The 57671-nt window shown below is 55.4% G+C and carries 53 protein-coding genes, 1 tRNA gene and 3 pseudogenes (1 of these 57 only partly in view); 20 read left to right on the forward strand and 37 right to left on the reverse strand.

What is annotated here, in order from left to right:
- The 5 genes from benB to Q9245_RS03285 all read right to left on the reverse strand — a co-directional run.
- Nucleotides 1-297, reverse strand: the 5' portion of a protein-coding gene (benB, locus tag Q9245_RS03265; RefSeq protein ID WP_305895817.1) for a benzoate 1,2-dioxygenase small subunit. 195 nt of this gene lie to the left of the window's left edge; only the first 297 of its 492 coding nucleotides appear in the window; it begins with the start codon at nt 295-297; its stop codon lies off the left edge, out of view.
- On the reverse strand, nt 294-1667 hold the full coding sequence (locus tag Q9245_RS03270) for a Rieske 2Fe-2S domain-containing protein (RefSeq protein ID WP_305895818.1): 1374 nt from the start codon (nt 1665-1667) through the stop codon (nt 294-296). Before Q9245_RS03270 ends, benB begins: the two co-directional genes overlap by 4 nt.
- 116 nt (nt 1668-1783) lie before the next feature.
- The gene (catA, locus tag Q9245_RS03275; protein WP_305895819.1) at nt 1784-2725 is read right to left on the reverse strand and encodes a catechol 1,2-dioxygenase; all 942 of its coding nucleotides are present in this window, start codon (nt 2723-2725) and stop codon (nt 1784-1786) included.
- 70 nt (nt 2726-2795) lie between these two features.
- On the reverse strand, nt 2796-3086 hold the full coding sequence (gene catC, locus Q9245_RS03280) for a muconolactone Delta-isomerase (protein WP_058342332.1): 291 nt from the start codon (nt 3084-3086) through the stop codon (nt 2796-2798).
- Between the two features lie 34 nt (nt 3087-3120).
- The gene (locus Q9245_RS03285; RefSeq protein ID WP_305895820.1) at nt 3121-4242 is read right to left on the reverse strand and encodes a muconate/chloromuconate family cycloisomerase; all 1122 of its coding nucleotides are present in this window, start codon (nt 4240-4242) and stop codon (nt 3121-3123) included.
- A 106-nt stretch (nt 4243-4348) separates the two neighbouring features.
- On the opposite strand from Q9245_RS03285, the gene Q9245_RS03290 reads away from it, so the two are divergent.
- Nucleotides 4349-5251 carry a LysR family transcriptional regulator gene (locus Q9245_RS03290; protein WP_305895821.1) on the forward strand — a complete coding sequence of 301 codons (903 nt, stop codon included), beginning with the start codon at nt 4349-4351 and terminating at the stop codon, nt 5249-5251.
- A gap of 3 nt (nt 5252-5254) precedes the next feature.
- Here the strand turns inward: Q9245_RS03290 and Q9245_RS03295 are convergent, their stop codons facing one another.
- Nucleotides 5255-6034 (reverse strand): IclR family transcriptional regulator C-terminal domain-containing protein, encoded by a 780-nt coding sequence (locus Q9245_RS03295; protein WP_305895822.1) that lies wholly within the window; start codon nt 6032-6034, stop codon nt 5255-5257.
- A gap of 196 nt (nt 6035-6230) precedes the next feature.
- Here Q9245_RS03295 and Q9245_RS03300 point away from each other — a divergent pair, with 196 nt between their 5' ends.
- From Q9245_RS03300 to Q9245_RS03315, 4 genes are read left to right on the forward strand one after another with little or no spacing between them, the layout of a single operon-like run.
- Nucleotides 6231-7046, forward strand: coding sequence for a CoA transferase subunit A (locus Q9245_RS03300; RefSeq protein ID WP_022990600.1), 816 nt, complete (start codon nt 6231-6233; stop codon nt 7044-7046).
- Nucleotides 7046-7822: a CoA-transferase subunit beta gene (locus tag Q9245_RS03305; protein ID WP_022990599.1), complete on the forward strand. Its 777-nt coding sequence runs from the start codon at nt 7046-7048 to the stop codon at nt 7820-7822. Before Q9245_RS03300 ends, Q9245_RS03305 begins: the two co-directional genes overlap by 1 nt.
- Before the next feature lie 8 nt (nt 7823-7830).
- Nucleotides 7831-9033: a 3-oxoadipyl-CoA thiolase gene (gene pcaF / locus Q9245_RS03310; protein ID WP_305895823.1), complete on the forward strand. Its 1203-nt coding sequence runs from the start codon at nt 7831-7833 to the stop codon at nt 9031-9033.
- Between the two features lie 24 nt (nt 9034-9057).
- The gene (locus tag Q9245_RS03315) at nt 9058-9846 is read left to right on the forward strand and encodes an alpha/beta fold hydrolase (RefSeq protein ID WP_305895824.1); all 789 of its coding nucleotides are present in this window, start codon (nt 9058-9060) and stop codon (nt 9844-9846) included.
- A 41-nt stretch (nt 9847-9887) separates the two neighbouring features.
- Here the strand turns inward: Q9245_RS03315 and Q9245_RS15945 are convergent.
- Nucleotides 9888-10004: pseudogene (locus Q9245_RS15945) on the reverse strand (hypothetical protein); the annotation flags it as partial.
- Between Q9245_RS15945 and Q9245_RS03320 the strand changes: the two are divergent.
- The 3 genes and pseudogenes from Q9245_RS03320 to Q9245_RS03330 form a co-directional block, all read left to right on the forward strand.
- A pseudogene (locus tag Q9245_RS03320) lies at nt 9991-10794 on the forward strand (ABC transporter substrate-binding protein); the annotation flags it as partial. The pseudogenes Q9245_RS15945 and Q9245_RS03320 overlap by 14 nt on opposite strands.
- Before the next feature lie 178 nt (nt 10795-10972).
- Nucleotides 10973-11452 (forward strand): MarR family transcriptional regulator, encoded by a 480-nt coding sequence (locus Q9245_RS03325; protein WP_305895825.1) that lies wholly within the window; start codon nt 10973-10975, stop codon nt 11450-11452.
- An 11-nt stretch (nt 11453-11463) separates the two neighbouring features.
- Nucleotides 11464-12134 (forward strand): annotated as a pseudogene (locus Q9245_RS03330) (DDE-type integrase/transposase/recombinase); the annotation flags it as partial.
- 132 nt (nt 12135-12266) lie between these two features.
- On the opposite strand, the gene Q9245_RS03335 reads toward Q9245_RS03330, so the two are convergent.
- From Q9245_RS03335 to rpsB, 16 genes are all read right to left on the reverse strand, one after another.
- A tRNA-Met gene (locus tag Q9245_RS03335) sits at nt 12267-12343 on the reverse strand.
- Between the two features lie 74 nt (nt 12344-12417).
- On the reverse strand, nt 12418-13101 hold the full coding sequence (rnhB, locus tag Q9245_RS03340; RefSeq protein WP_305895826.1) for a ribonuclease HII: 684 nt from the start codon (nt 13099-13101) through the stop codon (nt 12418-12420).
- The gene (gene lpxB, locus Q9245_RS03345) at nt 13101-14279 is read right to left on the reverse strand and encodes a lipid-A-disaccharide synthase (protein ID WP_305895827.1); all 1179 of its coding nucleotides are present in this window, start codon (nt 14277-14279) and stop codon (nt 13101-13103) included. Before lpxB ends, rnhB begins: the two co-directional genes overlap by 1 nt.
- 18 nt (nt 14280-14297) lie before the next feature.
- Nucleotides 14298-15089, reverse strand: a complete 792-nt coding sequence (gene lpxA / locus Q9245_RS03350) for an acyl-ACP--UDP-N-acetylglucosamine O-acyltransferase (protein ID WP_305895828.1) — start codon at nt 15087-15089, stop codon at nt 14298-14300.
- On the reverse strand, nt 15089-15523 hold the full coding sequence (fabZ, locus tag Q9245_RS03355) for a 3-hydroxyacyl-ACP dehydratase FabZ (protein WP_207924363.1): 435 nt from the start codon (nt 15521-15523) through the stop codon (nt 15089-15091). Before fabZ ends, lpxA begins: the two co-directional genes overlap by 1 nt.
- A gap of 14 nt (nt 15524-15537) precedes the next feature.
- Nucleotides 15538-16563 (reverse strand): UDP-3-O-(3-hydroxymyristoyl)glucosamine N-acyltransferase, encoded by a 1026-nt coding sequence (gene lpxD / locus Q9245_RS03360; RefSeq protein ID WP_305895829.1) that lies wholly within the window; start codon nt 16561-16563, stop codon nt 15538-15540.
- A gap of 40 nt (nt 16564-16603) precedes the next feature.
- Nucleotides 16604-17101, reverse strand: a complete 498-nt coding sequence (locus tag Q9245_RS03365; RefSeq protein WP_305895830.1) for an OmpH family outer membrane protein — start codon at nt 17099-17101, stop codon at nt 16604-16606.
- A gap of 43 nt (nt 17102-17144) precedes the next feature.
- Nucleotides 17145-19463, reverse strand: a complete 2319-nt coding sequence (gene bamA / locus Q9245_RS03370; protein ID WP_305895831.1) for an outer membrane protein assembly factor BamA — start codon at nt 19461-19463, stop codon at nt 17145-17147.
- Between the two features lie 45 nt (nt 19464-19508).
- The gene (rseP, locus tag Q9245_RS03375; protein WP_305895832.1) at nt 19509-20858 is read right to left on the reverse strand and encodes an RIP metalloprotease RseP; all 1350 of its coding nucleotides are present in this window, start codon (nt 20856-20858) and stop codon (nt 19509-19511) included.
- A 52-nt stretch (nt 20859-20910) separates the two neighbouring features.
- A complete protein-coding gene (gene ispC / locus Q9245_RS03380; RefSeq protein WP_305895833.1) occupies nt 20911-22095 on the reverse strand; it encodes a 1-deoxy-D-xylulose-5-phosphate reductoisomerase in 1185 nt (394 codons plus the stop codon).
- Nucleotides 22092-22943, reverse strand: coding sequence for a phosphatidate cytidylyltransferase (locus tag Q9245_RS03385; RefSeq protein ID WP_305897160.1), 852 nt, complete (start codon nt 22941-22943; stop codon nt 22092-22094). Before Q9245_RS03385 ends, ispC begins: the two co-directional genes overlap by 4 nt.
- Before the next feature lie 19 nt (nt 22944-22962).
- The gene (locus Q9245_RS03390; RefSeq protein WP_305895834.1) at nt 22963-23733 is read right to left on the reverse strand and encodes an isoprenyl transferase; all 771 of its coding nucleotides are present in this window, start codon (nt 23731-23733) and stop codon (nt 22963-22965) included.
- Nucleotides 23734-23795: 62 nt separating this feature from the next.
- Entirely contained in the window at nt 23796-24353 is a 558-nt protein-coding gene (gene frr / locus Q9245_RS03395; protein ID WP_305895835.1) for a ribosome recycling factor, read from the reverse strand.
- A gap of 18 nt (nt 24354-24371) precedes the next feature.
- Nucleotides 24372-25106 carry a UMP kinase gene (gene pyrH / locus Q9245_RS03400; RefSeq protein ID WP_114334004.1) on the reverse strand — a complete coding sequence of 245 codons (735 nt, stop codon included), beginning with the start codon at nt 25104-25106 and terminating at the stop codon, nt 24372-24374.
- Between the two features lie 193 nt (nt 25107-25299).
- Nucleotides 25300-26169 (reverse strand): translation elongation factor Ts, encoded by an 870-nt coding sequence (gene tsf, locus Q9245_RS03405; RefSeq protein ID WP_305895836.1) that lies wholly within the window; start codon nt 26167-26169, stop codon nt 25300-25302.
- Nucleotides 26170-26260: 91 nt separating this feature from the next.
- Nucleotides 26261-27010, reverse strand: a complete 750-nt coding sequence (gene rpsB / locus Q9245_RS03410; RefSeq protein ID WP_199008030.1) for a 30S ribosomal protein S2 — start codon at nt 27008-27010, stop codon at nt 26261-26263.
- Nucleotides 27011-27260: 250 nt separating this feature from the next.
- Between rpsB and map the strand changes: the two genes are divergently transcribed.
- From map to dapE, 6 genes are all read left to right on the forward strand, one after another.
- Complete coding sequence (gene map, locus Q9245_RS03415; RefSeq protein WP_305895837.1) at nt 27261-28031, forward strand: type I methionyl aminopeptidase; 771 nt, start codon at nt 27261-27263, stop codon at nt 28029-28031.
- Nucleotides 28032-30677: a [protein-PII] uridylyltransferase gene (locus Q9245_RS03420; protein WP_305895838.1), complete on the forward strand. Its 2646-nt coding sequence runs from the start codon at nt 28032-28034 to the stop codon at nt 30675-30677.
- Nucleotides 30674-31876, forward strand: coding sequence for a succinyldiaminopimelate transaminase (dapC, locus tag Q9245_RS03425; RefSeq protein WP_305895839.1), 1203 nt, complete (start codon nt 30674-30676; stop codon nt 31874-31876). The genes Q9245_RS03420 and dapC overlap by 4 nt, the downstream gene beginning before the upstream one ends.
- Nucleotides 31873-32214 carry an ArsC family reductase gene (locus Q9245_RS03430; protein WP_305895840.1) on the forward strand — a complete coding sequence of 114 codons (342 nt, stop codon included), beginning with the start codon at nt 31873-31875 and terminating at the stop codon, nt 32212-32214. Before dapC ends, Q9245_RS03430 begins: the two co-directional genes overlap by 4 nt.
- 103 nt (nt 32215-32317) lie before the next feature.
- Complete coding sequence (dapD, locus tag Q9245_RS03435; protein WP_305895841.1) at nt 32318-33346, forward strand: 2,3,4,5-tetrahydropyridine-2,6-dicarboxylate N-succinyltransferase; 1029 nt, start codon at nt 32318-32320, stop codon at nt 33344-33346.
- Nucleotides 33347-33410: 64 nt separating this feature from the next.
- Nucleotides 33411-34541: a succinyl-diaminopimelate desuccinylase gene (dapE, locus tag Q9245_RS03440; RefSeq protein WP_305895842.1), complete on the forward strand. Its 1131-nt coding sequence runs from the start codon at nt 33411-33413 to the stop codon at nt 34539-34541.
- Between the two features lie 138 nt (nt 34542-34679).
- Here the strand turns inward: dapE and Q9245_RS03445 are convergent, their stop codons facing one another.
- Nucleotides 34680-34898 (reverse strand): SlyX family protein, encoded by a 219-nt coding sequence (locus Q9245_RS03445; RefSeq protein ID WP_133005025.1) that lies wholly within the window; start codon nt 34896-34898, stop codon nt 34680-34682.
- Between the two features lie 167 nt (nt 34899-35065).
- Here Q9245_RS03445 and Q9245_RS03450 point away from each other — a divergent pair, with 167 nt between their 5' ends.
- Complete coding sequence (locus tag Q9245_RS03450) at nt 35066-35605, forward strand: cold-shock protein (protein WP_305895843.1); 540 nt, start codon at nt 35066-35068, stop codon at nt 35603-35605.
- 62 nt (nt 35606-35667) lie between these two features.
- On the opposite strand, the gene Q9245_RS03455 is transcribed toward Q9245_RS03450, so the two are convergent.
- Nucleotides 35668-36042 (reverse strand): hypothetical protein, encoded by a 375-nt coding sequence (locus Q9245_RS03455; RefSeq protein WP_305895844.1) that lies wholly within the window; start codon nt 36040-36042, stop codon nt 35668-35670.
- Complete coding sequence (locus Q9245_RS03460; protein ID WP_305895845.1) at nt 36014-37423, reverse strand: hypothetical protein; 1410 nt, start codon at nt 37421-37423, stop codon at nt 36014-36016. Before Q9245_RS03460 ends, Q9245_RS03455 begins: the two co-directional genes overlap by 29 nt.
- Before the next feature lie 174 nt (nt 37424-37597).
- Between Q9245_RS03460 and Q9245_RS03465 the strand changes: the two genes are divergently transcribed.
- The 3 genes from Q9245_RS03465 to Q9245_RS03475 all read left to right on the forward strand — a co-directional run bounded on the left by Q9245_RS03465 (nt 37598) and on the right by Q9245_RS03475 (nt 40133).
- Nucleotides 37598-38506, forward strand: a complete 909-nt coding sequence (locus Q9245_RS03465; RefSeq protein WP_305895846.1) for a DUF1853 family protein — start codon at nt 37598-37600, stop codon at nt 38504-38506.
- 25 nt (nt 38507-38531) lie between these two features.
- Entirely contained in the window at nt 38532-38972 is a 441-nt protein-coding gene (locus Q9245_RS03470; protein WP_305895847.1) for a VOC family protein, read from the forward strand.
- 216 nt (nt 38973-39188) lie between these two features.
- Nucleotides 39189-40133, forward strand: coding sequence for a bile acid:sodium symporter family protein (locus tag Q9245_RS03475; RefSeq protein WP_305895848.1), 945 nt, complete (start codon nt 39189-39191; stop codon nt 40131-40133).
- A 67-nt stretch (nt 40134-40200) separates the two neighbouring features.
- Here Q9245_RS03475 and Q9245_RS03480 read toward each other — a convergent pair whose 3' ends face one another.
- The 7 genes from Q9245_RS03480 to Q9245_RS03510 form a co-directional block, all read right to left on the reverse strand.
- Nucleotides 40201-40725 (reverse strand): hypothetical protein, encoded by a 525-nt coding sequence (locus Q9245_RS03480; RefSeq protein WP_305895849.1) that lies wholly within the window; start codon nt 40723-40725, stop codon nt 40201-40203.
- Between the two features lie 20 nt (nt 40726-40745).
- Nucleotides 40746-41219 carry a hypothetical protein gene (locus tag Q9245_RS03485; RefSeq protein ID WP_305895850.1) on the reverse strand — a complete coding sequence of 158 codons (474 nt, stop codon included), beginning with the start codon at nt 41217-41219 and terminating at the stop codon, nt 40746-40748.
- A gap of 364 nt (nt 41220-41583) precedes the next feature.
- A complete protein-coding gene (locus Q9245_RS03490) occupies nt 41584-42708 on the reverse strand; it encodes a hypothetical protein (RefSeq protein WP_305895851.1) in 1125 nt (374 codons plus the stop codon).
- Nucleotides 42665-43564: a hypothetical protein gene (locus tag Q9245_RS03495; protein WP_305895852.1), complete on the reverse strand. Its 900-nt coding sequence runs from the start codon at nt 43562-43564 to the stop codon at nt 42665-42667. The genes Q9245_RS03490 and Q9245_RS03495 overlap by 44 nt, the downstream gene beginning before the upstream one ends.
- 212 nt (nt 43565-43776) lie before the next feature.
- Nucleotides 43777-44850: a hypothetical protein gene (locus Q9245_RS03500; RefSeq protein WP_305895853.1), complete on the reverse strand. Its 1074-nt coding sequence runs from the start codon at nt 44848-44850 to the stop codon at nt 43777-43779.
- Nucleotides 44847-48170, reverse strand: coding sequence for a toxin VasX (locus tag Q9245_RS03505; RefSeq protein ID WP_305895854.1), 3324 nt, complete (start codon nt 48168-48170; stop codon nt 44847-44849). The genes Q9245_RS03500 and Q9245_RS03505 overlap by 4 nt, the downstream gene beginning before the upstream one ends.
- The gene (locus Q9245_RS03510) at nt 48167-50287 is read right to left on the reverse strand and encodes a type VI secretion system Vgr family protein (protein WP_305895855.1); all 2121 of its coding nucleotides are present in this window, start codon (nt 50285-50287) and stop codon (nt 48167-48169) included. The genes Q9245_RS03505 and Q9245_RS03510 overlap by 4 nt, the downstream gene beginning before the upstream one ends.
- A gap of 235 nt (nt 50288-50522) precedes the next feature.
- Here Q9245_RS03510 and Q9245_RS03515 point away from each other — a divergent pair, with 235 nt between their 5' ends.
- Nucleotides 50523-51977, forward strand: a complete 1455-nt coding sequence (locus tag Q9245_RS03515) for a YdiU family protein (RefSeq protein ID WP_305895856.1) — start codon at nt 50523-50525, stop codon at nt 51975-51977.
- A gap of 61 nt (nt 51978-52038) precedes the next feature.
- Here the strand turns inward: Q9245_RS03515 and Q9245_RS03520 are convergent, their stop codons facing one another.
- Together Q9245_RS03520 and Q9245_RS03525 are read right to left on the reverse strand one after the other, a co-directional pair.
- Nucleotides 52039-53337 carry an MFS transporter gene (locus tag Q9245_RS03520; RefSeq protein ID WP_305895857.1) on the reverse strand — a complete coding sequence of 433 codons (1299 nt, stop codon included), beginning with the start codon at nt 53335-53337 and terminating at the stop codon, nt 52039-52041.
- Nucleotides 53338-53470: 133 nt separating this feature from the next.
- The gene (locus Q9245_RS03525) at nt 53471-53953 is read right to left on the reverse strand and encodes a YajQ family cyclic di-GMP-binding protein (RefSeq protein WP_247064945.1); all 483 of its coding nucleotides are present in this window, start codon (nt 53951-53953) and stop codon (nt 53471-53473) included.
- 135 nt (nt 53954-54088) lie between these two features.
- Between Q9245_RS03525 and Q9245_RS03530 the strand changes: the two genes are divergently transcribed.
- Nucleotides 54089-55060: a response regulator gene (locus Q9245_RS03530; RefSeq protein ID WP_305895858.1), complete on the forward strand. Its 972-nt coding sequence runs from the start codon at nt 54089-54091 to the stop codon at nt 55058-55060.
- Between the two features lie 222 nt (nt 55061-55282).
- Here the strand turns inward: Q9245_RS03530 and Q9245_RS03535 are convergent, their stop codons facing one another.
- Together Q9245_RS03535 and Q9245_RS03540 are read right to left on the reverse strand one after the other, a co-directional pair.
- Nucleotides 55283-56305 (reverse strand): AraC family transcriptional regulator, encoded by a 1023-nt coding sequence (locus Q9245_RS03535; protein WP_305895859.1) that lies wholly within the window; start codon nt 56303-56305, stop codon nt 55283-55285.
- A gap of 91 nt (nt 56306-56396) precedes the next feature.
- Nucleotides 56397-57608, reverse strand: a complete 1212-nt coding sequence (locus Q9245_RS03540; RefSeq protein ID WP_305895860.1) for an argininosuccinate synthase — start codon at nt 57606-57608, stop codon at nt 56397-56399.
- Nucleotides 57609-57671: the final 63 nt, after the last annotated feature.

Here is a 57671-nt window from a genome sequence, read left to right on the forward strand (position 1 = left end):
CAGGATTTCCAGGTTGCTGGTCAGGTGAACGGTGCGCGGCTCCGGGATGGAACTGGCGCCAGAACGCTCGGTTTTCAGCCGGTAGACGCGGTCTTCCAGTCCACTACGGTTGGGGTAGTAGATCAGCGAGATCTCGGTCTGCGGATCTTCGGTCAGCTCGTCGTTGTCGTCCCAGGCCGGCATCCAGTAGGTAACGTCTTCGTGGTAGCACTTGAGCCACTCATCCCACTCCCGGTCGTCCAGCAGACGGGCTTCCCGGTAAACAAAAGCCTGGATCTGTTCGAAAGACATGCTCATTTGGAAGCCTCCTCGGTCAGGGAAATAAAGCGCGCGCGCTCGGTTTCAACAGCCTTGGTCATCTCTTCCACCCAGTGCTGGTGGTGCGTTACATACAGGCCTTCATCTTCCGGTTTGGCGCCACTGAGGATCGGCTTCAGGTCGATGCCCTTGGCCCAGTCGTCGGCGCCTTCAATCCATTGCTGGGCGCCACGGCTCATGTCGTTCCATTTGGTACCCTTGGCGTAGTAGCCCTGCTGGCAAGCGCGGAACTCTTCCAGATCATCCGGCGTGCCCATGCCGGACACGTTGAAGAAGTCTTCGTACTGACGAATGCGCTTGGCGCGGTTGTCTGCGGATTCACCCTTGGGTGCCCAGCAGTAGATGGTGATCTCGGTCTTGTTGACGTCAATCGGGCGCAGCACCCGGATCTGGGTGGAGAACTGGTCCATCACGTAAACGTTCGGGTACAGGCACAGGTTCTTGGTGGTGCGCACGATGAAGTCGGCCTTCGCCTCACCCACTTCCTTTTCCAGGCGCTCCAGTTGGTTGTATACCGGGCGTACTTCCGGGTTGGTCAGGCGGGTCCACAGCATCATGTGGCCGTTCTCGAAGGAGTAGAAACCGCCTTCGTTGGACCAGCTCTTGGCATCTACTGCCTCGGTGCCACCTTTCTCGTAGTTGCGCTGGCCCATAGTGGACAGGTAGTTCCAGTGCACGGTGCTTACGTGGTAGCCGTCGGCGCCGTTTTCGGCAGTCAGCTTCCAGTTACCTTCGTAGGTATAGGTGGACGCGCCGCGCAGGATCTCCAGGCCTTCCGGCGCCTGGTCCACGATGGCGTCAAGCACCTTGGTGGTCTCACCCAGGTACTCTTCCAGCGGCAATACGTCGGCGTTCAGGCTGCCGAACAAGAAGCCGCGGTAGTTTTCGAACTTCGGCAGATGTTTCAGGTCGTGGGAGCCGTCCACGTTAAAGCTGTCCGGGTAACCGCCCTTCTTCTGGTCCTTGGCCTTCAGCAGCTTGCCGTCGTTCTTGAAGGTCCAGCCATGGAACGGGCAAGTGAAGGAGGTCTTGTTGCCGCGCTTCTTGCGGCACAGGGTCGCCCCGCGGTGGGTACAGGTGTTCAGAATTGCTTTGAGCTCGCCATCCTTGGTCTTGGTGATGATCACCGGCTGACGACCCACTGTGGTGGTGTAGTAGTCGCCCGGATTCTCGATCTGGCTCTCGTGCGCCAGGAAAATCCAGTTGCCTTCGAAGATGTGTTTCATCTCCAGTTCAAACAGCTCTTCGTCGGTGAAGATGCTGCGGTCACAGCGGTAGTGGCCGGTTTGTGCATCGGCTTCCACCGCGTTGCGGATCGTTTTCTCAAGTCGGTCGAGTTGGCGAGTCATGTTCGTCACTCCATTTTGTTGTTGTGAAAACCGTTTTTCGGGCGTGTGGGCCCCCTGACCGGCCTGCGTTCACAGGCCGGTCGGATCACAAGAACATTGGGATTAAAGGGTTGGAATCAGGCCGCTTCGCCTTCCAGGGCGCGCTTGCGCTCTTGGCGGCTTTGCAGCTCAGGCTTGTCGGTAGCAACCAGCTGGATGTTGAACTCCACTTCGGTGAACGGCTTGTTCAGGCCGAACTGCTCAGCCTTGGCCGGGTCTTCGATGCGGTTGGCTTCAACCACCAGCTCTTCACGGGTAGCGAAGGCGAAGTCGTCGTAGGTGTACTCGTCACCGGCCAGGTTGATCTGGGTGGTCAGGTGCTTGTAGCCCGACTTGGAGGCAAAGAAGTGGATGTGCGCCGGGCGGTTACCGTGGCGACCCAGCAGGTTCAGCAGGGCCTGGGTGGAACCTTCAGGCGGACAGCCGTAACCAGACGGGATGATGGACTGCGCGATGTACCGACCGTTTTCGTCGGTGCGAATACGGCGACGCAGGTTGTACTCGGTCTGGGACTGATCAAAGTAGGAGTAGTTGCCCATGGTGTTGGCGTGCCAGACATCCACCACCGCATTTACCAGAGGGGCGCCGTTCTCGTCAGTCACCTGACCGGTCAGGATCATGGTCTCGGCGCTTTCGTCGGAACCATCGTCCATGCGGGCAAAGCCTTCGCTCATGGGGGCACCGGCTACATACAGCGGGCCTTCAATGGTGCGCGGCGTGCCTCCGGCCAGGCCGGCTTGCTCGTCTTCGGCATCCATGCGGATGTCCAGGTACTTGTCCATGCCCAGGCCTGGCGCCAGCAGGGCGGCTTCGCCGTTCTTGCCCAAGTCACCAACGTAGTAAACGGCCTGCCAGAACTCTTCGGCTGTCACGTCAAAGTCTTCAACAATCTGGAAAATATCGTGCATCAGACGATGAACGATTTTCTTTACTCGCTCGTTTCCACCTTCCTGATTGAAGCCGGCCACTTTCTCCAGCAGGTCCTTCACGTCCGCAGTATGCATAGTTTTAACGGTCATGATTGTTCTCCTCGGTTACTGTTATTTTTGTTGCTCGTATCAGTTCATCAGTTGGCAACAAAGGGTGTGATTAACGGTCATCCTCATGGATAGAAGACGGGTGCCGGCACAAGGGCGCGACGGTGATATCCATATAAGGGAACAGCGGCAGGTTGCTGATCAGGTCTTGCAACTCGGCGTTGTCTGCCACGTCAAAGATACTGACGTTGGCGTAGCTGCCCGCCACTCGCCACAGGTGACGCCACTTACCCTGTTTTTGCAGGTCCTGGGCGTAGGCTTTTTCCCGGGCCTTGATGTCCGCAGCGACTTCGGCGGGCATGTCGTGGGGGATGTTCACCTTCATCTCAACTTTGAACAGCATGTGCTTTCCTCCGTTTACTGAATCTTTTGGCGTATCAGGCTTTGCGGCGATACCGGTCCAGCTTGTCTTCATCAATTTCGATACCCAGGCCCGGGCCCTGCGGCAGATCGACACCGTTGTTGTGGAAGTTCAGCGGCTTGACCACGATGTCGTCTTTCATCAGCAGCGGGCCGAACATCTCCGTGCCCCAGTGCAGGGTTTCGAGCGTGGACCACGCATGCAGGGATGCGACCGTGCCGATGGTACCTTCCAGCAAGGTGCCGCCGTACAGGCCGATACCCGCGGCCTGGGCCACCTTCGCCTGGGCCAGTGCCTTCATCGGGCCACCCGCCTTCGCAATTTTCATCGCCACGGCGCCGCTGAAACCGGCGGCCGCCAGGCTGTACATGTCCTTGGCGTCTGCCACGGCCTCGTCGGCCAGGATGGGCAGGTGGAACTTTTCAGACAGCCGTACCAAGGCGGCGTAATCCTTCATCGGGGTGGGCTGCTCTACCAGATCAATACCGGCCGCCTGCAATTCCGCCATACCTTTGGCGGCCGTGGCTTCGTCCCAGGCCTGATTCACATCCACACGGACACTGGCGCTGTCACCGACCGCTTCTTTGATCGCCGCCACATGACGAACATCGTCCATCACCGGACGGGAGCCGATCTTGAGTTTGAAGTCACAGTGGCGACGCGCTTCGATCAGATCCAGGGCCTCTGCGATATCTTTGCCGGTATCGCCACTGGCCAGCGTCCAGAGCACCGGAATGTGCTGGTGCAGTGCGCCACCGAGCAGGTCCGACACCGGGCGGTTCAGGCGTTTGCCCTGAAGGTCCAGCAAGGCGGTTTCAATGGCCGACTTGGCCAGGTTGTTGCCGCGGGTGGAGCGGTCTAACATTACCCTGAGGGTATTGATATTGCTGGCAGGCTGATCAATCAGTTGCGGTTTGAAATAGGTATCAATGGTAAGCTTTACACTTTCCGGGCTTTCGGGGCCATAGGCCAGGCCACCGATGGTGGTCGCCTCACCCAGGCCTTCCAAGCCATCAGAGTCCCTCACGCGCACAATCACCATGGTTTGAACCCCCATGGTTGTCATCGAAAGCTTGTGCGGGCGGATGGTCGGGATATCGACCAGGATGACTTCAAGGGACTGAATGGTGGCTGACATAACTACTCCGAATCGCAAGGTAAAAATCCTGTGATTCAAACAGTACGAAGTTTCACTGACGTGAACCAATATTGATTAAGTAATAACCGATACCCTGGAGGTATGGATGGAGCTGAGACACTTGCGGTACTTCGTCGCAGTGGCCGAAGCAGGCAACCTGACCCGCGCCGCCGAAAAGCTGTTTATTGCGCAACCACCCCTGACCCGGGCGATCAAACAGCTGGAACAGGAAGTAGGTGTGGAATTATTTATTCGCAAACCACGGGGCCTGGAGCTGACCACCGGCGGCGAGTACTTTCTGGAGCAGGCCAAGCAGGTACTGGACAAGGTTAATGCCACCGTAGACGACACCCGCCGGATCGCCCAGCACCGGAAAACCCTATTCTCGATCGGCTTCGTGCCCTCGGTGTTCTACGGACAGTTACCCCTGATGGTGCGCCGGCTTCGGCAGAACAAAAACCTGGAGATTGTGCTGCACGAACTGAAAACCCGGGAGCAGATAGAAGCCCTGAAAGCGGGAAAGATCGATATCGGCTTTGGCCGCCTGAACATTCAGGACCCGGATGTCGAACAGGAACTTCTCTTCGACGAACCCATGATTGCAGCCCTGCCTGCCTGCCATCCGCTCAGCCGGCATCCACCTTCGATGAAAGAACTCTCTGAGGTACCCATGATCACCTTTCCAGCCGGCGCCGGCCCCAACTTTTCCGATATTACCCAGGGCCTGTTTCACCGTCGCGGCCTCAGAGCACATGTCATCCAGCAAGTGAACGACCTGCAAACCGCCTTGTCCCTGGTGGCCTCTGACATGGGTTTTACCCTGGTGCCGGAGCAGGTGCGCCGGCTGCAACGTGAAGGGGTGGACTATATGCCGCTGGAGGATGACAACATTACCACGCCGGTGATCGCCTCCCGCCGAAGAGGAGAAAGCCCCAACGCAGTCATGCGCCTGACAAATACGATTCTGGGGGAGTTGATCGAAAACCGGGTGATGGGCCGGTATCCCTGAGCATCAGCGAGCGGTTTGCCGGACCTTTTCGGCTACTGCCTGCAGGCGGGGCAGGTAGGTGTTCATCAGGGTATCCATATCCACCCGTGCGGCGTTGGTACTGATGTTCAGTGCCCCCAGCAACTCGCCACTGCCAGCAAACGCTGGCACTGCCACCGAGCGCAGCCCCTGATCCAGTTCCTGGTCAACCATCGCATAGCCCTGCTCGCGAACCTTATCTATTTCTTTCCGGAGCGCCTGCTGGTCGGTAATGGACAACCCGGTATAAGGCTCAAGACTGACCCTGTCGAGATACGCTTTCAACTCATGCTCCGGCAACTGGGCCAATAACACCCGCCCCATCGAGGTATAAGCCGCAGGCAAGCGGGTGCCGACCGACAAGGTAATGGCCATCAACCGGTGGCGGGCCGCCGAGCGCACCACGTAAACCACGTCATCACCATCCAGGACGGCCAGAGAAGACGACTCCCCGAGTTCAGCTGTCACGTCTTCAAGGTACTGTTGAATCACAGCCCGATACTGGTTTGACACCTGGTAGGCATAACCCAGCTGAAGCACCCGGGGGGTCAGCTCAAACTGCCGGCCGGTTCGCTTCACAAAGCCCAGTGCGTGCAGCGTCAGCAGGAAGCGCCGAGCCTTGGCCCGATCCATCTCGGTGCGGGCTGCCACTTCGCTCAGGGTCATTCGTGGGTGCTCCGCATCAAAAGCCTGTAAAACCTCCAGCCCCGAAGCCAACGCTCCCACGTAATCCCGATCACCGGGCTTGAGAATCTGCTCGTCCATTCTGACTCCTTAAGTACCGTTACTGGCCTTAGTTTCGCACGCCCACAGCGTGTTCGCACAACGAACAACTGTACATTTTACCTTGTGAACAAAATTTGTACTTGACGACCCAAAACCAATCGCGCCATCATGTTCGCATATTAAACTTATGTTCGTACAGCGAACTCATCACAAAAGTGACACAGGAGGCATTGCGATGGCCGAGTTTCTTCCCCTCAAGGAAGCGGTGAGCAAGTACATCAACAGCGGTGATACCGTGGCGATGGAAGGCTTCACCCACCTGATCCCGTTTGCTGCGGGCCATGAAATCATCCGTCAGGAAAAGCGGGACCTGACCCTGATCCGCATGACCCCGGACCTGGTGTATGACCAGATGATCGGTGCCGGCTGTGCCAAAAAACTGATCTTCTCCTGGGGCGGCAACCCGGGTGTGGGCTCCCTGCACCGCCTGCGGGATGCTGTTGAAAAGGGCTGGCCGAACCAGCTGGAGATTCTCGAACACAGCCACGCGGCCATGGCCAACGCCTATGAAGCTGGTGCGGCCGGCCTGCCGCTGGCAGTTCTGCGCGGATATGTAGGCAGCGATCTGCCGAAAGTAAATGACCAGATCAAGTTCATCGAATGCCCGTTCACCGGTGAGCGCCTGGCGGCCGTGCCGTCGATTCGCCCGGACGTGGCGGTAATCCATGCCCAGCGGGCCGACCGCAAGGGCAATGTGCTGATTGAAGGCATCGTCGGTATCCAGAAAGAAGTGGTGCTGGCCGCCAAGCGCAGCATTGTCACCGTCGAGGAAATCGTGGATGACCTGGGCGCATCGGTTAATGCCTGCGTGCTGCCGTCCTGGGCGATCACCGCGATTGCCGAGGCTCCGAAAGGCGCCAGGCCGTCCTATGCACTGGGCTACTACGACCGCGACAACGCCTTCTACAAAGACTGGGACGGCATTGCCCGCGACCGCGAGACCTTCCAGACCTGGCTGCAAGAAAACGTATTCGAGAAAGGAGCCGCGTGATGAGCCTTGAATTCACATCTTCCGAAATGATGAGCGTTACCGCTGCCCGTGCGCTGACCAACGACATGACTTGCTTCGTGGGCATCGGCCTGCCCAGCGAGGCCGCCAACCTGGCTCGCCTGACCCACGCTCCGGATGTCACCCTGATCTACGAATCCGGCACCCTGCAAACCAAGCCAGACGTGCTGCCACTGTCCATCGGCGACGGCGAGCTGTGCGAATCGGCCTTGACCACGGTTTCCGTGCCTGAGATGTTCCGCTACTGGCTGCAGGGCGGCCACATCAGCGTTGGCTTCCTGGGCACCGCCCAGATCGACCGTTACGCCAACCTGAACACCACCCTGATCGGCGATTACCGCGAGCCCAAAGTTCGCCTGCCCGGCGGTGGCGGCGCCCCGGAAATTGCCACCAACGCGAAGGAAGTGTTCATTACCGTGAAGCACTCCAGGCGCACCTTCGTGAAGGATGTGGACTTCGTGACCACCGTCGGCTTCGGCCGTGACGGCAAGGCCCGGGACAACGTACCGAACATTGGCCGTGGCCCCACGGTGGTCATTACCGACCTGTGCATCCTCAAGCCGGATCCGGAGACTAAGGAGCTCGTGGTCACCTCCCTGCACCCGAACGTGACCCGGGAAGACGTGATCGAGGCGACCGGCTGGGACATCCGCTTCGCCGAGCAGCTGGAAACCACCCCGGCGCCGACCGCCGAGGAACTCAAAGTGCTGCGGGACCTGAAAACCCGCACCAATGCCCATCATTCCGGCCAACAGTGAGGTCCACCATGACTGACGTATTCATTTGCCATCCCCGCCGCTCCGCCATCGGCCGTTTTGGTGGCACCCTCGCCAGCGTACGCCCGGATGACCTGGCCGCGCATATCTTCAAGGCCGTACTTGAGCAGGCCCCGGATCTGGACCCGGCAGCCATCGACGAGGTCATGATGGGCAGCGCCAACCAGGCCGGTGAAGACAATCGCAACGTGGCCCGCATGTCGGCATTGCTGGCCGGTTTGCCCACCTCCGTACCCGGCACCACCCTAAACCGCCTGTGCGGTTCCGGTATGGACGCAGTAGGCACCGCCTTCCGCGCCATCCGCGCCGGAGAAATGGACCTGGTACTGGCCGGCGGCGTGGAATCCATGTCCCGCGCGCCCTACGTGATGGGCAAGGCGGACTCCGGGTTTTCCCGGGGCCAGAAAATTGAAGACACCACCATCGGCTGGCGCTTTGTGAATCCGCTGATGAAAAAACAATACGGCGTCGATTCCATGCCGGAAACGGCGGAGAACGTAGCCGAGCAGTACAAGGTGTCGCGGGAAGATCAGGACCTGTTCGCCTTCCGCTCCCAGGAAAAGACCGCCCGGGCCCAGAAAGACGGCATCTTCGCGGAGGAAATTGTGCCGGTGTCGATTCCCCGGCGGAAACAGGAGCCGCTGGTGTTCGACACCGACGAGCATCCCCGCGCCAGCACCCTGGAGAAACTCGCGGCCCTCCCTGCTCCGTTCCGTGAAAATGGCAGTGTGACCGCGGGTAACGCGTCTGGCGTCAACGACGGCGCCGCCGCCATGCTTGTGGCCAGCGAAGCTGCAGTCAAACAGCACGGGCTGAAGCCGATGGCGAAAATCCTGGGCATGGCCACCGCTGGCGTAGAACCCAGGATCATGGGTATTGGCCCTGTGCCGGCCGTCCAGAAGCTGCTGAAAAAACAGGGCATCAGCATCGATGAGATCGACGTGATCGAGCTCAACGAAGCCTTCGCCGCCCAGGGCCTGGCAGTGCTGCGTGAGCTGGGCGTTGCCGATGACGACCCCCGGGTGAACCCGAACGGTGGTGCCATTGCCCTCGGCCATCCGCTGGGTATGTCAGGCGCGCGCCTGCTGCAGACTGCGGCACACCAACTGCAGCGCACTGGCGGCCGCTACGCCCTGTGCACCATGTGCGTGGGTGTGGGTCAGGGTATTGCTACACTGATTGAACGGGTCTGATCGGACCCTTTCTGAGGAGACAACATGGCATTTCTGAATAACAACGGCCGCACCATCTGCTATCGCCTGCTGGGCGACAGCCAAAAGCCGTTATTGATGCTGGCACACCCTCTGGGCATGACCCAGGGAGTTTGGGACGACATGCTGCCCATGCTGTTACCAAAGTTCCGGGTTCTGACCTGGGACCTGCCTGGACACGGGGCAAGTGCCGCCTGGCCCGAAACCGCCGGAGAAATCACACCGGATGACCTAGCACAGGAAGCCCTGGCACTGGCGAAAGAAGCCGGGGTATCCAGATTTCATTTTGCCGGCACATCTATCGGCGGAGTAATCGGTCAACAGCTGATTGCTGCCCATAGCGAGCAGCTTGAGACCGCCACACTGACCAACACCGGCGCCATCATTGGCACCGAGGAAGCCTGGAGCCTGCGTGCGGCCAACGTTCGGGAGAAAGGCCTGGTGGCGATGGCCGGCGAAATCGTGCCCCGCTGGTTCGGCCCGAATGCCTGTCAGGATCAGCCTGCGCTTCTGGACGGCTGGAAAGTGATTATGGGACGGGGCGATGCCAACAGCTATGCACTGCTGTGCGAAATGCTGGGTAAAGCCGATTTCAGGGAAAAGCTGAAGGATCGCAATATGCCGATTCTCCTGGTTGGTGGCTCAGAGGATGCAGCGACACCACCGGAGTCACTGAAAGCCCTGGCGCAATTCAGTGATTCCCCGGCCCCGCTGATTCTGGATGGTATTGGCCACGTGCCATCGGTCGAATGTCCGGCTCTAATGGCCGATCTGTTGTTCAAACATCTGGGCTGACTAAAAGGGGCCAACAACTCTGTTGGCCCCTTTATAAATAATCAAAAGAACGCCTGAATCCCGGTCTGGGCCCGGCCCAGTATCAGGGCGTGCACATCGTGGGTACCTTCATAGGTATTCACCACTTCCAGATTCACCAAATGTCGCGCCACCCCAAATCATATTCAGTACGTCTATGACACCTACGCACTGTCCATTGGCACCCCAACCGCGATCGTTCAGGAAGGCGGCAAATCCTGGTACATACTGACCGCAGACTATGCCTTCGGTCATGCCATGGAAGCTGACGTCACACGGGTTGTAGAAGCCAATGGCGGTGAGATTCTGGGAAGCATCCGCCATCCATTCCCGACTCCTGACTTCTCTTCATTTATTTTGCAGGCCCAAGCTTCTGGCGCCGATGTCATCGCTCTGGCAAACGCCGGTGCAGATACCACCAATGCGATCTCCACTGCGGCAGAATTCGGTATTACCCAGTCAGGCCAAACCATTGCCGGTCTTGTCGTATTTATCAGTGACATTCACGCTCTGGGACCCGAAGCGGCCCAGGGACTGCAACTGACTACCGGTTGGTACTGGGATATGAACGACGAGACTCGTGCATGGTCTGATCGTTTCATGGAAGAAACCGGCACCCGTCCAACCATGGTGCATGCGGGCATCTACTCCAGCACGATGCAATACCTGAAGGCGGTAGAAGCTACTGGCTCGGATGACCCCCAAACTGTCCGCCAGCATCTGATAGAGACTCCGATCAACGATATGTTTGCCAAAAACGGTCGTATCCGTGAAGATGGCCGCATGGTTCATGACATGTATCTGGCTCAGGTGAAAACACCGGGAGAATCTACCGGCGAGTGGGATCTGTACAAGATTGTTCGAACTATTCCCGGTAACGAAGCATTCCGTCCGCTATCCGAGAGCAAGTGCAAGCTGATCACTAACTGAGTGAAGACTGCGACCACGGAGTTTCCTGCGAGCTCTCAGGAAACTCCGGATTCACAGAGCCCTGCTCCTCCGGCGCGACGCAAGAAAATGCGGAAGATCACCCCTGATTTATGTGAAGATATCGTTGATTAATAGACTCAAACGTCTTGCGAACCATTCTTTATTAACGGGATACGAAATGATCGTCAATGAATCCGGAGGCATTCCCAACCGGCTATTTTTTCGCCCGTTCCAGACTGGAAACAATCTGCAGCGCCAGGTTCAGAATGAGATGGGCATCAGTGCTGTGCAGTGGGCAGTATTGGGTGCATTGTCTCGAGAAGGATTCGACGACGGCACTTCATTCAATCAGCTGAAAGAGTACCTTTACGTCAGTCGCCAAAACCTCGATGGCGTCCTCAAGCGAATGGAAAGAGACGGGCATGTCGTTCGGATTCCTGATCCCGAAGACCGCCGAGCTAGACTGGTGGTACTTACCGAATCTGGTCGGAGTTTCTGGAATCGACTGCAGGACACTATTGACGAGTTTTACAGACAGGCCATGCATGGAATGAGTTTTGATGACAGCGTCAGCTTGCTCCATCTTTTGAAAAAGCTTCAGCACGGGCTTATTGACGTTTCGCTGGAGCCAACCATCCCAGAACACACTGATACTTAGAAGGAGCGTGATTTTTTGCGCGAAGCGGCAGTGTTCTTCGCAAAGGAGTCGTCCTGAGGCATCAGGCGATTCAACGTTGTCGCAATCATTTCCCGATACGCCTTATGTGCCGATGCCTGAAGGTGTCGGCCAGCGGTTATTACGTTTGGGTATCTCGCCCTGAGTCCGCCAGGGCAAAGGCGAATAAGCACTTGCTGTCACATTAGAGAGATTCATGACGATAGTGGAGGCATGATTGGCTCACCCCGAATGCACGAGGACCTGGTTGCCGAAGGCACGTTAACCAGCCTGAACCGTGTTGCTTGGTTGATGGCCAAACACGCCATTCAGGGCTAGCCACGCAAGAAGCAACGCTCTTTCTATGCACAGCTCTAGACCTGTTCAGCAAGCTGATCGTTGGTTGGTCCATGCATCATCGACAGGATCGGCATATGGTGATCAGAGCGGTTGAGATGGCCGCTTGGCAACGCCAAGGGAAAGACCCGGTGATTTTACTCTCTGATCGAGGCAGCCAATTCACCGGGAGCGAGTTCACCACCGGCGTTATCGCACTCAGAACGAGGCGCGAGCTGACATATTTGATTACATCGAGTGATTCCATAATCCCAGGATGCGACGTAGAGCTGCCGTTCAGGATCAGAAACTGTCCGCCGTTTTAAAAGCGTCCGTGGAAACGAGGTAGAACCCCAGAAAGCTAACAAACACCCAAACAACATTGGCCACTGTGTGGGCACAATTTGGGCACAGAGGAATTTCGAGACGCAGAAAGCAAAAAAGGCAGACCAGTAAGTTACTGATCTGCCTTTCTTTTATATGGTAGCGGGGGCTGGATTCGAACCAACGACCTTCGGGTTATGAGCCCGACGAGCTACCAGACTGCTCCACCCCGCATCAAACTGTTCGTCTTATTTCGGGGCTAACCCCGATCAACGTGGCGCGAATATTACAGAGGATAACTCGTTCCGTCAACAGATATCTTCAAACAAATCGGTCGGAAAGCTTAAAGCCTCACTTACCGCCTCTTCTGGCCGAAACAAACCTACCGTTTCGATTGCCACCTGAACCGGCTTGAATGACCGCCGGTGTTCCGGGATTGCACCCAGCCGCATTAAGGCTTCCTGGTGAACCGGTGTCGGGTAACCTTTGTGTTTGACAAACCCGAAGCCCGGGTACTTTTCCTCCAACGCATCCATTTCCAGATCCCGGGTTACCTTCGCAATGATCGATGCGGCACTGATCGCCTCAACCCGGCCGTCGCCTTTAACAACCGGCTCGGATGGCCAGTTCCACTTGGGGCAGCGGTTACCGTCCACCAACACGTATTCCGGCGCGATCGACAAGCCATCGACCGCGCGCTGCATCGCAAGCATGGTTGCCTGATAGATATTCAAACGATCAATTTCTTCCGGCTCGCAGCGCCCGAGACTCCAGGCTGCCGCCTTTTCAATAATTTCGTCGTACAGCTTTGCCCGCTTTTTCTCTGTCAGCTTTTTGGAATCGGCTAATCCCGCGATGGGCCGCTCCGGGTCGAGAATCACGGCCGCGGTGACCACCGCGCCCACCAGTGGGCCCCGCCCTACTTCATCGACACCCGCCAAAAGCTTTCCTTGATAGGCACACTCGAACGGCGGCAACTCTTTAGCGGGCATCAGCGTTTGCTCTCGATTAGCTCCGATACCGCACTCGCAGCGCGTTCGTCGGCATCTTGTTTAAGGGCAATGTGAAGCTCGGTAAACGCTTCTTTCAGGCGGGCACGCCCTGCCTTATCTTCAAGCCGTTGCAGCACAGCCGCACCGAGAGCTTCAGGGGTGGCATCATCCTGCAACAATTCCGGCACCAGTTCCTTCTTGGCCAGCAGATTTGGCAAGGCAACCCAAGGCACTTTGACCAAGCGCGACAGCAGTTTGAAACTGAAGTTGCTCAGCCGATACCCCACCACCATCGGTTTTTTCAGCAGCATCGCTTCGAGCGTAGCAGTACCAGATGCCAGCATCACCACATCACTGGCCGCCATCACCTCGCGAGAGCGGCCGCGCACCAAAGTCACCGACAGCTTCACCTCAAGTGATTCCACCAACGCCTCAATTTGCCGCTCGCGATCACGGTTCACGCAAGGAATGACCAACTGGATATCTGGCCGACGCCCTTGCAGCCAACGGGATGCTTCCAAAAACAAGGTACCCAGACGCTCGACTTCCCCACCTCGACTTCCGGGCAACACAGCCAGAACCGGCTTATCAGCGTCCAGACCCAGCGCTTCTCGAGCCGCCAAGGTATCCGGCTCCATCGGCACCCGGTCCGCAAGAGGATGGCCGACAAAGGCTACGGGCACGTTATGTTCTTCGTAAAAGCGCGCTTCGAAGGGAAGCAGCGTAAGCATCAAGTCGATCGATTTTGCGATTTTGAAAATGCGTTTTTGGCGCCAGGCCCATACAGACGGACTGACATAATGCACCGAAGGAATGCCCGCCTCTCGGCAACGGCGTTCGATGGTGATAGTGAAATCGGGAGAATCGATGCCGATCACGACATCAGGAGGGGTGGCGAAGAAATAATCGAGAAGCCGGGCCCTAATGCTGAACAATTCCCGGATACGCCCCAACACTTCCACGAGCCCCATCACGGACAGCCGTTCCATGGGCACTAATGAATGGAAGCCTTCGGCAATCATCTCATCGCCCCCAATGCCGACAAAGCGAGCATTGGGGTAGCGCAAACGAAGCGACCGAATGAGCCCGGCACCGAGAATGTCGCCCGATGCCTCCCCTGCGATAATCGCTATGGTTACTTTGCGAAAGCTGACTGGGTCAACCTGAACATCTGCCACCGACAGCCTCCTGCCGACTTAGCGAATGATGCCGCGGTCCGATCCCCGGAGCGAGGCAATCAGAGGCTTCATCACAGGGGTATCAGCGTAACTTTGTTCAAGTTCGGCCAACGCTTGCTCGCTGGTTAACCCCTGACGGTAGATAACCTTGTAAGCGCGTCGCAACGCCAACAAATCTTCTTTGCTGAAACCACGGCGCTTCAGGCCTTCCACATTCATGCCGTGCGGCTGAGCGGATTGGCCGCTGGCCATAACATAGGCAGGAATATCTTTCAGAACGATACTTCCACCTGCCGCCATGCTGTGCGGGCCGATATGACAGAACTGATGCACCATCGTGCCACCACCAAGAATCGCGAAGTCCCCGACGGTCACGTGGCCAGCCAGGGTCGCGCAGTTCGCCAGTATGGTGCCATTACCTACCACACAGTCGTGCGCAACGTGCACATACGCCATCAGCAGATTGTCGCTACCAATGCGGGTTTCACCGCGGTCCTGGGTCGTACCACGATGGATGGTGCAGTTCTCGCGAATGGTGTTGTTGTCGCCGATGACGAGCGTTGTGGGCTCACCCGCGTACTTTTTGTCCTGGCACTCTTCTCCGATACTGGAGAATTGGAAAATACGGTTATTTTTACCAATAACCGTTGGACCTTTTACAACAACGTGGGAAAGAATCTCGGTGTTATCACCGATCTCCACATTCGGGCCAATATAGCTCCAAGGGCCTACCGTGACGTTAGCCCCCAGCTTGGCTGATGGGTCCACAATCGCTTGAGGATGGACACCCGACCAGTCATTTGTCGCCATCAAACTTCTCTCTCAGCGGTTAGTATTTCTGCCACGCAGACAACATTCCCATCTACCAACGCGCGGCAATTAAATTTCCACAGGCCGCGCTTGGCAGAAACAAGCTCGGACTCCAGTTCCAAGCGGTCTCCGGGGCGCACAGGGCGCTTAAAACGAGCCTTATCGGAACCAGCCAAATATTGTATCACGCCGTCTGACGGTTTCCGCCCTACTGTCACAAATCCCAGAATGCCGGAAAGCTGAGCCATGGCCTCGATAATCAAGACGCCCGGCATGATCGGATTATCCGGAAAATGTCCGGTAAAGAACGGCTCGTTGAACGATACGTTCTTATAGCCTTTGATCGACACATTTTTTTCGACCTCGGTTACCCGGTCGACCAGCATAAACGGATATCTATGCGGTAAATATTCCAGAATTTCTTCGATGTTCATCGTCATGACCGGCCTCAGCCTTTAAATTTCTTTTCGAGTTCTTTAATCCGTCGCGCCAGGCCGTCTAACTGCCTAAAGCGCACAGCATTCTTTCGCCACTGGCGGTTTTTATCTGCCGGCAAACCAGACGAATAAACGCCCGCTTCAGAGATATCATTGGTGACCATGCTCATCCCTGTGAGATGAACCTGATCCGCAATTTCCAGGTGGCCAGCAACTGCTGAAGCGCCACCAAACACACAGTATTTACCAACGCTGGTACTGCCGGCTATCGCCGTCAACGCTGCCATGGCCGTGTGATCGCCAATCTGGACGTTGTGGGCAATCTGAATAAGATTGTCGAGCTTTACCCCGTCACCTATCACCGTGGGGCCCAACGCTCCGCGGTCGATAGTCGTGTTGGCACCCACTTCAACGTCATTGCCCAGAACCACACCACCCAACTGGGCAATGCGATGCCATTCGCCCTTCTCGTTGGCAAACCCGAAGCCTGCCCCGCCGATCACCGCACCACTCAAAATATTGCAGCGCTGGCCAAGATGAACATCATGGGCGAGCGTTACTCGCGGGTTAAGGACGGAGCAATCACCAATGCGCGAACGTGCGCCAACAATGGAACCCGCGCCAATAACTACCTGTTCACCGATCTTCGCATCGGCCTCAATAACCACGTGGGGCCCAATGCTGGCAGTGGCAGAAACCGTCGCGCTGGGATCAACAACCGCGGTGGAGTGAATGCCCGCTGGAGCCGCGGGCGTGCGGTCAAACCAATGGCTCAGGCGAGCATAGCCCATGTAAGGATTGTCCAAAATCAGGACATTGGTCTGAGCTTGATCGGCCGTTGCCGGAGACACAATAACGGCGCCGGCCCGAGTGTCTTTCAGATACTTACCATAGGATGGATTTGCCAGGAAACTGATCTGGCTCTGGCCTGCCGCTTGCAGGGTTGCCATACCAGACACCCGGGCATCCGGATCTCCCCGCAGGCTGGCCCCCAACGCATCAGCAATTTCCTGAAGACGATAGGATGTTTCTGCCATTTTTTATCTCCAAATACCTGGACCGGGGAGGCCCGTTTTTTTAACGGTTCAGCTTCTCAAGCAGCTGCGGGGTCAAGTTCATCTCTGGCTTCACGTAGACAACCGCTTCGCTCGGCAAGATCAAATCAAGATCATGCTCCTCCAAGAGCTCTTTAACCGCCGCATCCACCTCGGGGCGCGCACCTTCGAGGAACTGTTGCTTACGCTGGGCCACCGTTGAATCAAGACGCTGTTTGAGGAAATTAAATTCCTGAACCTTTTCCTGAAACTCCGTTGCCAGCTTGGTACGCTCACTTTCATTCATCATCGCACCGTCTTTTTCGAGGCGATCTTTCAGTTTACGAGCAGCTTCCTGAGCTTCGCGCACTTTGTTTTCATCGGCAGCGAAATCCTTCTGTAGCTTCTCACTGAACGCCTGCGCGTCGTTCGATGAAAAAAGCGCCTGACGCAGATCTACCACGCCCACACGGGTCTCTGCCGCAGCATGAAAAGAGAAGGCCAGTAATAGCGAACCTAGAACGGCTGAAATACGCTTCATCAAAACTCTCCTTTGTTTCCTGTTTTGGTTTTTATATTAGGTGTCAGAACGTTTGTCCCAGCGAGAACTGGAACACCTGAGTATCATCACCACTCTTGTCGTTCAGTGGCTTAGCAAGACTGAACGCCAACGGACCAACGGCGGTGATCCACTGGAAGCTCACACCCGCCGAAGTACGCACTTCCGTCAGCTCCGGGTCGAAACCACGGTCGGTGTCAAAGACCTGGCCTGCATCCAGGAAAAACGACGTACGCATGCTCCGGGAATCGCCGGCAAACGGCGTCGGGAAAATCAGCTCCAGGCCAGCCTCGGTGAGCAGGTTACCGCCAAACGGATCGGGATCGGAGAAGTCGTTAGGCTGGTTCGTCGCTTTGTTACCCAGCGAATTGGCGCGATAACCTCGTACCGAACCGTAACCGCCTGAGTAGAAATGCTCGAAGAACGGCATCTGCGAACGATCGCCATAACCGTCACCGAAGCCAACCTCTGTTCGGGCCCGCACGATCCACCGCTGACTATCGACCAGCGGGAAGTAAAAGTCCGTGCGGTGACTCGCTTTATAGAACGTCAGATCACTAACCGGTACGGCCACATCCAACGACAGGGAATGACTGTAGCCGTTGGTCGGAAGCACACCACGGTTCAAGGTACTGCGGCGCCAGCTACCAAACAGGAAGTAGTTGGTGAAGGAATCCCCTTCGTCTTCAATAAAGGTTCTGACTTCCTCCGAGGAGAAAACGCCTTTTTTGATGTCTGATCGGGTAACCCCCACACCAAAGTTCAGACGGGTAATGGAATCTGTCGGGTAACCAAACGTCATCCGGGCACCGTATTCATCCAGCAAGTAGGATGAAATGTCCTCTTCCTGATAATCCGTCTCCCGAGCGAATACGCTAAAGCCGCGGCTTACCCCGTCCACGGTGTAATACGGGTCCATGTAGGACACGTTGGCGCTCTTGACGGAATCGCTGAAGTTCACACCAAAGGATACGCGCTTGCCGCTACCGAAGAAGTTGTTTTCGGAAACCGACGCCCCAAGAATCACACCGGAGTTCTGAGAGAAGCCTACAGAGGCCGACAGGCTACCCGTCGGCTGTTCCTGAACGCTGTAATTCACGTCTACCAGATCATCCGAACCCGGAACCGGCACGGTTTCCACATCAACCGTTTTGAAGAAGCCCATGCGTTCAAGGCGGGTTTTAGAGAATTCGATCCGGTCGGAAGAGGCAACGCCGCCTTCCATCTGAGTCATTTCCTGACGCAGCACTTCGTCTTTGGTGGATACGTTGCCATCAAAATTAACACGGCGCACGTAGGCACGCTTGCCCGGCTCAATATAGAAAGTGACCTTGGCAGTATGATCATCGCTAGGCTCAGGCACCGCATTTACGCTGGCAAAGGCATAACCTTCGCGGCCGAGACGAAACGATAAAGCTTCGGAAATCGACGTCATCTGGGCACGGGAGAACACATCGCCTTCTTTCACCGGAATAAACTTGCGCAGCTCTTCCTCTTCAAGAATCAGGTTACCGCGAAGCTGGATATCGGAGATGGTGTACTGTGGGCCTTCATTGAGGGCCATGGCGATGAAGACTTGCTGCTTGTCGGGCGAGATAGACACCTGACTGGATTCCACATTGAAATCGAGGTAGCCGCGGTCGAGATAGAACGAACGTAAAGTTTCCAAGTCACCGCTGAGTTTTTCACGAGCGTACTTGTCGCTATTGGTCAGAGAGTTCCACCAACTGCTGCTGCGAAGCTCGAAGAGGTCGGTCAAGGTTTCATCGTCGAACTCGCGGTTACCAACGATGTTGATGTTCTGGATCGCGGCGACCGAGCCTTCATTGATGTCCAGCCGGATGGCAACACGGTTTCGGGGCAACTCTTCAGCTGTGGCTTTTACACGCGCGTTATAGCGCCCCTGAGCGATATAAGACCTCAGAATTTCAAGCTCCAGGCGCTCCAGCGTTGCCCGGCGGAAAACCTGACCTTCATCCAGGCCCGCACCTGCCAGAGCATCTTTCAGCATATCGGTTTCGATGTTTTTGTTGCCCTCAATTTCGATCGACGAAATGGAAGGCCGCTCACGGACGGTCAGAATCAATACGCCAGCGTCGCGGCTGACCTCGATATCGGTAAACAACCCGGTGCGAAACAGATCTTTGATGGCAGCCGCCAGACGAGCTTCATCGATTTGCTCGCCCATGTTGATCGGAAACGCGGAAAACACAGAGCCCGCAGAAACCCGCTGCAGGCCTTCCACCTCAATGTCCGCAACCGTGAATTCGTCCGCCAACGCTGGCTTCATACCGGTTGCGGTAATCGCGAGGCCAACAGCTACAGCTAGAAGAGAACGTCTCATTCAGTTATATCGCCTGGTTAATGTGCGGTAAGGAGCCCGCAATTCTCACAACCGCATCAGGTCGTTGTAAAGAGCAAACACCATTAAAGTCAGGATCAAAGCCATACCAATTCGTAACCCTAGCTCTTGAGCCCTTTCCGATAGGGGCTTACGGCGAATAGCCTCAATCGTGTAATACACGATATGACCACCATCCAGCACCGGTATTGGCAGCAAATTCAAAACGCCCAGACTTACACTGAGGTAAGCCAGAAAACGGACAAAATCTTCAAAGCCCGAACTGACGCTGGCCTCAGCAACCCGGGCGATGGTAATCGGTCCGCTAAGATTCGTTGGAGACAACAGCCCCGTCACCATCTTTTTGATCGCCACCAGAGTCAACCGGGTATCGGCCCAGGTTTCATGAATGGCGTTGGGAATCGCAGCCAAAGGCCCGAACTGCACTTCCCGAAGCGCTTCGTCAGGCCATGAAATAGCCTCAGCGCCCGCGCCGACAAAGCCGATCACCTGCCCGTCGTCCAGAGTGCGTGCGCCGGGTGTAACGGCCACCTCTAGCCGACCACTGTTACGTTCGACCGATAACACGATCGGCTGTTCTGGCGCGTTGCGGATGTATTCCACCAACGCAAACCAGTCTTGAACCAGCTCTCCGTTAACCGCTAATACCCGGTCGCCCGCTTGCAGCCCGGCGGCTTGCGCTCGACCATCCTCAACAATCTGCCCTAACACCGCGGGCACTTCCGGGCGCCAGGGCGTTAAACCAAACTCTGCCAAAGGGTTCGGAGCATCGTCGCTGAGCGCCCAGCCATTTAACGGTCCTGAAACGATACTCCGGGAGCCGTTTTCGGTGATTTCCAGAGACACCTGTCCGTGTTCTCCGGCACGTTCCAACAGGCGCATATTTACATCGCGCCAGGAAGTTACCCGATGACCGTCCACCGAGTGAATTTCCATGCCTTCCTGCAATCCCACACGTTCAGCGGTGCTGCCTGCAGCCACATCACCAACGATAGGGGCTACCGTCGTTACACCCACCACGCTGATCAACCAATAAGCCAGAATGGCAAACAAGAAGTTGGCCACCGGACCGGCAGCGGCGATAGCAATGCGCTGAGAAGGCGGCTTGGAGGTAAAGGCCTGGTGCCGAAGCTCCTCCGAAACGGGCCCTTCACGTTCATCCAGCATTTTAACGTAGCCACCCAACGGGATGGCCGCGATGGCATATTCGGTACCTTGCCGGTCATACCAGGAAAACAGAGGTTTACCGAAACCTACCGAGAATCGAAGTACTTTCACGCCAAAACGCCGGGCGACCCAGAAATGCCCGTACTCGTGTAGGGTAACCAGGATGCCCAGAGTCAGCGCTAAGGCCAATACGCTTTGAATAATCTGCATAGGTCTTCCGGTGTTGGTCGGGGCTACAGCTTAACGAAACGCCGAAACAATATCAGGCCGACAACAAGCCAATCTGTTTGCTGGCCTGCTTCCGCGCTTCGGAATCTTTCGTGAAAATGGTTTCAAAGCTATCAGCATCCACCACTTCAGTGGCCGCCAGCGTTCGCTCTATGATAACGGGGATATCGGTAAAGGACAGCTTACCTTCCAGAAATGCAGCGACGGCTATCTCATTCGCGGCATTGAGCACGGCCGGTGCCGTACCGCCGGTTGCGAAGGCATCGGCCGCCAACCGCAAACACGGGAAACGTTGCACATCCGGGCGTTCGAAGTGAAACTTTCCAATCGCGAATAAATCAAGCGGCGCCACGCCCGCCGCTATACGCTCGGGCCAAGCCATACCGTTCGCAATGGGTGTGCGCATGTCTGGACTGCCCATCTGGGCCAGCACCGAACCATCGGCATATTCCACCATCGAATGAATGATGCTTTCCGGGTGCACATGCACTTCGACACGATCCGGGGTGGTATTGAATAGCCAGCAGGCTTCGATAAGCTCCAGCCCTTTGTTCATCAAGGTGGCCGAATCAACCGAGATCTTTTGGCCCATAGACCAGTTCGGGTGCGCACAGGCTTGTGCCGGTGTCACCGAATTCAGGGATTCTGCTGTAAAGGTCCGGAAAGGCCCACCAGAGGCGGTCAGCAGAATGCGAGTAATGCCAGCCGCGACGGGGTTGCGCACTTTGTCTGCTGGCATGCACTGGAAGATGGCATTGTGCTCGGAATCGATCGGCAGAAGCTCCGCGCCCGATTCGGCCACTGCGTCCATAAACAGCTTACCGGACATCACCAGCGCTTCTTTATTGGCCAGCAACACGCGCTTTCCGGCACGAATGGCCGCCAGTGTTGGCGCAAGCCCGGCCGCACCGACAATCGCGGCCATCACCGTGTTCACATCTTCCGCTGCGGCTACCTGACACAAACCCTGCTCGCCGCTGAGCACGGTCGTTTCCGGCATATCCTCAAGCAGACATTCAAGCTCTCGAGCCGCATCGACATCGGCCATCACCGCAAACGCAGGTTTAAACTCCCGGCACAACGCCGCCAATTCTTGCGCCTTCGTGCCCGCCGTCAGCGCCCACACAGAAAAACGCTCGGGATGCCGGCGGACAACGTCGAGAGTACTGAGCCCTATGGAGCCGGTTGCCCCTAGAACCGTAACGCTGCGCTGGGTCATACAGACACGCTGGCTGCGCTCAGCCAACCGAGCAAGGTAATGATTAAGGCAAAAATCGGGATGGCGGCGGTGAGGCTGTCAATCCGGTCCATGATGCCACCGTGCCCGGGCAATAACTGACTGCTGTCTTTAATGCCACGGAAACGCTTGAGCATGCTTTCCAGCAGGTCGCCCAGCACCGACACGAAGCCCGTAAACAGGCTGGCAACGAGCAACAACAGAGTTTCGTGCAGACTGGCACTGGCAATATAACTGGCAACCAGGGCCAACACGCCAACCGCCACTAAACCACCCCAGACACCCGCCCAGGATTTCCCAGGGCTAACCCGAGGCGCCAACTTGGCCTTGCCGAAAGCCCGACCGGCGAAATACGCACCGATGTCCGCTACCCAAACCATCAGGAAGATATACAGAATCACCAGCAAACTGTTGGTCAAAGCACCAAATTCAAACACGCCAGTGCGCAGATGATTCAAACCGACCCATGCCGGCAAAAGTACGAACAGCCCCATTAGCGCCCTGATCGGCGTGGAACCCCAGCTGTCAGACCCTCGCGGGTAACGACTGACCAAGCCAAAACACACCACCCACCAGGCAAACGCCAACGACAAAACCCCCACGGCGGGCACGTTGAGCTGCGATATCAAGGCCATCAAAATGGCAACGCCAACAGCGTATGAGACGCGACCACCCTGCCCCTCAATACCCGACATGTTTGCCCACTCCCAAGCACCAAGAGCAATGATGGCACCGGTAAACAGCGAGAAGCCAAACGCGGGTAAAAAGAAGATGCCACCGATCGCAATCGGGGCCAGGATAAGAGCAGTAATAATTCGAGTTTTAAGCACGGTAATAATCGCTATGTCGTTATTGTTTTGTGGCTTGAGATTCGAGCTGATCGTCTGTCTGGCCAAAACGACGCTTGCGGGTGCCATAGGCCTCTAACGCTTTCACCATTTCTTCAGCTTTGAAATCGGGCCAGAAAACGTCGGAGAAGTAAAACTCCGTATAGGCCAAGTGCCACAACAAGAAGTTACTGATGCGCTGTTCGCCAGCAGTACGAATCATCAAATCAGGCATCGGCAAATCGCCAATACTCAAATGCTGCTGAATCAAATCATCGGTAATATCGGAAGGAGCCAGCTCACCCGCGCGAACTTTTTCAGCAACCGCTTGAGTGGCCTGAGTGATGTCCCAGTGCCCGCCATAATTGGCGGCGATCACAAGCGTCATCGCGGTATTATCGCGAGTAAGCGCCTCGGCTTTTTCCATGTGTTCCTGGAGCAAAGGATTGAACGCGGAGCGGTCGCCAATAATCCGTAACCGGATATTGTTGCGGTGAAGCTTTCGAACCTCCCGCTCAAGCGCGATCACAAACAGGCGCATCAACGCCGACACTTCGTCTTTCGGGCGCCGCCAGTTTTCACTGGAGAAGGCAAACAGGGTAAGCACCTCAACGCCCTGCCGCGCACAGGTTTCAACAACGGCTTTAACCGCATCCACTCCTGCTTTATGGCCCGCGACTCCCTTCAATCGCCGGGCTTTCGCCCACCGATTGTTGCCATCCATGATAATGGCCACATGCCGGGGACGATTGCTTGCCGTCACCGGAATTTCTGCGGTTATTTGATCCGTCATGAAACCCTCTGTGCAGTGGCGTTTTCAGCCACTGCTCACTCTGTTTCTGGACAATCTGACGGTTAAACCGCCATCAGATCCTCTTCTTTCGCCTTGAGCATCTTTTCGATCTCGGCGATGTACTTATCAGTCAGCTTCTGAATCTCGTCTTCGCCACGGCGCAGATCGTCTTCGCTGATTTCCTTCTCTTTAAGAAGGTCTTTCAGCATGCCGTTCGCGTCACGGCGGGCATTACGCACCGATACACGCCCCTGCTCTGCGTCACCGCGCGCCTGCTTGACCATTTCTTTACGGGTCTGCTCGGTCAGCATTGGCATGGGAACACGAATGGCATCGCCGTTACTGGACGGGTTCAAGCCCAGATCCGACATCATGATGGCTTTTTCAATGGCCGAAATGATGCTTTTTTCCCACGGTGCAACCAGCAGCGTGCGGTTGTCTTCCACGTTTACGCTGGCCACCTGCTTCAGCGGGGTGTCCTGGCCGTAGTAGTTCACCATAACGCTATCGAGAATCGCAGGGTGAGCGCGACCGGTACGGATTTTATTGAAAGCCGAGGTAAGCGCCTCAAGGCTCTTCTGCATTTTTGCTTCAGCTTCAGTCTTAATATCGTCAATCACGTCGAAACCCTCAATTCGTTACTCAATCAATGTGCCTTCTTTCTCACCGGTCACAATGCGGGTGAGAACACCTGGCTGGTTCATATCGAAAACACGCAATGGCATGCCGTGATCACGAGCCAGACAGATGGCGGTAAGATCCATCACGCCAAGCTTGCGATCCAAAACTTCATCGTAGGTCAGGCGGTCGTATTTTACTGCGGTGGGGTCCAGATTGGGATCCGCGTTATACACACCATCCACTTTGGTCGCTTTCAGAACGGCATCCGCCTCAATTTCAATACCGCGAAGACAAGCGGCCGAGTCGGTGGTAAAGAAAGGATTGCCGGTTCCCGCACTGAAGATCACCACATCGCCTTCTTTCAAATCGCGAACAGCGCGACGGCGGTCGTAATGCTCGACAATTCCGCTCATGGGGATCGCAGACATAACCCGGGTACGGATGTTTGAACGTTCCAGCGCGTCGCGCATCCCCAGGCCATTCATCACAGTGGCCAGCATACCCATGTGGTCGCCAGTCACCCGATCCAGACCAGCCTCGCTCAACGCCGCACCACGGAACAGATTGCCACCACCAATAACCAGCGCAACCTGCACACCGATACCGACAAGAGCTCCGATTTCCAATGCCATACGGTCAAGTACTTTAGGATCAATACCGAACTCGTGCTCTCCCATCAGGGCTTCGCCACTAAGCTTGAGCAGAACACGCTTATATCTGGGCTGATTGGTTGAAGTTGTCGGTGTCGGCATGGTGATCCCCTTTTCGTCTTTTGGCTGTGCGGCTTCAAACCCTTGGCAGGCTTGTATCTGACATATCCCTCTCATCCTAGCGCAAAAAAGGGGTATCTCAGATACAAGCCCGCCACGAAAGCCGGGCGAACCCGGCTGACGTGGCAGACTTAGGTAGCGCTACTGTCTTTGACAGAAGCACTTAAAAAATGGATCAGGCCTTGCCTGTGCCAGCGGCCGCAGCCACTTCAGCAGCAAAATCCACTTCTTCTTTTTCGATGCCTTCACCCACTTCCAGACGAGTAAAGCCAACCAGTTCGCCGCCTGCGGCTTTGATCAACTCACCCACTTTCTGCTCAGGGTTCTTAACGAAAGGCTGTTCGATCAGGCTGTTTTCAGCCAGGAACTTCTTGATACGGCCGCCCATCATCTTTTCAACGATTTCGGCAGGCTTGCCTTCCATATCAGGCTGAGATTTGATGATGGCTTCTTCTTTAGCCAGCTCGTCAGCAGGCATATCTTCCGGCTTGCCAACACGCGGGTTAACCGCAGCTACGTGCATAGCAATGTCGCGGGCCAGTTCTTCAGTACCAGCACTCAGAGCGACAACAGAAGCGATCTTGCTGTTGCTGTGAACGTATCCACCAACAACCGGACCTTCCACCTTCACCAGACGACGAACAGTAATGTTTTCACCGATCTTCTGAACCAGCGCTTCACGCTTGCTTTCCAGCTCGCCTTCCATCAGCTTGGCAACGTCAGTTTCGCCTTTTTCGAACGCAACGTTCAGCACGTCGTTGGCGAAGTTCATGAAGTTGTCGTCACGGGCAACGAAGTCAGTTTCGGAGTTAACTTCCAGAATGAAGGCAACGGTCTTGTCGTCGGAAACCTTAACCAAAGACACACCTTCAGCAGCGGTACGACCGGCTTTTTTAGCAGCCTTCAGGCCAGATGACTTACGAAGCTCTTCGATTGCAGCATCAACACTGCCGCCGGCTTCAACCAGTGCTTTTTTGCACTCCATCATGCCAAGACCAGTGCGCTCACGCAGCTCTTTGACCATTGCAGCGGTAATTGCAGCCATGTTCAGTCCTCTCAATCAGTTACAAATTCGGTGGGAAGGCATGCCCGGTAAAAAGGGGCATGCCTTATAACTTAAACCAGACGGTTAAGTCTTACTCGGCAGCTGGAGCAGCGCCTTGGGCATCTTCGCTAACTTCTACAAACTCGTCAGCGCCGCCGGCAGTCTGGGAAGACTCCAGGCATGTATCAGCAACTGCTTTTACGTAGATCTGGATAGCGCGGATTGCGTCGTCGTTACCCGGGATTACGTAGTCAACGCCGTCAGGATCGCTGTTGGTATCAACAACACCAATAACAGGGATACCCAGCTTGTTCGCTTCTTTTATAGCGATACGCTCGTGGTCTACGTCAACAACGAACAGCGCGTCTGGCAGGCCGCCCATGTCTTTGATACCACCGATAGAACGCTCAAGCTTATCCATCTCGCGGGTACGCTCAAGAGCTTCTTTCTTGGTCAGCTTGTCGAAAGTACCGTCTTTGCTCTGGGCTTCCAGATCACGGTAGCGACGGATAGACTGACGGATGGTCTTGTAGTTGGTGAGCATGCCACCCAACCAGCGATGGTTAACGTACGGCTGGTTAGAACGCAGTGCTTCTTCCTTGATGATCTTGGCTGCGGCACGCTTGGTACCCACAAACAGGATCTTGTTCTTGCTTTCGGTCAGCTGCTGAATGAAATCCAGCGCCTGGTTCATCGCAGGAACAGTCTGCTCAAGGTTGATGATATGAATCTTGTTACGAGCACCAAAGATGTACTTACCCATCTTCGGGTTCCAGTAACGGGTTTGGTGTCCAAAGTGAGCACCTGCTTTCAGCAGGTCACGCATATTTACCTGAGCCATGATATTTACCTTTTAGCTTCGGGTTAGGCCTCCACGCATCCAATTGCCCCAACCTGTCTCCTTAAAGCAGGAGCCGGCACCCTGGGACAACGTGCTGACACGTGTGTGAATTTACCGAGTTTTGTTTCGGCGGGCGCGTTTATACCATATCTCGCGCCCGCAACGCCATTACTTTTGGCAAATACCTTCCTTGTACCTATGGCTCGCGCCCCTTAAAATGCTGGCTTGATGCATATAAACAGGAAGTCCGATGCAAGTATCTATTAAGACCCCCGAAGAAATCGAAAAGATGCGGGTAGCCGGCCGCCTGGCAGCGGAAGTTCTTGAAATGATCGGCGAGCACGTCAAACCCGGCGTTACCACCGAAGAGCTTGACCGCATTTGCCACGACCACATTGTTAACAAGCAGCAGGCCATTCCCGCTCCGCTGAACTACAAAGGTTTCCCGAAGTCTATCTGCACCTCGGTTAACCACGTGGTGTGCCACGGCATCCCGACCGACAAGAAAGTTCTGAAGGACGGCGATGTCATCAACATCGACGTAACCGTCATCAAAGACGGCTACCACGGCGACACCAGTAAGATGTGGGTTGTCGGCAAGCCCAAACCCGGTTCTGAGCGCCTGATCCAGATCACCCAGGAATGCCTGTACAAAGGCATTGAACTGGTCAAGCCCGGCGCCCGCCTTGGCGACATTGGTCACGTTATTCAGAAGCACGCCGAGAAGCATCGCTACTCTGTGGTTCGGGATTACTGCGGTCATGGCATCGGCGCCGTGTTCCACGAAGAGCCTCAGGTTATGCACTACGGCACACCGGGCACTGGCCTTGAGCTCAAAGAAGGCATGACGTTCACCATTGAGCCGATGCTGAACCAAGGAAAGTACCACACCAAGCTTCTGGCTGACGGGTGGACTGCGGTCACCAAAGATCACAAATTGTCAGCCCAGTGGGAACACACCATTCTGGTAACCGCAGACGGTCATGAAGTTCTGACCAAGCGTTCAGAAGAGTCCTTCTAAGTGGACCAAAGCGAGCTGGAACAGCGCATCAGCCACGACCCTTCCCCGGTCGTGGCGGCAAGAGAGTATTTGCAGCATCACTACGAAGCCGATGCCGAAGCCTTTCGGCAAGGTGCTGACGTCAGAACTCTGGTTCACACCAGAGCGACGACGGTAGACACAGTGCTTCGATTGATCTGGAATCGCTATCCATTTTCCAGCTCGCCCGACATCGCTCTGGTTGCCGTAGGCGGATACGGCCGGGGCGAACTCCACCCACATTCCGACATTGACCTGCTCATACTCACTCACCAAGGGACGGAAAGCGTATGGCAAGACGACCTGAGCGCCTTCATCACCTTGTTGTGGGATCTGAAACTGGATATCGGCCACAGCGTTCGCAGTGTTGACGAATGCGTTGCCGCCGCAAAACAAGACATCACCATCCTGACCAACCTGCTGGAAACCCGAACGATCGCCGGCCAGGACAGCCTTCGGGAAGACCTCACCGAGCAGGTTTATCTGGACGACGTGATGTCAGACAAAGATTACTTTGTCGCCAAGTGGGAAGAGCAGCAAGGCCGCCATAAAAAGTACGGTGATACCGAGTACAACCTGGAGCCCAACGTCAAAGGCTCGCCCGGCGCGCTGCGTGACATTCAAACCATCGGCTGGATCACCAAACGGCATTTCCGGCTTGAAAGCACCGCCGAGCTGGCCCGATTCAGCATCATTACCGATGAAGAACACCGGGTATTGCTGGAAGGCGAAACCTTTTTATGGCGTTTACGCTTTGGCCTTCAGCTCATTGCCGATCGCAATGAAAACCGGCTTCTGTTTGATCATCAGCGCGCCCTCGCCTCAATGCTGGGCTATAAAGACGAAGGCAAACGTCTTGGCGTCGAGCTGATGATGCAGTCGTACTACCGAACCGTGTTGGCGCTGGCGGAGCTGACGGATGTTATTCTCCAATACTATGACGAAGCGATTCTCGGCAGTGGCAGCGAAGACGAAATCCGGCCGCTGAACAAGCGCTTCCAAATGCGCAACTTCTACATCGAAGCCATCAACAATCAGGTGTTTGCTTACGCCCCCTACGCCATCATGGAAATTTTCGTGTTGATGGCGCAGCACCCTGAAATCAAGGGCATTCGAGCAACCACCATTCGCTCCCTGCGGGCGCACCGGCACCTGATCGACGATGTATTCCGGTCTGATCTCGCGGTAACCAGCCTGTTCATGGAGCTTTTGCGCACGCCCCATCCGCTGCACAAAACGCTCTCTGCAATGAAGAAGTACAACGTGTTGGGCCGGTATCTGCCGGAATTTGGCGACATCATTGGCCAGATGCAACACGACCTGTTCCACATCTACACGGTGGACGCGCACACCATGCGCGTGATTCGCAACATGGTCAGGCTGACCAGCGACGAAGCCAGAACCGAGTACCCCCTGGCCTCGCGGCTGATTCATCGCCTACCGAAAATGGACACCCTGTTTATCGCCGGTTTGTACCACGACGTTGCCAAAGGCCGCGGGGGCGACCATTCCGAACTCGGCGCCATTGATGCCGAAGCGTTCTGCGAACGACACCATTTAAGCGAGCGAGACACCCGGATGATCGCCTGGCTGGTGGAGAACCACCTGCTTATGTCGATGACTGCTCAGCGCAAAGACATTTCAGACCCGGACATCATCCAGGCTTTTGCGCGAGCCATCCCGAGCCAGGCGCATCTGGACTATCTATACACGTTAACCGTATGCGACATCAGCGCCACCAACCCCAAGCTTTGGAACACCTGGCGCGCCTCTCTCTTGCGCCAGCTCTATATTGAAGCCAAGCGAGCCCTGCGCCGCGGCATAGATACACCGGTTAACCGGCAAGCGTGGATTGATGCTACCCGCGAAGAAGCCCGGGAAATCCTTAATGCCCAGAACATGACCGACGAACAAATCGATCAGATCTGGGACACCGTGGACGAAGAATACTTTCTTCAGGATTCCACCGTCGATATCGCCTGGCAGACGGCCGCCATCATCCGCCATGGCGACAATCCGGACCCACTGGTGCTGATCCGAGACACCCGCGGCGGGCCAACCGACGGCTACTCCCAGATCATCATCTACATGCGGGACCGTGTCGCCCTGTTTGCAGCCACCACCGCCGTGCTGGAACAACTGAACCTGAACATCGTCGATGCCCGAATTAACTCCAGTGAGGGCCCCCACTCGATCAGCTCCTATATAGTGCTGGATGAGCAAGGGCAACCGCTGGGGATCGACCCTGCCCGGAAAGAGCGCGCGCGCAAACGCCTGATCGAAGAGCTGGATGATCCGGAAGACTACCCGGACATCATTCACCGGCGTACTCCTCGGCAACTCAAACACTTCGCCTTCCCGACCGAAGTCACTTTTTCCAATGACACCATCAACCAACGAACGTTGATGGAAGTCATCACACCCGACCGCCCCGGCCTGCTGGCCCGGATTGGTCAGGTTTTGCTCGAGCACAGGGTGCGGCTGACCAACGCCAAAATCGCCACCCTGGGCGAGCGGGTAGAAGACGTTTTCTTCATCACTGACGAACATGGCCGGCCACTGAGCGACCCCGCTGAGTGCGAAGCCCTGCAACAGCACCTCTGCAAAATGCTGGACGAGATTCAATGAATTCCAATCTAGAAAGACTGCACCCTTACCCGTTTGAAAAACTGGCGAAACTAAAGGCCGGCATCACCGTGCCTGAGCACCTCGCGCCGATTTCACTGGGCATTGGCGAACCCAAACACCCCGCACCCGCCTTCGTAAAGCAGGTGGTGGCCGACAACCTCGACAAGCTGGCCAACTACCCCACCACCAAGGGCATCGACGAACTGCGCGAAACCATTGCCCACTGGGCGACCCGCCGCTTCGATCTGAGCGAAGCCTCACTCGACCCGGCGCGCAACATCGTTCCGGTAAACGGCACCCGCGAAGCGATCTTTTCGTTGGTGCAGGCCGTTGTTGATTCGAGCAAACCCGCGACCGTGGTCAGCCCGAACCCGTTTTACCAAGTGTACGAAGGGGCCGCCTTCCTCGCGGGCGCCGATCCGGTTTACTTGCCCTGCGATGCCAGCAACGGTTTCATTCCGGATTTCGACAAGGTTCCCGAGTCCGTGTGGGCCAGCTGCCAGGTACTGTTTCTGTGCTCCCCCGGCAACCCCAGTGGCGCTGTGGTCAGCCGGGAAACTCTGACCAAAGTGATCGAACTGGCCGACCTCCACGATTTTATTGTGGCGTCTGACGAGTGCTATTCCGAACTCTATCCCGACGAAGCCAACCCGCCCGAAGGCCTGCTGCAAACCTGCGCCGCCATGGGCCGCAACGACTTCAAACGCTGCGTGGTGTTCCACAGCCTATCCAAACGCAGCAACCTGCCCGGCCTGCGCTCCGGTTTTGTCGCCGGCGATGCCGAAGTGTTGGCGGGTTACCTGAAATATCGCACCTACCACGGTTGCGCCATGCCCATTCACAATCAGCTGGCCAGCATCGCTGCGTGGAACGATGAAGAACACGTAAAAGAAAATCGTTCGGCGTATCGCGCCAAATTCGAAGCGGTCGTGCCTATCTTGCGCGAAGTCATGAACGTCGACTTCCCGGATGCAGGCTTTTATCTCTGGCCGGAAACACCGTTCGACGACGAAACCTTCGCTCGGGAACTGTCAGCTCAGCAAAACGTCCACGTGCTTCCCGGCCGCTACCTGTCCCGCACCGTGGACGGCCATAACCCCGGCGAGAACCGGGTGCGCATGGCCTTGGTGGCACCTGTAGAAGAGTGCGTTGAAGCGGCGCACCGCATTGTCGAATTTGTAAAAGGGTTCAAAGCATGAAGCTCTACGGCATCAAAAACTGCGACACCGTCAAAAAAGCCCGCAAGTGGCTGGACGAAAACGGCGTCGCCTACGAATTCCACGACTTCAAAAAAGACGGCCTGAGCAGCGAGCAGCTGACCGAATGGGAGCAAACGCTGGACTGGGAAACGCTTATCAACAAACGCGGCACTACCTGGCGAAAACTTCCCGATGAGGTTCGTGATAACATGACCGCCCAAAGTGCTCACGAGATCATGCTGGAGAACGCCTCCATCATCAAACGCCCGGTCGTTGAACGCGGCGAAACAGTAACCGTGGGCTTTAACGCAGACGAATGGGCTGCGTGGACGAGCTAACACTTTAAAACCCTCTGCCCTTGACCTCTCGCAAAGAAACGGAGGTTAGCGGCAAGGGAAAAGAACTCGGTTTTCAAACATATTAGATAGGAGCAACCACCAGATGAGTTTTGCATTCGGCATCGGCATCGGCACCCAGAACAACCAGGGCGAATGGCTGGAAGTGTTCTACCAGCAACCGGTTATGACCCCAGGCAAAGACCTGATCGACGTGGTTGAAACCGCGCTGAACTACAAAGGCGGCAATCAGGCCATTGAAGCGAGCGCCGAGCAACTGACTCAGTTCGCTACCTCCCTGCGCCAGCTGGGCGAAACCGCTCAAGCAAAACTGGCCGAGCAAGCGGCTGAGAGCAAAAGCCCTGTCGTGGTTACCGTACTGGCCACCGACGATACCGCCTCCAGCACGCCCGAGGTGTACCTGAAACTGCACCTGATTTCGCACCGTCTGGCCAAGCCCCACAGCCTGAAGCTGGACGGCATCTTCGGCCTGCTGCCGAACCTGGCGTGGACCAACGAAGGCGCCATTGATCTTAATGAACTGCCAGCACGCCAGCTGCAAGCTCGTGTAGAAGGCCGCACTCTGGAAGTGAAGTCTGTCGATAAATTCCCGCAGATGACCGACTACGTGGTACCCAAGGGCGTTCGTATTGCGGACACCTCCCGCGTTCGTTTGGGCGCTTACGTAGGCGAAGGCACCACCGTGATGCACGAAGGCTTCATCAACTTCAATGCCGGTACCGAAGGCACCAGCATGATCGAAGGCCGTATCTCAGCGGGCGTTATGATCGGCAAAGGCTCTGACCTGGGCGGCGGCTGCTCCACTATGGGCACCCTGTCTGGTGGCGGCAACATCATCATTTCCGTGGGCGAAAACTGCCTGCTGGGCGCGAACGCTGGCATCGGCATCCCACTGGGCGATCGCTGCACCGTCGAGGCTGGTTTGTACATCACCGCAGGCACCAAAGTTGCCCTGCTGGATGACAGCAACGAATTAGTTGAAGTGGTTAAGGCTCGCGATCTGGCCAGCAAAAACGACCTGCTGTTCCGCCGCAACAGCCAGACTGGCGCCGTTGAGTGCAAAACCAACAAGTCAGCTATCGAGCTGAACGAAGAACTGCACGCCAACAACTAAGACCCGCACAAGCCCCTCTTCCGCCGCGAAGAGGGGCCATTCCAGAACAAGCAAGAGCCTTCCTATGACCTTATCGCCTACTCTCGAACTCGCCATGGACCTCATTCGCCGCAAGTCGGTCACCCCCGACGACGCCGGTTGTCAGGAACTGATGATGTCCCGCCTCGCCCCACTCGGCTTTGCCGGCGAGAACCTGCGATTTGGTGAAACCGACAACCTATGGGCACGAAAAGGCACCGATGGCCCGGTGCTGGCTTTTGCAGGCCATACCGACGTGGTGCCAACCGGCCCCGAGCGGAACTGGGCTCATGCACCCTTTGAGCCCGTCATCGAGGAAGGATTTTTGTACGGCCGCGGCGCAGCCGATATGAAAGGCAGCCTTGCGGCGTTTGTCACAGCCTGTGAACGCTTCGTCGCCAAGAACCCGAATCATCGCGGCTCCATTGCCCTGCTCATCACCAGCGATGAAGAAGGCCCGGCTCACGACGGCACGGTTAAAGTGATTGAAACACTGGAAGCCCGAAACGAGAAAATCGACTGGTGCCTGATTGGCGAGCCGTCCAGCACTCACGAAGTAGGTGACGTGATCAAAAACGGCCGCCGCGGCTCATTACATGGCTACCTGACCGTACACGGCATCCAAGGCCATGTGGCCTACCCGCATATGGCCGAAAACCCGGTGCATACTGTCGCCCCGGCACTCGATGCTTTAGCGAAAGAATTCTGGGATAACGGCAACGATTTCTTCCCGCCCACCACCTTCCAGATCACCAAAATTGAATCCGGCGTGGGCAGCAACATCATTCCCGGCGAATGTGTGGTGCACTTCAACTTCCGGTATTGCTCCGAAAACACCGCCGAAAGCCTGGAAGAACGTGTGGTCGCCATTCTCGACCGCCACAATTTCAAATACGACCTGCAATGGCACCTCAGTGGTCGCCCTTTCCTGACCGACCGAGGCGCACTGGTGTCCGCCAGCCAGGAAGCCATTCGTACCGTCACCGGCCGGGAAACCGAACTGTCTACTTCAGGTGGTACATCCGATGGCCGCTTTATCGCCCCCACCGGCGCACAAGTGGTCGAGCTCGGCCCCATCAACGCCACCATCCACAAAGTGGACGAATGCGTGAAAGCAGAAGATTTGGATACCCTGTCAGAAATCTACGAACAGATTTTAGTCGAACTGCTGGGATAATTCGGAAGGCGGTAGACCCACTCGGATTGATGGGCCTTTGCACTGAGGGGTCTGCACTGAGGGGTCAGACCCCCGCGCGTCTTTGGGCCCTAAGGCCGCGCGAGGGTCTGACCCCGGAGTTAGAACGAAACTCCAAAATCAGTAATGCGGCGGCGGGGTCTCCTCATCCTCCCGCCGAATATGGGAAGGCGCCACATCCTTAAGCTGCTGGTGCATCAGCCGCTTCGCCTCCCACAGCTCCCGAATGTCCATTTCCTGCTTGGTCACCTGCTCGCTCAAGGTGTTGATTACGTCATCCTGAAACGCAAGTCGCATTTCCAGATCTGCAATCCGGTCTTCGAGAGTCTTTTTACTCATGAGATTTGGTCAGCCCTTTCGTAAATCTGGTATCATGGCGCCTTTTACCGCCAACGCCAGATATTCTAAACACAGAATTCAGCGGCGGTGTTCACTGCCGGACATGCCATTTTACCCGATGTTCGGCTTTTTATCGTTAGCGTTTAATTATGGAGAATAACCAACCAATGCGTAATCCAGCCAAAGCGATCCTTGTTGCTATCCTGATCGCAATTCCGGCACCGTTTGTTCTGGGCCTGTTACTGTCTGCCACCCCGGCACCGCTGAAACTGCTCGCCATGGGCGAAGGCGTTGAAGCCCTGGGTAGCCAAGGTGGTATTGCCGCGTATTTGATGGCGTTTGCTGTTTTCGCCATTGTGGGTTTTATCGCTGTTTTGGTTGCCGGTAAGCAAGCAGCGCCTGCTGCCCCTGCTCGCACTCAGAACCGCCCGGCTCGCGCCAGTCAGCCACAGAACGATTACGACGACGAAGACGACTTTGACGACAACACTCCGGAAGGAGACGAAGAAGGTACCGTTAAGTGGTTCAACGTCAAAAAAGGCTTCGGCTTTATCGTGCGTGAAAGCGGAGACGAGATCTTCGTTCACTTCCGTGCCATTCGTGGCCGTGGTCGTCGCGTACTGCGCCAGGGCCAACTGGTTCGCTTCAACGTAGTTGATGCCGACAAAGGCCTGCAGGCAGACAACGTGTCAATCCTGAGCGATTGATCACTCCCTGCAAAAACAAAAAGGCAGCCTTGATCGGCTGCCTTTTTACGTTCAGGGCGCGGTTAATTCCACACGACCTGCTGTTCCCCCCGATGATCTAATCGCCACCACTTTTCATCATCCACTGAATCGCCTTCCTGCCACTCGCCCAAACTGCAGCGAATTTCGCCTTCCATCCTGCGCCAGGCGCTCCGTGCGCATTCCAGATCCGTGTTCCAAGGCAACTCGTCGCCCTCAATTACCAGCGACGTGAACCGCTTCCCGAACGCGCCGGGGTACAAGGTAATGCGCAGCGTGCTGCCGTTGAACCGCGCACGGCCTTTAACAACCGAAGTTACATCGGCATCGTCCAGCCGGACCTCATCAAGCTGCCCTTCAAGCCACCGGGAAACGGCACCCGGCTCAAGGTCACGAATGTATATTTCCAGATCCTGCACCCAAGGTATCTCCATGCTGTTGCTTATTCTGCCGCACATAGTGAACCGGCTCCTGCTCGGCTGCAAGCCATCGCCCCAATTCCTGGCGAAGATCGTCCACCATTAACCGGCGCAACGTGCCGGCTCGTTGCCGTTCATGCCACCGCACTTCGGCAGCAACCTTCGACAACTCCAAGTCTTGCGCATCATGATCATCATGACTAAAACTCTCGCCCCGTGCGACTGACACCAGCGACTGCCTGTGAGCGACCTCCTGCCTTCCCGCAAGCGCGATGGACTCCAGTGGTCCGCGGCTGGCAAACATCTGCAGGCGGGCAGCCGTTCTTCGTACCCATTCGAGCATGCCGCCCGGCGAGGCCACACAGCAGCTTTGGCGGGTGGCCGCATATTCTAGGGCGGAAAGAGCGATTTCAACGCCAAATCGTTTCTCGATCAACGGTTGATGCGCCGTGAGAATCGCACGCCGTTGCGCGGTGCTGACAGGCGGCAATGGAACGATCTCCAGCGTTCTTCCGAGCAAATGGTTTAGCCGCTGCTCACCGCCTACGTCGCTCCCCGCGCAGGGCGCGAGCAGTAAAATGGGCCCACACCAGCTAGACACCAGCTCTCGGGCAACACCGTTTGGCTGCGCCATTAACTCCAGCAATTCAAGCGGGGATACGTTATCCAGCACCAACACCGGCCAACCACATGCCTCCTCACTTTGTGAGGGCACCGCAGGTTGTTCCAGCGCCATAACCTCCGCTTGTCGACGCAAATCGACCTGCACCCAATAGAGCCCCGGCGTGCCCAAAAGTGACTGCAGCCAAGTCGTTTTACCGCTACTACGCTCTCCTTGCACCCAAATCAGCCCGGTTTTGTTCGCCGCAAGAGAAACGGCGACATCTTCAGCCAGCGCCAGCCAGCTTGACTCGACCACGGTTAACGGAACGTACTCGGAAGTATTCGTATCCCGCGCCCGAGCCGAACTTAGTCCTTCATCCGGCCAGACACCCACCAATTCAAGCACAGCCACATAGGCTTTATCTTGCAGTCGCTCGGCGCAGGTCACCAATCCCCGCAAAAGCTGGGACCAGTTTAACCAAGGACCGTCAATCACCTCGCGGGTTGCTGAGATCCAGTAGATGAGCTGCGATGACAAATCACCATCCCCGTGCACCTCAGCAACAATCGGCTGTTCGCCCTGAACAGTACGAACCAGCTCATCAAGATCCACGCCTTGGCGCCTGAGAAAGGGGGCTACTGCGTCAACCTCATCCAACATTGCCAGCAGAAAGTCTTCCGCTGTAATCACCGAGCCACCCCGCTTCCCAACATTGTCTCGGGCCACAAGCAGTGCTTGCTGGCATTGGGGCTCTAAGCATCCTTGCCAATCTTCCATTCAGGCTCTCCATCGGGGATAAAACAGCCCGGAATTTTAACAAACCCCACCCTGCGCGATGGCGGTAAAGGTCACACGGCGCTTACATCCTTGAATTAAACTTTTGAAAGCTACCGACATTGAGGATCCGTTTTCGAACTCTCAACCGCTTTAGGATTCAGGTATCCTGAACGCATGAATACAACGTCAGAACCGCTTTCCCTACATCGTTTCAAAACCCCGGCAGTCCGCCATCTGGCCTGGCTGTGTGAGGCGCCGCAATTGGTGGCGTCTCCCATCAGCTTTCGGCCCTTCGAGTTTCTACCTCCGAATTATCTAGCCACCCTCATACACTGGGACCGCCACCCAAAGGACGCACCCGCTCGTTTTCTGGCCCCTATGGAAAAACGACTCGGCCACTACTTTGAACGGCTTTACGAAGTGATGCTAAGCGACCTTATGGGCTGGGAAGTTGTTTTGAAAAACCAACAAATACGAACCGAGAAACAAACGTTGGGAGAGCTGGATTTCTTGCTACGAAACCCGGTGTCGGGCGAATTTGAACACCACGAAATCGCCATCAAGTACTATCTGGGCGTACCTGCAGCCGAAGGGCCAACCCTATGGTACGGCCCCAATGCGCGTGACCGGCTAGATCTTAAAAGCCATCATATGTTGTCGCACCAAAGCCAAATGGCGCAGCGGCCTGAAACCCAAAATGTGTTGGCTAAGCTCGGCATTCACGACCCCGTCAAACCACGGATATTCATGCCCGGATATCTGTTCTACCCTAATGATGAATTCGCCGAACTGCCGACCACGGTTCCCGACGACCACTTAACCGGGAAATGGCGCTATGCCGCGAACCTCAATACAGAAAAGACCCGCCATTGGGTTCGTCTGAATAAACCCCATTGGATAGGCCCCTGGAACCAGCACGGCCAACCAGATGCCGATGCAGCCCGGGCAACCATCCAGTGGGTTGAGGCAGAAGGTATACCGGCACTGTTTGCGGAGATGGCTTGGCAAGCTGAACTATCTTGCTGGGTAGAAACAGATCGCTGGTTTGTAGTTCCCAGCAGCTGGCCTCAAAGCCGTCGCTAGCACAACATCAACACAGGAGATCATCATGAAATACCTGCACACCATGATTCGGGTCAGCAACCTGGACGAGACACTCCACTTCTTCTGCGACCTGCTCGGCCTGGTCGAAATCAGCCGAAAAGACAGCGAGAAAGGCCGCTTTACTCTGGTGTTTCTGGCCGCCCCTGAAGACGAAGAACGCGCCCGGCAAGACAAAGCTCCCACCATAGAACTGACCTACAACTGGGACCCGGAAGAATACACCGGTGGCCGCAACTTCGGACACCTCGCGTTTCGGGTGGACGACATCTACGCTCTGTGTGAAAAGCTGCAAGCGAACGGCATCACCATTAACCGCCCTCCGAGAGACGGTTATATGGCTTTTATTCGCACGCCGGACGGGATTTCCATTGAGTTGTTGCAGAAGGGGGATTCGCTGCCGGCTCGGGAGCCTTGGGCGAGCATGGAGAATGTGGGGAGTTGGTGAGGGGTTGGGAGATATTCGCCCCCTGGGGTCTGACCCCAACGTCTAATTGGTGAATTACTGGCATGAAAGATAACATAGGTTCTCATTGCGGATAACGGCAGAGCCAAAAGCACTGGTGTTAAGTATCTAGAACCCGTTCTGGGAGTCGCTGTGATCCAGTGCTCTTAAAGCTTCACGGGACAAAAAACCTACATCTCTCTTGCCAGGATCACCTTCATGATTGCCAGAATCACCCAGCTATTTCCCCTCTGGGCCATCGCTTTTTCTGTACTCGCTTACGTTCAGCCAACGCTGTTTGTCGATCTGAAAAGCACAATTGTGCCTCTTCTTACCATAATCATGCTAGCCATGGGCCTGACACTGACACCTGCCGACTTCGGCAATGTTGCGCGGAGCAAAGGTGCCATTACCCTAGGAGTTATTCTGCAGTTCTCAGTCATGCCCATCCTGGCACTGGTCATTAGCCTGGTGATGGGATTCAGCCCTGAACAAACGGTTGGTATGGTTCTGGTTGGCAGTGTTGCAGGTGGTACCTCATCCAACGTCATGGCCTATCTGGCCAAGGGCGATGTCGCGCTGTCTATTTCGATGACCGCAATCTCAACCCTGCTCGGAGTTGTGCTGACCCCCTTGTTGACAGGATTCCTTGCGGGCAAGACTGTAGACGTACCCGTTGCCGCCATGCTGCTCAGTCTGGTCAAGATTGTCCTTCTTCCAGTGGGTATCGGCGTGGCCATCAACACTCTCGCTCGTCCCGCAATAAAACGTATCGAAAACATACTACCGCTGGTGTCCATGGCGGCTATTGTAATCATCGTAGCGATTGTGGTGGCACTGAACAAAGATAACCTCGCCGTTCAGGGTATGGCAATCGCAGTGGCGGTCATCCTGCACAATGGGCTTGGGCTGGCGCTCGGTTATGGGCTGGCAAGACTGTTTGGCTTCGAGCCGACAGTGTGTCGCACCATCGCCTTCGAAGTTGGTCTGCAAAATTCCGGCCTGGCCACTGCACTGGCGATGAAATTCTTTACCCCGGTGGCCGCCATTCCGGGTACGCTATTCTCCGTTTGGCACAACATATCCGGCTCTATTCTGGCGGGCTACTGGTCCCGGCGGCAGCCTGAGGAGCGCGACAGCGCTCAGTTAGCGGTTGAAAGCTAAGACCTTGAATCCGCGGGCGAAGCCGACCGGCTTCGCCCGCATAGTTTCAAAGGTGGTCTGCAGGCGGTTATTCAAAAATATACATTCCGTTTTCATCCTTCCTCACATCCATAAAACCCATGTGAGGAAAAAGTCGAACCTTGATTGTATATGAGAGAGAGCCCCCGGCAACGGCCAGCAAAACGCCCAAGATCGAGACGACCGGGAAATGGTTGAAGAAATAGACATAGCCGGCAGCAACGGTAATACAGAGCAGAATATATGAGGCATATCCGGTGAAAGACTTCCTGAACAGGCCGACAAAATAGAAAATCGTCAAAATGAATGTTGCAACGATGCCTTGCCAGCCGAACTCCTCATCCATCGGGACCACGCTGGAGTATATCACCCAAACCCCAAAAAACGCCTGAAGCAGGCAGAGCGTCAGCAGGATCCGATTGAGCAGGATGGTTTGTATAGACGGTGAGCCATGCTCGAACGTTGCGATCTTATTGGCCAAACGCATTTGATTGCCCGACTGCTTTTTGAGCTGCTCAAAGATTTCGTTTCGGCTTAAGCCCTGCTTTATAAGTTCTTTGATTTGATAGTCCATTGTTTACTCTCCTTGTAACGTTAAATTGGCCAAGCACTCTCAGGCCGTTGCTTACGATATTCTTCCATCGATATTTTTCCCAGTTGCGGAGTGAGCTTGCAGGTCCTCTCGCCCCACGGATAATTCTCCTGCCGCCGATGGACCTCGTTCCAGCCCTCACCGTTCTTCCAGGCTTCCAGATCGAGGTCACGCCAGCTAAGCGCACTTGGCCAGTGTATTCGGTTAAATTCGCTGCAGCCGTCTTCAAGGGTCTTGTCCAGCCTTTTGTTGATGGCTTTCTCGAAGGGCTTAAGAACAAAGCCCATACCGGTACTCATTAGCCAGTTTGTTGTGATGGGTGTCGCCCAGACCGCGAAAGCAAACCATGCCAATATAAAGAAAATGATAAACACTCCGACCAGGAGGGCCGGAAGTTCAGCAACAAACTGCATCTCCCCCAAGGCCCAGATCATTAATGCTGGCCCCCCAATCCATAATGTAATCACCCAAGTCATAGGCACAATCAGGATCAGAAACTTAAAACCCAATTTGTCGTTCAGAAACCGGATTTTTTGGTGGTCCCACCACCAATCCTTGGATGTAAATTCGGGGTCGAACCCTTCATGACCCTGAAGGGCTTCAACGTCTTGAATCGTGCCGAGATATGGAATAACGCTGCATAGGTACCGACAGGTTGAAGTTCCTCGCCGATGCGCGTTCGTTCTTTGGGGGAAGGTGGCAGTGGCCCCATCTCCATAGCTCGAAAGGCCGCGTTCGAAAAACCACTTCCCAACTGCAGCTCAGTCACGCAGATCCCTCAAGCAACACAAAACACTGAGTTGCGAGCGACAAGTGGCTGCGCCGACGCCATCAAGCATCTCAAATCGGCCAGGCATCGGCCGGACGTAGCTCTCGGTATTCCGCCATCGTGATCTTACCGAGTTGCGGCGTGAGCCGGCACTTCCGCTTATTCCAGGGATATTCCATCTGCCGCTTCAGCCACTCTACGCCCTCCCCTTGCTTCCAAACTTCCAAATCCAGATCGCGCCAGAAGCGTGGGTTACGACCTGTCCGTTCGTCATGCTCCGCGGTGACTGGATCCAGGTGCCGGAAGGGTTCCAGCCTTGGTACGTCAGGTAGCGGTTGCGTCACATCCATGTAAGTCTGGAGTACGTCCCAGAGCGCCAGAACCTCCGATTTGCTGGATTCAATAGTGCTGAAAGCGGTTTTGTGGAAGGACTTTTGGGTATAGCGGTGCACGAAAATGAGACGGTAGAACACACCGCTCTGCTGAATCACCCGGTCCACATACGCATCGAATTCTACAAACGGGGCTTCAAAATAACGCTTGCGACCCAAAGCCATGCGAACCTGCCCGGTGACACGATTAAACTCGCTGCAGCCGTCTTCCAGAGTGTCATCCAGTTTCTTGTTAATGCTCTTCTCAAAGGGTTTAAGAATAAACCCCATGCCTGTGCTCATGAGCCAGTTGGTGGTTGTACCAGCTACCCAAAATGAAAATAGCAACCACGATGGCACCAAAGTAAATAGCATTAGTAAATGAAGAAGAGCATGAAATTCATATAATTCGGTTAACTGCAGTGAGCCCCAAACAATGGCACCCAACCCACCAAAAACCAAAGTAAAAATCCAAATCATCGGTACTAAAAGAACGAAAAATTTAAGACCCAACTTTTCATTCACGAATCGAACTTTTTGGTGATCCCACCACCAATCTTTGGACTCGAACTCAGGATCTGTCTTTTCGTGGTCTTGGAGTACTTCAACATCCTCGATCGCACTGTGATAGGGGATAATGCCCGCATAGCTGCCAACGGGTTGAAGCTCCTCGCCAAGGCGAGTGCGCTCTTTTGAGGATTTCGGAAGGGGGCTGTTCTCAAACGACCGAAAGGCTGTATCAGAAAAAATAGACATCTGTGATAACTCTGTCATAAGTCCCTCAAATCGGCCAAGCTTCAGACGGCCGCTGCTTCCGGTACTCATCCATCGAGATTTCACCGAGCTGCGGCGTGAGTTTGCACTTGCGTTTGCCCCACAGGTATTCCATCTGCCGCTTCAACCACTGAGCGCCCTCCCCTTGCTTCCAGGCTTCCAGGTCCAGATCACGCCAGAAGCGAGGGTTGCGGCCGGTCCGTTCGTCATGTTCCGCGGTGACAGGGTCCAGATGGCGGAAGGGTTCTAGCCTTGGTACGTCAGGTAGGGGCTGCGAGGTGTCCATGTAGCGCTGGAGCATATCCCAAAGCGCCATCACTTCTTCTTTTGTAGGCTCAACCCGACTAAGGGACGTCTGGCTAAACTGTTTACCGGTATAACGATGCACAAACATCAGGCGATAAAAGATACCGCCCGCTTCGATGACCCGCTCAACATAGGCATCGAATTCTTCAAGGGGCGCTGTCAGCTTTTTACCTCCAGGCAGAGCAAAGCATATTTGGCCAGTTTCTCGGCTGAAGAAGCTTTCGCTTGCTTCAAGGCTGCGGTCCAATAGGGTCCTATAGAAACTCTCGAAGGGTTTTAACAGGATTGCCACGGTACTCATAACCCAAGGCATCGTTTTGATGATTAGCAATATCGATAGAGCTATCCATCCCAAAACAACTCCAAGACCTAAAAGTGATTTTAATTCGTAAGGGAGCTCTAGCATGGAGGCATAGTGTAAGAGCATCATCCCCCCACCGACGAAGAGCAGCCCGCCCCAAGCGTAGGGAATTAGCAACTGCAAAGCCGATAGGCCAATGAACACCTTGCCATTTAGGAATCGAATCTGGCTTTGATCCCACCACCAATCACCTGAATTAAAAGCCTCGGGATCTCTTTGATCTTGATACTGCACCTGCACTGAATCTCCGGATATTCGGTAAAAGGGCTCAATATCCGCGTAGTCTCCAACAGGCTGCAAATCTTGCCCTAGTCTTTGCCTGCTTTTTTCTGCTTCTGGGATTGGAGGGATCCGACTACACCGAATTATATCCGTCCGAGAATCAGATCCTGTGGCGTTGCCATTCACACAATAGCCTCTTTGTTAAAAGCTTGATGGCTGGAGCGCTAGGCTTATATCGGCGATGCGCTTGTCGGCCGTAGTTTGCGGTACTCATCCATTGAGATCTTGCCGAGCTGCGGTGTGAGTTTGCATTTGCGCTTACTCCAAGGGTATTCCATCTGCCGCTTCAACCACTGTGCGCCCTCCCCTTGCTTCCAAGCTTCCAAATCCAGATCGCGCCAGAAGCGAGGGTTGCGGCCGGTCTGTTCGTCATGTTCCGCGGTGACAGGGTCCAGATGGCGGAAGGGTTCCAGCCTTGGTACGTCGGGCAGCGGTTGCGTCACATCCATGTATGTCTGGAGTACGTCCCAGAGCGCTAGAACCTCCGGTTTGCTGGACTCAATAGTACTGAAAGCGGTTTTGTGGAACGATTTTTGGGTGTAGCGGTGCACGAAAATAAGACGGTAGAACACACCGCTCTGCTGAATCACCCGGTCCACATACGCATCGAATTCTACAAACGGGGCTTCGAAATAACGCTTGCGACCCAAAGCCATGCGAACCTGCCCGGTGACACGATTAAACTCGCTGCAGCCGTCTTCCAGAGTGTCATCCAGTTTCTTGTTAATGCTCTTCTCAAAGGGTTTAAGAATAAACCCCATGCCTGTGCTCATGAGCCAGTTGGTGGTGACTGGGGTGACCCAAATTGCAAACGCAAACCAAGATAGCGACAGAAACCCTCCTGCTACCACCAAAACCTCGGAAGCAATATTGAGTTTGCTATTTGCCTCAACAATACCCCAGCCGACGAGCGCGATGCCGCTGAACCATAGGGTAAGCACCCAAATGACCGGTAACAAAAGAACCAAAAATTTGAGGCCTAACTTTTCATTCAAAAACCGAATCCGCTGGTGATCCCACCACCAATCCTTGGATTTGAACTCCGGGTCGGTCTTTTCATGATCCTGCAGTACCTCCACATCGCCGATCGTACCGTGATACGGAATAATGCCCGCGTAGCTGCCAATTGGTTGGAGTTCCTCGCCAAGGCGAGTGCGCTCTTTTGAGGATTTCGGGAGGGGGCGAATCCTCGTCGCTCGAAACTCCCTGTCGAAAACCTCGGGCGTCGAATTCAGCTCCTTCATATACTGACCTCAGTAAAGTACCAATATGGAGACTTGGGCTGGCCATAAGGGTTCATGAATGTACGTTCCTTAGGCGGTGGCTGGCTGTGTCGTGCCAGGTCAAACGATTCGTAGTCCTCAAACACGGGCGCAGGGAACACCAAAGGACCAAGCTCTGTCCCCAAGGTTACTTGCAGCCCTACCCTTACACGGGTTTCGACAGATTCCTGATAATTAAAGCTTTGGTATTCACTATCCTGAATCTCGCGTCTGACCAAAAACCGGACTGCTGACTGTTGTGGTAAAGACTGACGGGCAGTCACCTTAGTCAGCGGGGTCGCTTTAAGCATATTGGTAACCGTGCTGGATTGCGTTAAGCCCTTTGAGGGAATGTCAGTGGTTGAGGAAAGATAGGCAACCTCTTGAACCACCAGCCTGAACGGACTTGAAGGATATCCACCCTGACATTCTTGATTCAACCTGATGCGGCTGATTAGCGGCAACTGGACAGTTATTACGTAATCGTCTGGCTTAGGCCGATAATCAGGGTGGGTTAACTCGGAATCCGGCTCAATATCTTCGTATCGCTGCGCGGTCACCTGAATTGGAGATAAAAGCGCAAGAAGCTGGCTGTAGTACGCTTTATCATCCCGACCTGGCAACGAATTGTCAGGATGAGTTCCCCAAGGGCCACGCTTGAGAAGTTGCTCGAAAGCATCATCCGTAGCTGATGCGGCATAAAGGCCGCCACCAACAGCCATCGCCAGACCAAAGATGGCCCAACCCCAGCCCGGGATTACCAACAGGGTGTGCATAAGGGGTGATGCCAACACAATTAAACTGCCCGTCATAGCCATAGCATGGCCAGTAGCTGCATCAAAATCCTTGTTGGACAGGCTGATACGCATATCCCAAAAACTCAGCACAGCTCCTGCAGTTCCAGCAATAAAAGTCGCCAAACCTGCGACCCTAACCAACGTTGCGGTATTTAGAGTCTTTAACCGGTTGCCGATCAGTATCCAGTTTTTCATTTCAAACAACGGTCGGGTTGCTATTTTATACGTTTTTGTCGTTGGCCCGCCCGCTGCAGCAGAGGATCGCCCCAATAACTCACTGAGCTTAAATGATGCAGCAATTAAGTCTGAACCTGCGCCAGCAAATGCTTTTGCAACACTCAAAGCAACGTTACCATTGTCCGACTTCAGTGCCTTGTTCAAACTATTCAGCTCAAGAAAAAGGTTAAACGCCGCTAATACGACTAACCCCTTAGATACCGCAGGCCCATCAACCACTTCATTAACACTCTTAGCCAGATTCACTCTAACCAAGCTCAACTTGCGCACTTCCGGATGATCATCCGGGGCAACGAATACAGAAGTCGTAGCGCCAACCTTACGGATCGCCTCTTCTGTAGTTTCATGCATACGTGCGGGGCTAGTAGAAGCCATTATTCGACCAGAGTCATCCAGCAAATCTGCGTACAGGTAATCTTTTGACCGGGTGAGAACACCCTCCGTTCGATCAAAATCAGTCAGCCCCCGCACCAATCCATTTCCGGACACACCTATGATCGCCCCGGAAATCTTTTCCTCTGCCCGGCTCATTATGTGAATACGCTTAAGGCTAGGATCCACCAATGCAAAATTGGAGAGTACACCCTGCATGACACGCTGAAGCTCAACCTGCTTGATAAGATTCTCTTCCATCAGCCGCTTACCCACGGTAAGCACCGCAGAACTCCACTCATTAAGCGAGCCAGCGATCATGCCACTCACTTTGCCCGCATTGGCGACACCTTTGATTCCTGATTCAAGCCCGCCATTTTGCTCATTTAACTGCTTTTCCAGATAAACCAGAGACTGAAGGTTGAGTCGCTTCAACAGCTCTTCGTCAATCTCGGTGGTATCTTGAGCCCGCCTCTCTAAACTCTCGAAAAGGTGTTGTCCCCCGACTTCTGTTGCTTCCGGTGCCCACTTACTCAAAAACGAACGTTCGAAAAACCAACGACGAAGCTCTAACGGAATCCACCCACCGCGAGTTACGCCCTGAGCCCGAAGAACACCAGGGATCTGCTGGAGCACATTAAGAACGTCCGCAACCAGCAAATACCCTTCGCAGATCGCCACGTCATTACACGCCCGATAGTCCTCCAGCACCACGTCAAGCTTTTCGCTACTCAGCATTGTTCTCATCTTTGCTAAGTACCGATCAATAACGTTGATAGCATGATGCTTTTCGTCGGCCTTGAGCACCTGATCGAGCTTAGAGCGGTCAACGGCCGATGCATATCTGGCCAAGGGATTTTGGCCGCGGGATACAGGATCAAATACAGCCTGACGGATGAGCATCGCAGAGTGCACCATCGGATTGCTCTGGATAGACACATCCACTGCATCGAGATAATGCAAAGCCAGGTGCAGCTGCGACATCGAATGCCGAAGCGTGAACAAAGGATCAGAAATAGCCAAACATGCCACACCTTGCTTCTGTCTAATTTCTGATAATTGATCCTCACCCGATTCACAACTCATATCAAAAGGAGCTTCGAGTAACCGGCCAAGTTTAGCGCACAATTCACCCTCGACCGGTCCATCGAACCCTATTCCAAAATCACTGGGATTTTCGAGCATCAGTTCGACACCCAGATCTCTTGCGCGTAGCTCTGTCACATCCTCAATGCGCGAGGCTGGAAAACCACTACTGAAGCTTAAGCTTTCAACACTCGCCGCAGCCCATGCAGAACCTGCATATGTGGTTCTGGTTTTGCGAGCCGTTTCGTTTTGTTCAAGATACTCGATATAAGACCAGTCCCACTGCACCTCGCTATAAGCCATGTAAAACTCAGACATGACTGCCTGTCCTTGAAGAAAAACCGGCAGCAACACATCATCTAGCCAATCGCCGCTGGATGGCCTGACCATCCGCACGCTGGAATCGTCATCCGTCACTTCAATACGGATTGCTGCAAGATCAATGTCACTGAAACGAGAGTTTTCATTGATCTCCAACTCCCGCCAAAGCCGATCTTTCCGAAAAATATACAAGTAACCAGGCCGCAACAGCGCTACGCCCTTACCTTGATTAATCGTTAGCCCGCCAGATTTCACAGGCAGGTTATCAGCGATCTCGGCCAAAGGTTTTACCCTAAGGAGGGTGTTTTCCTGATAATCCTCGCGTTCAATATTAGAGCGAGCGTTTTCCAGAAGAGGAATGGTAATTTTGCCGCCATCTCGCTTGGGCACCGTCAGAACCAAATCCTTCGGATCAGCGTCGTCATATTCCGCCTTTCTCAAAACCGAGCGATCCCGGGACTCATCCACAAATTCCACTGCGTCGGTCATGCGTTTTCCTCCCCTTCGCTTCCAATAACGGCCTCAACTGAATCCCGCCCGAGATTACCTCCGATGACATCAATGATCAGTTTTCGGTCAGTGCCCGGTAACTGCTCAACATTCATTTGGTCGGGTGCGGCTGACTTTCGCTTTCCCACGCTTGCCAACGCGGGAGATTGCGGCACTCCGACATCATCATTCCCGAACATCTGCGGTAGTTCTGGAGCAACAGCCCCCTGCCCTGAACCACTCCCCGGCGCCCCACCAGAGTTAATCTTGATCCCCGGCCCGCTCAACGTAACCCCACTGGGGTCCAGTTTTATAAAACTCCCACCACCGGAAATGGTCAGTTCAGCGCCCGCATCTAACACCACTTTGGCACCGGCTTTGTGGTGCACCTCGGTGCCGGCTTCTGAGGCCATGGTTCGAGCAGTCTTCTGATGAAAAGTACCGCCAACGCTCTGGCTACAATCAGTGCCAACGGACAGCCGGCTTTCACCGTCGGTGGCGCAATGGTCCGCCGCTTTGATGTGGCTGAATCGGTTGTTTTCCACCGTCTGGTGGCGATCGTTTTTAATGACCTCCGTCCGGTTGTTTTCCGTGAGCAAGTCCAGCTCTTTCTGGGCGTGAACGTAGATCTGCTCTTCACCGGCTTCGTCTTCAAACCGCAGTTCGTTGCTGCCTTCGCCCCTGTGGGATTTGGTTTTCAGGGTGGTCCGGGTTTTGTGTTCCGGGAGCGCATACGGTGGCGTGTTGGTCGCATGATAGGTGCGGCCGGTGATGATCGGCTGGTCCGGGTCACCATCCAGGAAGCTGACAATCACTTCGTGGCCGATTCTCGGTAATGCCATAGAACCATGCTGGCCGCCAGCCCAGCCTTGGGACACTCGCAACCAGGCACTACTGTGTTCATCGTTGTTCGAGTATCGATCCCACGGGAATCTTACTTTCACGCGGCCGTATTGGTCGCAGTGGATTTCTTCACCCTCGGGGCCGGTCACAATGGCCATTTGCGGGCCGTCCATCAGCGGCTTGTGGTTGCACAATGGCCGCCAGGTTTTGTCGGCCGGAATGGCGGTGAATTCGTTGGCGTAACTGGCGGGTTCACCACCGCCCTCTTCTTCCAGCGCTTGCGGTTGTTTGCCGGTGTGGGTGATGGAGGTCAGTAGCCATTCCCGGTTCAGGCTTTGACTGTCGTGGTCTTGCAGCTCCACTTTGGCGCCAGCGGCAAAGTCCGGGCGATTGCTTTTGCCTTTGGCGACAGAAGCGTCGTTTCTCAGCGCGTCTAAACGAGTCTGGGTAAACGGCTGGCCGCTGGCGTCGGCTTTGTAGCGGCCGGGGTAGTCGTAGTGCTGGTATTCTTCCCGGTGGTTCACGCCACCGGCACTCTGTTCATGCATCAGAGCGTAGGCGGGGTTCTTGAAGGTGTAGTCTTTCATCGCCACCGATGAAGCTCGCACCCTTTCTTCGTAGGCGAAACTAAAGATACAGGCCTGCTGGGTGCTGCCGCCGGCTTTGGTGTTGCATTCAACGGGAGTCAGCTTCGGCGCATCACCGTGATGATCGGCAATGACTAACGCCGGCTGCTCTTCGCCATCCACGCTGCCGTGCTGGTAACGGTAGTGCCAGCCTTCTTCCGCAGCCAGTCGTTCCAAGAATTTCAGGTCGCTTTCCCGGTGCTGGACGCAGTATTCCCGTTCTTCGGGGGAACGCTTTAAATCAAACACCGTATCCACAATGCCCCGCTCTTCCAGCAGCGTGCGCACAATGGCATCGGTGGTCTGTGCCTGATAAATCCGGCTGTTGTGCATCAAGCCCAAGCGCCACACGGGAGGCTGAATCACCACTTCGTAATGGGTGCGGCGATGGCCAGTATTGCCCCGTACAAATTCGCTCACCACGCCATTAAAGCGGCGCAGAGGCTGGCCGTCTTGCCACACCACCAAATCAACGGGTTGTTCCAATACATCCGCTGCTTGCACGTCTGGGTCGGTGCTGGCCAGTTTCAAACGGCCATGGGAAAGCGTGGATAACCCTTCGGTGAGCACAAAACTGGCGACCACAAAGTGGTCTGAGGGGAATTCGCCAACACGGGCGGTGAACTGCAATCCGCTTGCCTGGGGCATAACTTCGATCCCTGAAGTTTAAAAGTGAAAACCGACTCCTCCTGAGCCAGCGCCGATTATAGCGGCCCTGTTTTCGAATACAAACCACCGGTACCTGCACCACCTCTCAAACTCCAAACTTTTAACGCCGGTTGCATTTATCCAACCCCCTCTGCACTCTGTGGGGTCAGACCCCCGATACATTTCGCGCCATCAAATGCGCGGGGGTCTGACCCCATTGTTGAAGAGTCGAGTTATGAGCACGAATGACTTTAAGGTGGAACACCGCTATCTGGAGTTGCCAGACAGTTTCTATTCCCGGGTGATGCCCCAGCCGCTTTCCGGCGCGAAGATGGTGTGTTTTAACCACGCCCTTGCCGAGCAGATGGGCTTCCACGCTCGCAATGAAGATGACTGGACCAACATCGGTGCAGGGGCGGAGCTGCTGGAAGGCATGGACCCCGTTGCCATGAAGTACACCGGCCACCAGTTCGGCGTCTACAACCCTGAACTGGGCGATGGCCGTGGTTTGCTGCTCTGGGAAACCGTTGCACCCGATGGCACTCGTTGGGACTGGCATTTGAAAGGTGCAGGCAACACCCCTTACTCCCGTTTCGGGGATGGCCGGGCGGTATTGCGCTCCACCATTCGGGAATACCTGTGTTCTGAGGCCATGCACGGCCTGGGTATTCCCACCACCCGCGCACTGTTTATGGTGAGCGCGAAAGACCCGGTGCGCAGGGAATCCCTTGAAACTGCTGCCTCCCTTATGCGCGTCGCCCAAAGCCATATTCGCTTCGGCCACTTTGAATTCGCCGCACACCACGAAGGCCCGGACGCGGTGAAAACGCTGCTGGAGCACGTCATCAGCCTGCACTTCCCGCACCTGATCAACCTGCCTGAAGAACAGCGCCATGCCCGCTGGCTGGAAGAAGTAGTCGAACGCACGGCCCGTTTGATCGCCGACTGGCAAGCCGTCGGTTTCTGCCACGGCGTAATGAACAGCGACAACATGTCGATCATCGGCGACACCTTCGACTACGGCCCCTACGCCTTCCTGGACGATTTCGACGCCGGTTACATCTGCAACCACACAGACCAAGGCGGCCGATACGCCTACAACCGCCAGCCGCAAATGGGCTTCACCAACTGCCAATATCTGGCCAGCGCACTGCTGCCGGTGATGGAGGAAGACACCATTCGCCGGAGCCTAAGCCATTACGAAAGCGCCTACAACGAACGCTTCAAACACAACATGTGCGGCAAACTCGGATTGGAAGAAAGCGACGAGGGCGACCTCGGCCTGATCATGGAAACCTTCAGCATGCTGCACGAACACAAAGTGGACTACACCCACTTCTTCCGCGGCCTCTCTAACCTGAGTCGCCACGGCCACGGGCCGGTTCGGGATCTATTTGTCGATCGCAGCATCGCAAACGAATGGCTGGAGCGTTACCAAGCACGCCTGCAAAACGAAACCCGCGCCCACGACGAGCGTGAATACGCCATGCGCCAGGTAAACCCGAAATACATCCTGCGCAACTATCTCGCCCAGCAAGTGATACTGGAAGCCCAAAACGGCGACTACGCCCCGATGAAAGAACTACTGAAGGTGCTGGAAAACCCGTTTGATGAGCACCCCAATCATGAACAATTCGCCGCCCCACCCCCGGACTGGGGCAAGCATATGAACATCAGCTGCTCATCCTAAGATTGGGGTCAGACCCCCAATACATTTGGCCGCGCGAAATGTTCGGGGGTCTGACCCCAGTTTAAGATTTGGCGGGCGCTAGGGCATCCAGGCGGGCGGCGTGTTTGAAGAGGTAGAGCACCAGAAGGATGGCGGGGATGCCCATGGCCGCGGCCACGGCGAAGAATTCGGCGTAGCCGAAGTTGGCCACTACGATGCCAGAGAAGCCGCCGAGGAATTTGCCGGGCAAGGTCATCAGTGAGCTGAACAGCGCGTATTGAGTGGCGGTGAAGGAAGCACTGGTCATGCTGGACAACCAGGCAATCAACGCCACGTTGGCGATGCCGCCGCTGAGGTTGTCGGCACTGACCACCACCGCCAACGTCACCAAATCCGGCGGGTTCTGGGCCAGCCAGACGAACAGCAAATTAGTCGCCGCGGTCAGTACGGCACCAGCAAGCAAGATACGCCGAACACCGTAACGCATCACCAGCACGCCACCCACCAGCGAACCGACAATGGTCATCAGGAAACCAAACACTTTGGTCACATCCGCCACTTCGGTTTTACTGAAGCCCATGAAGTTCAGATAGAACGGATTGGCCATCACGCCCATGGCGATGTCGGATATCCGGTACACCGCCACCAGCACCAAAATGGCGATCGCCAGTTCCTTGTAGCGACGAAAGAAATCCACAAACGGCCCGGCAATGGCGGCATAGAACCAACCCACGAAACGGGCAACCCGCGGGGGAAAATGGGTGCGCTTGCTCGCTTCTTCTTCAATCTTGTGGGCAATATCCTGCGCTGCAGCGTAGTGGTTCACTTCAGGTTCCCGCGCCAACAACACGGTTAACGCACCCACGCCTACCAACGCCGCCATCACCAGATACGACACTTCCCACGACCAAAACGCGGCCAGGTATAGCGCCCCGGCACCGGCCACCAATAGCGCCAGCCGGTAACCAAATATGTACGTCCCCGCTAAAGCGGCCTGCAGCCGCTCTTCCGCGATCTCAATGCGGTAGGCATCAATCGCCACATCTTGGGTAGCGGAGGAAAACGCCACCAACAAACCACACAGCGCCATCATCTCCGGCGCTTTTACCGGATCTACGGTGGCCATCAGGAACAGGCCCAGCGCAATGCCCGCCTGCGCCAATAAAATCCAACTTCGCCGTTTACCAAACAGCCGGTCCAGCAGCGGCAACTTCAGCCGATCCACCACCGGTGCCCAGATCACCTTGATGGAATAGGTAATACCCAGCCAGCTGAAAAACCCGATGGTGGCCGTCTCCACGCCCACATCCGCCAGCCGCGCATTCAGCGTAGAAAACACCAACAAAAAAGGCAGCCCGGCAGAAAACCCGAGAAACAGCATGACAATCGACTGCCAGCGGGTATAGGTGTAAACAGATTCCCGGAGCAGGGTCAGAAGGGAGCTGAGTTGGATAGGTTAATCTCCTGGGTCACAAAACAAAGGCCGGGCATCAAAGACCCGGCCCTGGAGCTCATCAATCGCGGAAGTTATTAAACTGCAGCGGAATATCCAGCTCCGCCTCACGCAACATGGCAATAGCTTCCTGCAAATCATCTCGCTTCTTGCCGGTTACCCGTACCTTGTCGCCCTGGATGCTGGCCTGCACCTTCATCTTCTTGTCTTTGATCATCTTCACGATCTTCTTGGCCATATCCGTCTCGATGCCCTGCTTCAGCGCGAAGTGCTGTTTCACCAGTTTGCCGGCTTTGCTTTCGCCGTCTTCCGCCAGTGCACGGCTGTCGATGTTGCGCTTGGCGAAGGCCATCCGCATCATTTCCACCAATTGCTCCAGCTGGAATTCCTGCTCGGCGCTCAGTGTCAGGCGCTTGTCTTCCAGCTCAATGCCGGCTTCTACGTTTTTAAAGTCCCAACGGTTGCCCAAATCGCGCTTGGCTTGGTCCACTGCGTTGGTCACTTCGTGCATTTCAATTTCTGAAACAATATCAAAAGATGGCATAGTCGTTATTCTCCAAAGGCCGCCGAGGGTATACTAGGGCGACATTTTAAATTCCGGATGATAGAAACCGCCAAAGCATACCAAGAGCGGCAACTAATCGCATCTGACAATGGCCTGGTAACAAGTAGATACACAATGCCCAATCTCGACCTACCCATTCTCGTAGTAGATGACGCCAAATTCAGCAGTATGGTGGTCGGCCGCACCTTGCGAAATGCCGGTTACCGCGACATACGCGTAGCCAACAACGCGCCCGCCGCTCTGAAACTCATGGAAGAACGCCCGGTAAGCGTGCTCATTGCCGACTGGCTGATGCCGGAAATGGATGGCCTGGAACTGGCCGACCGCGTGCGCCAGCACGATGAGCACGACAACCACTACACCTACATCATGCTGCTGACCGCCAAAGAAAGCGTAGAAGCCTTGTCGGAAGCCTTTGATCGAGGCGTGGACGACTTCATCTACAAGTCAGACATGACCAAGCAGCTGATCCCCCGAATCTTTGCTGCCGACCGCATGGCAGATCGCCAGAACACCCTGCTACGGGCCAACGCCCTCTTGGTCGAGAACAACCAGGAACTCGAAAGCAACAACATCATCGATCTGGAAACCGGCCTATGCAACGCCAAGTACGCCCGCCAGCGCTTGGAGAAAACCCTGCGCCACGCGGAATCCCGAGGCGGCTCCACCGCTTACGTGATGTGCGGCATCCGCAACTGGCAGGAACTGAAACGCAAGCACCCACCCAGCATCATGAGCGAATTGTGCGTGGGCATCGCCCGCCGACTGAGCACCTTGATTCGCCCGATCGACGCCTTGTGCCGCGTAGGTGACAACCAGTTTGCCACCGTGTCTTACTTCTCGAACAGCGATCACTGCACCACAACGGCCTTTCGCCGAATTTTCGACGGCATCAACCACAAGGCGCTGAAAACATCGGCAGGGTATATTTCTGTGGAAGCCGGCATGGTGCTGTGCCGCGCCAGTGCCGAAGACGGTACACCAACCGTACAAGATGTCGAACGGGCCGCCGTACAAGGCCTGGTAGACGCTTACGAAACCCGGCGCTTTACCGAAACCAAACCGGAATTACGCCAAGGTGTGTAGCAAATACATTCAGTAACACTGCGACACACATCACAAACAGACCGAACGTTCGAAAAGCCCTATTCTAAATTTGTGGGATCAAGCAGTACCCACCCATGGCGGAGGAGCCGTGTAGTACCTCCGCCGCCGTATGGGTGCTCTCCCCCAGGATCAACGAATTTTTCAGGCACTTTCGTTCTTTCCGAATACTATTTAGCCAGCTCCGATGAGCTGGCTTTCTTTTTATGGGGCTACTGCTTTTCGATATTCTCCCGGCGTTTGCCCTGCCGCCGCCTTGAACTTCCGATGAAACGACGTGGTTTCGTTATAGCCAAGCCGTAACGCAATGTCCGGTATACTCATCTCGGTATCGCGCAAATAATCTTCTGCCATCTGCTGGCGTACCTCGTCCAACAACTTCTGATACGAAGCGCCCTCCTGGCTTAGCTTGCGCTGCAAGGTTCGGCTGGTCATTCCCAAATCCTCGGCAATCATATCCTGCCGGGTGATGCCTCGAGCGAGTTGCCGTTGAATCCCCTGCTTTACCTTGGTGGTCAGGTCGGTATCGGTTTCCAGCTCCGCCAATTGCGATAACGCGTGGGCTTCCAGAGTTTTTCGAAGCAACGGGTCTGGCTGGCGCAACCGCTCAGACAACAGCTCTTTGCTCAACGACAGGGTGTTTTCCTTGGCCCCGAACTCCACCGGGCAGCCCCAACGCTTCTGATATTCGCCTTCCAGCTCCGCCCCGGGCGTTTTTCGCTGCAAGGTCACGCGTAGTGGCGAAGCCTCGTTGGTATCGGCCAGCCAACGGGCGTAATTCACCCATGAAGAAAACACGTTATCCACCACGTGGGGCTGAACTATTGGGTCGGTGTAATTGCAGCGCCACACCAACGTCACGGTATCACCCGACATTTGCAGCCGGGTGGTCCCCATATCGCCCACCAACTTTTCATAAGGCGCGATACGAGTAACGGCCTCGCCCAGTGTGGCGCAACTCATGGTGATATAACCCAGCACACTGTAAGAACCCGGCTGCACGAAATCACCGGTTTCCAAACCTAGAATCGAGTTATTCGATCGCTCCGCCAGCAAACGCAGGAAGGTTTGAAACTGCTCGCCGTCGATGCGACCCTCATCACTCTCCAAGATGTCTTCAGACAGCCCGGACTGGCGCAACAAATCCGCCACGGCCAACGAGTTGGCATCGGCGAAGCGAACGTATTGACGAAGTGCAGCTACAGAAGCGGTTCCCAACGGGGTCATGGCGCAGGCTTTGGTTGTTAGAGTTTTCAGCAGAGTATAACCAAAAACGCCCGGCATTGTGCCGGGCGTTTTTGATTCAATCAGACTGCTCTCAGAGCGAGCGGCCTTTACCGGCTGCAATACGCAACCGCAGCGCGTTCAGCTTGATGAAGCCTTCCGCGTCTTTCTGATCGTAGGCACCGTGATCTTCTTCGAAGGTCGCGATGGTTTCGTCGAACAGAGAGTCGTCTGACTTACGGCCAACCACGTCTACGTTGCCTTTGTACAGCTTCAGGCGAACCGTACCGTTTACGTATTCCTGGGTTTGGTCGATCAGCGCCTGCAGAGCTTCACGCTCAGGCGACCACCAGTAACCGTTGTAGATCACTTCGGCATAACGCGGCATCAGGCTGTCTTTCAGGTGCGCCACTTCGCGGTCCAGAGTGATGGACTCGATCGCACGGTGCGCACGCAGCATGATGGTGCCGCCCGGTGTTTCGTAGCAACCACGGGACTTCATGCCCACGTAGCGGTTCTCTACGATGTCCAAGCGACCGATGCCGTTGGCACCTGCCATCTTGTTCAGGTTTTCCAGAACTTCGTGCGCCTTCAGCTCCTGACCGTCGATGGCAACAATGTCGCCCTTGCGGTAAGTCAGCTCAACGTACGTCGGTTCGTTCGGAGCATCTTCCGGAGACACACTCCAACGCCACATGTCTTCCTCGGCTTCCGCCCAAGGATCTTCCAGATTCATGCCTTCGTAAGAGATGTGCAGCAGGTTGGCATCCATGGAGTACGGGCTCTTGCCCTTCTTCATTTCAACCGGAATGTTGCGCTCTTCACAATACTTCAGCAGCTTCTCGCGGGAGTTCAGATCCCACTCACGCCACGGTGCAATCACCTTCACGCCCGGCTTCAGTGCGTAAGCACCCAACTCGAAACGTACCTGGTCGTTACCCTTACCGGTCGCGCCGTGAGAAATGGCATCGGCGCCTGTTTCGTTAGCAATCTCGATCAAACGGCGGGAGATCAGCGGGCGGGCAATAGAAGTACCCAGCAGGTACTCGCCTTCATAGATGGTGTTCGCGCGGAACATCGGGAACACGTAGTCGCGCACAAACTCTTCGCGCAGGTCCTCGATGTAAATTTCCTTAACGCCCAAGGCTTCCGCCTTCGCACGCGCCGGCTCTACTTCCTCGCCTTGGCCGATGTCGGCGGTAAAGGTCACCACCTCACAGTTGTAAGTATCCTGCAACCACCGAACAATAACGGAAGTATCCAGGCCGCCGGAATAGGCCAGAACCACCTTTTTAATATCAGACATGTCTGTGCTCCAGACTGATCAGAATGGATGTAACAAAAAGAAGAGGCATATTGTACGGGATGG

The sequence above is a fragment of the Marinobacter sp. MDS2 genome, assembly GCF_030718085.1.
Classification (GTDB): Bacteria; Pseudomonadota; Gammaproteobacteria; order Pseudomonadales; family Oleiphilaceae; genus Marinobacter.

What these genes read in the sequence shown, in the direction of transcription:
- Q9245_RS03270 (WP_305895818.1), bottom strand. Translation starts at nt 1,667, where the DNA reads ATGACTCGCCAACTCGACCGACTTGAGAAAACGATCCGCAACGCGGTG.
- catA (WP_305895819.1), bottom strand. Translation starts at nt 2,725, where the DNA reads ATGACCGTTAAAACTATGCATACTGCGGACGTGAAGGACCTGCTGGAG.
- catC (WP_058342332.1), bottom strand. Translation starts at nt 3,086, where the DNA reads ATGCTGTTCAAAGTTGAGATGAAGGTGAACATCCCCCACGACATGCCC.
- Q9245_RS03285 (WP_305895820.1), bottom strand. Translation starts at nt 4,242, where the DNA reads ATGTCAGCCACCATTCAGTCCCTTGAAGTCATCCTGGTCGATATCCCG.
- Q9245_RS03290 (WP_305895821.1), top strand. Translation starts at nt 4,349, where the DNA reads ATGGAGCTGAGACACTTGCGGTACTTCGTCGCAGTGGCCGAAGCAGGC.
- Q9245_RS03295 (WP_305895822.1), bottom strand. Translation starts at nt 6,034, where the DNA reads ATGGACGAGCAGATTCTCAAGCCCGGTGATCGGGATTACGTGGGAGCG.
- Q9245_RS03300 (WP_022990600.1), top strand. Translation starts at nt 6,231, where the DNA reads ATGGCCGAGTTTCTTCCCCTCAAGGAAGCGGTGAGCAAGTACATCAAC.
- Q9245_RS03305 (WP_022990599.1), top strand. Translation starts at nt 7,046, where the DNA reads ATGAGCCTTGAATTCACATCTTCCGAAATGATGAGCGTTACCGCTGCC.
- pcaF (WP_305895823.1), top strand. Translation starts at nt 7,831, where the DNA reads ATGACTGACGTATTCATTTGCCATCCCCGCCGCTCCGCCATCGGCCGT.
- Q9245_RS03315 (WP_305895824.1), top strand. Translation starts at nt 9,058, where the DNA reads ATGGCATTTCTGAATAACAACGGCCGCACCATCTGCTATCGCCTGCTG.
- Q9245_RS03325 (WP_305895825.1), top strand. Translation starts at nt 10,973, where the DNA reads ATGATCGTCAATGAATCCGGAGGCATTCCCAACCGGCTATTTTTTCGC.
- rnhB (WP_305895826.1), bottom strand. Translation starts at nt 13,101, where the DNA reads ATGCCCGCTAAAGAGTTGCCGCCGTTCGAGTGTGCCTATCAAGGAAAG.
- lpxA (WP_305895828.1), bottom strand. Translation starts at nt 15,089, where the DNA reads ATGGCGACAAATGACTGGTCGGGTGTCCATCCTCAAGCGATTGTGGAC.
- fabZ (WP_207924363.1), bottom strand. Translation starts at nt 15,523, where the DNA reads ATGAACATCGAAGAAATTCTGGAATATTTACCGCATAGATATCCGTTT.
- lpxD (WP_305895829.1), bottom strand. Translation starts at nt 16,563, where the DNA reads ATGGCAGAAACATCCTATCGTCTTCAGGAAATTGCTGATGCGTTGGGG.
- Q9245_RS03365 (WP_305895830.1), bottom strand. Translation starts at nt 17,101, where the DNA reads ATGAAGCGTATTTCAGCCGTTCTAGGTTCGCTATTACTGGCCTTCTCT.
- bamA (WP_305895831.1), bottom strand. Translation starts at nt 19,463, where the DNA reads ATGAGACGTTCTCTTCTAGCTGTAGCTGTTGGCCTCGCGATTACCGCA.
- rseP (WP_305895832.1), bottom strand. Translation starts at nt 20,858, where the DNA reads ATGCAGATTATTCAAAGCGTATTGGCCTTAGCGCTGACTCTGGGCATC.
- ispC (WP_305895833.1), bottom strand. Translation starts at nt 22,095, where the DNA reads ATGACCCAGCGCAGCGTTACGGTTCTAGGGGCAACCGGCTCCATAGGG.
- Q9245_RS03390 (WP_305895834.1), bottom strand. Translation starts at nt 23,733, where the DNA reads ATGACGGATCAAATAACCGCAGAAATTCCGGTGACGGCAAGCAATCGT.
- pyrH (WP_114334004.1), bottom strand. Translation starts at nt 25,106, where the DNA reads ATGCCGACACCGACAACTTCAACCAATCAGCCCAGATATAAGCGTGTT.
- tsf (WP_305895836.1), bottom strand. Translation starts at nt 26,169, where the DNA reads ATGGCTGCAATTACCGCTGCAATGGTCAAAGAGCTGCGTGAGCGCACT.
- rpsB (WP_199008030.1), bottom strand. Translation starts at nt 27,010, where the DNA reads ATGGCTCAGGTAAATATGCGTGACCTGCTGAAAGCAGGTGCTCACTTT.
- map (WP_305895837.1), top strand. Translation starts at nt 27,261, where the DNA reads ATGCAAGTATCTATTAAGACCCCCGAAGAAATCGAAAAGATGCGGGTA.
- dapC (WP_305895839.1), top strand. Translation starts at nt 30,674, where the DNA reads ATGAATTCCAATCTAGAAAGACTGCACCCTTACCCGTTTGAAAAACTG.
- Q9245_RS03430 (WP_305895840.1), top strand. Translation starts at nt 31,873, where the DNA reads ATGAAGCTCTACGGCATCAAAAACTGCGACACCGTCAAAAAAGCCCGC.
- dapD (WP_305895841.1), top strand. Translation starts at nt 32,318, where the DNA reads ATGAGTTTTGCATTCGGCATCGGCATCGGCACCCAGAACAACCAGGGC.
- dapE (WP_305895842.1), top strand. Translation starts at nt 33,411, where the DNA reads ATGACCTTATCGCCTACTCTCGAACTCGCCATGGACCTCATTCGCCGC.
- Q9245_RS03445 (WP_133005025.1), bottom strand. Translation starts at nt 34,898, where the DNA reads ATGAGTAAAAAGACTCTCGAAGACCGGATTGCAGATCTGGAAATGCGA.
- Q9245_RS03450 (WP_305895843.1), top strand. Translation starts at nt 35,066, where the DNA reads ATGCGTAATCCAGCCAAAGCGATCCTTGTTGCTATCCTGATCGCAATT.
- Q9245_RS03460 (WP_305895845.1), bottom strand. Translation starts at nt 37,423, where the DNA reads ATGGAAGATTGGCAAGGATGCTTAGAGCCCCAATGCCAGCAAGCACTG.
- Q9245_RS03465 (WP_305895846.1), top strand. Translation starts at nt 37,598, where the DNA reads ATGAATACAACGTCAGAACCGCTTTCCCTACATCGTTTCAAAACCCCG.
- Q9245_RS03470 (WP_305895847.1), top strand. Translation starts at nt 38,532, where the DNA reads ATGAAATACCTGCACACCATGATTCGGGTCAGCAACCTGGACGAGACA.
- Q9245_RS03475 (WP_305895848.1), top strand. Translation starts at nt 39,189, where the DNA reads ATGATTGCCAGAATCACCCAGCTATTTCCCCTCTGGGCCATCGCTTTT.
- Q9245_RS03480 (WP_305895849.1), bottom strand. Translation starts at nt 40,725, where the DNA reads ATGGACTATCAAATCAAAGAACTTATAAAGCAGGGCTTAAGCCGAAAC.
- Q9245_RS03485 (WP_305895850.1), bottom strand. Translation starts at nt 41,219, where the DNA reads ATGACTTGGGTGATTACATTATGGATTGGGGGGCCAGCATTAATGATC.
- Q9245_RS03490 (WP_305895851.1), bottom strand. Translation starts at nt 42,708, where the DNA reads ATGAGTACCGGAAGCAGCGGCCGTCTGAAGCTTGGCCGATTTGAGGGA.
- Q9245_RS03500 (WP_305895853.1), bottom strand. Translation starts at nt 44,850, where the DNA reads ATGAAGGAGCTGAATTCGACGCCCGAGGTTTTCGACAGGGAGTTTCGA.
- Q9245_RS03505 (WP_305895854.1), bottom strand. Translation starts at nt 48,170, where the DNA reads ATGACCGACGCAGTGGAATTTGTGGATGAGTCCCGGGATCGCTCGGTT.
- Q9245_RS03510 (WP_305895855.1), bottom strand. Translation starts at nt 50,287, where the DNA reads ATGCCCCAGGCAAGCGGATTGCAGTTCACCGCCCGTGTTGGCGAATTC.
- Q9245_RS03515 (WP_305895856.1), top strand. Translation starts at nt 50,523, where the DNA reads ATGAGCACGAATGACTTTAAGGTGGAACACCGCTATCTGGAGTTGCCA.
- Q9245_RS03520 (WP_305895857.1), bottom strand. Translation starts at nt 53,337, where the DNA reads ATGCTGTTTCTCGGGTTTTCTGCCGGGCTGCCTTTTTTGTTGGTGTTT.
- Q9245_RS03525 (WP_247064945.1), bottom strand. Translation starts at nt 53,953, where the DNA reads ATGCCATCTTTTGATATTGTTTCAGAAATTGAAATGCACGAAGTGACC.
- Q9245_RS03530 (WP_305895858.1), top strand. Translation starts at nt 54,089, where the DNA reads ATGCCCAATCTCGACCTACCCATTCTCGTAGTAGATGACGCCAAATTC.
- Q9245_RS03535 (WP_305895859.1), bottom strand. Translation starts at nt 56,305, where the DNA reads ATGACCCCGTTGGGAACCGCTTCTGTAGCTGCACTTCGTCAATACGTT.
- Q9245_RS03540 (WP_305895860.1), bottom strand. Translation starts at nt 57,608, where the DNA reads ATGTCTGATATTAAAAAGGTGGTTCTGGCCTATTCCGGCGGCCTGGAT.